Raw genomic sequence first — 42,075 nt, forward strand, 5'->3', positions numbered from 1 at the left:
CCTCGCCAGTTCGTCGATCAGGCCCTGCCGGACAGCTGATCTCCTCCCGGCTCGTTCCTCGCCAGTTCGTCGATCAGCCGAAGCGACCGGAGATGTAGTCCTCGGTCTGCTTGTTCGAGGGGTTGGTGAACATCTTCTCGGTGTCGTCCATCTCGATCAAATGGCCGGGCTTGCCGGTGCCGGCGATGTTGAAGAAGCCGGTACGGTCCGAGACGCGCGACGCCTGCTGCATGTTGTGCGTCACGATCACGATCGTGTACTCCTCCTTGAGCTCGTGGATCAGATCCTCGATCGCGAGCGTGGAGATGGGGTCGAGCGCCGAGCAGGGCTCGTCCATCAGGACGACCTCGGGCTTGACCGCGATGGTGCGGGCGATGCAGAGACGCTGCTGCTGACCGCCGGAGAGGCCCATGCCGGGCTTGTCCAGACGGTCCTTGACCTCGTTCCACAGGTTCGCGCCCTTGAGCGAGCTCTCGACCAGCTCGTCGGCCGCGGACTTGGAGATGCGGCGGTTGTTGAGCTTGACGCCGGCGAGCACGTTGTCGCGGATCGACATGGTCGGGAAGGGGTTGGCCTTCTGGAACACCATGCCGACGCGGCGGCGCACGTTCACCGGGTCCACGCCCTGGCCGTAGATGTCCTGGCCGTCGATCTGCACGGTGCCCTTCGCGTATGCGCCGGGGATGACCTCGTGCATACGGTTCAGGGTCCGCAGGAAGGTCGACTTGCCGCAGCCCGAGGGACCGATGAGCGCGGTGACCGAGCGGGGCAGGATCTGGACGTTGACGTCCTCCACGGCGAGGAAGTCGCCGTAGTAGATGTTGAGGTCCTCGACGGTGATGGGCTGGGGGGCTGCCATCGGAAGTCCTTTCGCGGGGGTCGTCAGCTCAGCGGCTGAGCTTCGGGGAGAAGTAGTGGCTGATGAGGCGGGCGACCAGGTTCAGGACCATGACGATCACGATCAGCGTGAGGGCCGCGGCCCAGGCGCGATCGATGTTGGTCGAGACCGAGCAGGCGTACTCCGCCCCGGAGACCGGGTTGGACACCGTCTCGCTCATGCAGTTGGCCCTGCCGGCACGGTACTGCTGGTTGATGAAGGTCGGCAGCGTGGCCATGCGGCCGTCGAACATGTTCCAGTTGACGGAGGTGACCATGCCGACCGTGAGCAGCAGCGGGGCCGTCTCGCCGATGACACGCGCGATCGCGAGGGTCACGCCGGTGGCGAGGCCCGCGATCGAGGTGCGCAGCACGACCCGCACGATGGTCAGCCACTTCGGCACGCCCAGGGCGTAGGCCGCCTCGCGCAGGTCCAGCGGGACCAGGCGCAGCATCTCCTCGCTCGAGCGGACCACGGTGGGGATCATCAGCAGCGACAGGGCGACCGAGCCCATGATGCCCATGCGCACGCTCTGGTCCGGCATGAACGCGATGAACAGCGCGAGACCGAAGAGACCGGCCACGATCGAGGGGATGCCGGTCATCACGTCGACCAGGAAGGTGACGCCCTTGGCGAGGGTCCTCTTCCACCCGGTGCTCGCGTACTCGACGAGGAAGATCGCGGTGAACAGGCCCACCGGGATCGAGATCAGGGAGGCCCAGAGGGTGATCAGCAGGGTGCCGACGGTCGCATGGACCACGCCGCCCGCATCCGCGCCGCCGATGACCCCGGACATGTCGCTGGTCCAGAAGGCGAGGGGGGTCGGCGCCGCCTTGAGCAGGCGCGAGCCGCCCTCGATGATCACCTGCCACAGCAGCGAGACCAGCGGGAACAGGGCGATCGCGAAGGCGCCGATCACCAGGAGGGTCATCACGCGGTCCGCGGCCCACCGACGCCCCTCGCGCACGCGCGAGTAGATGTAGGTGATCACCAGGTGCAGGACGTAGCCGAGCAGGATGACATTGACGAGGCCGAGCGCCTCGAAGACGGACAGCAGCACGACGGACACGACGATCGCGATCGCGCCGGTGAGCAGCAGGTGCCAGGCGGGGAGGTGGCGCTCGGAGGCGCGCGCCCCCGAGATCGGGGTCTTCGCAGTGGTGGTTGCAGTGCTCATGGCGTCATGCCTTCACAGTCGTGCGGGAGACGATCCAGCGGGCGAGGGCGTTGATCAGGAAGGTCAGCACGAACAGCACCAGACCCGTGTAGATCAGGTAGGCCATGTCCGGACCGGAGGCCTCGGCCTGCTTGCCCGCGATGTTGGAGGCGATCGTGTTGTGCTGGCCGACGACCAGGATGTGCCAGGAGTACGTCGCGCCGGGCGCGAGGATCATCAGCACGGCCATGGTCTCGCCGAGCGCGCGGCCGAGGCCGAGCATCGACGCGGCGACGACGCCCGAGCGCCCGAAGGGCAGCACGACCGTCTTGACGACCTCGAAACGGGTCGCGCCGAGGGCGAGCGCCGCCTCCTCCTGGAGCCGCGGCACCTGCAGGAAGACCTCACGGGACATCGCGGTGATGATCGGCAGGATCATCACCGCGAGGACCACGGAGGCCGAGGCCAGGTTGCGCATGGGGGCGGTGGGGTCCCCGGCGAACAGGGGGATGATCGCCTCGCCCGCGGGCACGAGGGGCACCCACGAGGGCCACACGAGGGTGGAGTTGAGGAAGACGTACAGCGGCTCGAGGCGGGGTACGAGCCAGAGACCGCCCCACAGGCCGTAGACCACGGAGGGGACCGCGGCCAGCAGGTCGATCGCGTAGCCGAGGCCCGCCGCCATGCGCCGCGGCGCGTAGTGCGAAATGAACAGGGCGATGCCGAGCGAGATCGGGATCGCGACCACGAGCGCGATGAGAGCCGCGAGGATCGTGCCGTAGACGAAGGGGCCGACCCCCGCGAGCAGTTCGAAGGACCGATCCTCCGAGCCGAAGAGGAAGCCGAGCTCCTTGCTGCGGCGGATCGCCGGCATCGACTCGCTCGTGAGGAAGATGGCGACCAGGGCGAGGGTGACGAAGATGAGGACACCCGAGCCGATGCTCAGGATGGAGAAGACGGAGTCACCGAGGCGACGACCGCTGCGCTTCATGGAGGAGGAAGCGGCGGGCGCCTGCGGAGTCTCCGGGGCGGCGTCAGTGCTGCTCACGTGGGGCCTTCCTCAGAACGTGCGGGGACGGGGAGGGGGACATGCCGATGCCGCCGGGCCAAGAAAGCTGACCCGGCGGCACGACGATGTGCGCTCGACGCAGGTGATCAGCCGACGGCGATCGCGTCGATGGCGGCCTGCGCCTCGGTGCGGAGCTCCTCGGAGAGGGGAGCCGAGCCCGCGTTCTCGAGACCGGTCTGCTGACCCTCCTCGGAGACGATGTAGGAAGCGTAGGCCTTCACGGCCTCGCCCTGGGCGGAGTCGGCGTAGGAACCGCACAGCGCCAGGTAGGAGACGAGGACGATCGGGTACACGCCGGCCTCGGTGGTGGTGCGGTCGAGCTCCACGACGATGTCGTTCTCCGCACGGCCCTCGGCGCGCGGGGAGACGTCGACGGCCTTCGCGGCGGCCTCGGGCGAGTACTCCACGAACTCCTCGCCGACCTGGATGGCGGCGGTGCCGAGGTTGCCGGCCTGCGAGGCGTCGGCGTAGCCGATGGTGCCGTTGCCGCCCTCGACGGTGGAGATCATGCCGGAGGTGCCGTCACCGGACTGGCCACCGTCGATCGGCCAGGTCTCGATCGGGCCGTGGGTCCACGCCTCGGGGGCGTTCGCCGAGAGGTACTCGGTGAAGTTCTCGGTGGTGCCCGAGTCGTCGGAGCGGTGGACCGGGACGACGGCGAGGTCGGGGAGGGCGACACCCTCGTTGAGCTCGGCGATCTTCGGGTCGTTCCAGGTGGTGATGGTGCCGGCGAAGATCTCACCGATGACCGCGGGGCTCAGGTTGAGGGAGTCGACGCCCTCGATGTTGAAGACGACCGCGATCGGGGAGATGTAGACGGGCAGGTCGAAGGCCTGCTCACCGTTGCACACCTCGACGGAGGCAGCGAGCTCCTCCTCGTCGAGGGCGGCGTCGGTGCCCGCGAACTGGACCTGGCCCGCGAGGAACTGCTCACGCCCGGTGCCGGACCCGGTGGGGTCGTAGGTGATGGTGAGGTCGGAGCCCTCGGCGCCGGCGAGGCCCATGAAGGTCTCGGTCCACGCGGTCTGGGCGTTCTGCTGCGAGGAGGCGCCCGAGCCGGCGAGGTTGCCGGTCAGCTCGGCGTAGCCGCCGGCACCCGCCGCGCCGCCGCCATTGTCGGAGGAACCGGAGCCGCCATCGGTGGTCTCCGAGCCGCCGCCGCACGCGGTGAGGGCGAGTCCGCCGACGAGGCCGAGGGCGGCGAGGGAGACGAGCTTGTTCTTGCGAACGGTCACTGCGAGTCCTTTCGGGGCCGGGGCGGCCCGGGAATGGCGTCTGAAGTCTGACGTCAGGGACGCTAAGGAGCGCAGGTGTCCGCACGACCCTTCCCGTGTGAACAGCAGGTGAACAGCCCCTCCGGACACATGAACCTACAGGTCAGCGAGAGATAGGTATGGGTCACACTTCTGGTCACGAAGCAGTAACGGGTCCTCGGACCGGAGTCGGCGCGGCGGCCCTCAGGACGACTCGGAGACGGCGACGAGCCCGACGATGAACACGAAGTAGAGCACGAGGCCGATCAGGGTCAGCAGGCCGAGGATGTTGATCACCAGGCCCGCGATCGCGAGGCCCCGGCCGCCCTTGGGGGGCATGGCCTGCGGCGAGGTGTCCCTCATCCCCATGATGGAGAGGACCAGGCCCACCGGCGACAGGACACCGGCGCACGCCAGGTACCCGACGAGGCCGACCACGAAGCCGGCGATCGCCGTCCCGGAGCTCGGCGGCGACGGCGCATACGGTCCCGGGTGCGCGACGTATGCGGGGCCCTGCCCGAACTCGGGCGCGAAGCCGACGGGTGCCGCGAGCGGGTCGGCGTTCGTCGCGTACGGATCCGTGGACGGTCCGTACGGATCGCTGCCGACAGCATAGGGGTCCCGGCCCCCGGCGTACGGGCCCCCGCCCGATGCCGAGGACTCCCCCGCGGCGTACGCGTCCTGCCCGCTGGCGTACGGGTCCTGCCCGCCGTAACCTCCCTGGCCTCCGCCCGACCAGTTGTCCGATGCGTTCATCTCGTTCCCCCTTCACCCGTCATGGGTCATCCGCCGATGTTCGGCAGGTGTCGTTCGATCGCGACCACTCTGCCAGAGCCCGTGGTGTGCAGCAGCAGTGCCTCACCCGCGGCGAGGAAGGGGTCCTCGCGCGGCAGTTCGAGCGCGGCCCCCGGATCCGCGACCTCGCGGATCACCTCGATCACCGTCGGCAGCACCGGGCGGTGCGTGCACACGACGGTGCCGCGCGCCTCCTGCAGCACGCGATGGATCACCGCGGCCGTGCGGGCGGGCTGGCGCCGGTTCCCGTCCTCGCTGAGCTGCTCCTTGGTGCGCACGCGCAGCCCCTCGAGCGAGGCGAGCGGGGTCACGGTCGCCAGGCAACGCTCCCACGGGCTGCTGAGCACGCTCGCCGGGTCGAAGGCATCGATCAGGGTCGGCAGCGCCTTCGCCTGCTTCTTCCCCTTGCTGTTGAGGGGCCTGCTGGCCTCACCCTTGCGCCACTTCGCCCGGGAGACCGCCGCGCCGTGCCGCTGGATGATGATCGGCACCGTGTCCAGCTCGTCGGCGTCGAGGAAGCGCCACAGAGCCGCGAGGGCGACCTGGTCCCCCTGCCGCGTGACCAGTCGCTCCGCCTCGTCGAGGGAGGTCCAGCGCACCTCGTCGATCTCGCCGCGGTTCTTCGGCCCCGGGGCGATCTGCGCGCGGACGGTCCCGATCCAGAACTGGACGATCTTGGTGCGGCCGTCCGGCAGCAGGTAGACCGAGGCGGGCAGCGGGCGGTGCAGCCGCACCCGGAAGCCCGTCTCCTCGGCCACCTCGCGCACGGCGGCGGCGGGGAAGGTCTCCCCCGGGTCCAGCTTGCCCTTGGGCACGGACCAGTCGTCGTAGCGGGGGCGGTGCACGAGCATCACCTCGAGACCGTCGGCGCCCTCGCGCCAGGTGAGGGCGCCGGCGGCGAGGACGGGCTGCGGCATGCCGGGGGCGACGCGCATGATCAGGCCCCGCCCGTCCCCGCGGATCCCGGCGCCTCGGCCTGGGCGCGCAATTGCACGTCCCGGCCCGCGACCGTGAAGCCCCAGCGCTCGTAGAGGGAGAGGGCAGCGGTGTTGTCCGCCTCCACGTAGAGCTCGACCCCGCCGGCCCCCGTCGTCGCGAGGCGCGCGAGCGAGGCGCCCAGCAGGTGCCCGGCGACCCCGTGGCCCTGGACCGACGGGTCGGTGCCGACGACGTAAATCTCGGCGTCGGCCCCCGGGGAGCGGTCCTCGCGCTTGACCCAGACGAAGCCGACCAGCCGGCCGTCCTGGCGGGCGACCAGCAGGTCCTCGGCGTCGAACCACGGCTCGGCGAGGCGGAGCCGGAGGTCCTCGAGGGTCATCGCGCCCTGCTCGGGGTGCGCGGCGAAGGCGGCGGCGTTCACCCGCACCCAGTCCTCGGCGTCGCGCTGTGCGTCGAAGGGCCCGAGCTGCAGACCGGGCAGGTCCGAGGGGCGCAGTGCGGGGAGCGGCGCGGCCTCGCTGAGGGGGCGGTGCAGGGTCAGCAGGCGTCGGGTCTCGACCAGGCCTTCCGCGGCGAGGAGGGCGAGGGCTCCGTCGAGGGCGCCGTGCGCCCACACCCCGGCGTCGGGCCGTGCGGCGAGCGCGGCGCGCAGCAGCGCCGTGCCGTGCCCCGCACGGCGGTGCGCGGGGTCGACCATCCCCTGGACGGTACCGTCGGGCAGCAGGTTCGCGTATCCGATCATGGCGGGGGCGCGGCCCGTGCCGTCCACCGGATCCGTCGCGTCGGCGGTCAGCAGCAGGTGCTGGGCAGAGTCCCCGGCGAGGGAGAGGCGTGCGGCCTCGTCGAGCGGGGCGACGCCGTCGTGCGCGGTGGTCCGCGAGAGCAGATCCTCGACCGTCGTTCGCACCGCGGGGGCGAGGACGGTCGACGTGATCATGGGGACCTTCCGGACGAGGATGCGGGGAGGGTGCGCACCGCTCACGGCGGTCGCTCGTAGACTGCCACTGTAGCGCCCGCCCGGACCCGTCCGCGGCACGGGACTGACCATCGGAATCGACCGCGAGGGAGGCCTCATGTCCGCTCCCGAGCGAGCCCCTCTCGGTGCCGCGCTCGCCCTGCTGGTGGCGCTGGTCTCGCTGACCGGTCCGATCTCGCCGATGCTCATGGCGGGGACCGCGGCGCTGCTCGGGGTGCTGATCGGACTCTCCTGGTCGGAGCTGCTCGAGCTCCCCTCCCGCGCCGGGACCCGCACGGTGATCATCCTCGTGGGCCTCGCCGCCTCCCTCGTCACGGCCTTCGGGGGCGAGAGGGTCGATCCCGTCGGCGGGGTGCTCATGGTCTCCGCCCTGGGAGTGCTCGCCGCCTTCCTCCACCAGATGCTGCGGCGCGACCGCCGCGACCTGACCGCCTCGCTGACCGGAACGGTGGCCGGCGCGTTCGTCTCCGGGCTCGCGGCGACATGGGTCCTCGCCCAGCAGCAGGCCGAGACCGGCGGGCCCACCGGCGTGGTGACGGCGGTGGCCACGGGCCTCGCGGCGACCCTGCTGCTGAACGCCACGATGCTCCCCTCGACGCTGCGGTTCCTGCTCTCGGGGGCGGCCGGCGCCGCGCTGACCGCCGCGATCGCGGTCTCCCTGGCGGCGGTGTCGCTGCCCGCGGCCATTGCACTCGGCGTGGTCAGCGCCGTCGGCTCCTCGAGCGCCCACCTGCTCGTCGGCTCCTCGCTCGTGGCCCGGGAGCCGGTGCCCTCGATCGCCGTGGCGGCGGTGCCCGTGGCGACCGTGGGCGTGCTCGCGCACCTCGCGGTGGTCCTCGTCTCCTGAGGCCGCGGGGCCGCAGTTCCCCGGTAGACTCGCGGGCATGTCCGCGCTCAGCCTGTTCTTCATCGCGCTCGTGGTCCTCGTGGGCCTCGGCACCCTCGCCTTCACGATCCTGGTGCTGCTCCGTCTCTTCTCCCGCTGAGCGGCACCATGCCAATCGAGCTGGATCCCAGTCTCCCCCCGTCGCTCTACCCCCTGGCCTGGCTGGTCGGGTCGTGGTCGGGCTCGGGCGCGGTCCATCGTGCGGGGGACGCCGACGTCCCCGACCGACGGATCGAGCAGACCCTCACCACCACCGCCCGTCCGGACGGCACCCTCGCCTGGCGCTCGGTGATCCACGAGCTGGACGACTCCGCCCCGCTGCCCCCCACGAGCGCCTTCGCCGCCGCGCAGCCCGTCGCCGCCGAGGCCTCGCGCCGACTGCTGCTGCGCGAGGACGGCGTGTGGACCGTCGGCGATCCGCTGCCGGGACAGGACCTCGCCGCGGCGCGCGCCGCCCGCCCCGGCGACCCCGCCGGTTTCCTCTCTCACGCCCTGACCGCGCACATCACGCGCCGGGACGGGGAGACCGGGCAGGAGGACTCCGAGACCTGGCGCGGCGAGGTCCGCGGACCGCGCGTACAGCTCGCCCTCGGCCAGAGCGCGGCCGACGGTCGTCCGCTGGTCACGGACACCCGCATGTTCGGCTACATCGCCGGACGGATGATGTGGCTGTGGGAGCGGCGCCTCCCTGCCACCGCCACGGATCCCCACCCGGATCTCGCCCCCTTCGTCTCCCTGGAGCTGCATCGTGCCTGAGCCCGTCGCGGCCCATCGACCGCTGTTCGTCACCGGGGCGGTGCTCGGCGAGGGCCCCGACGCCGCGGTGCCCGTGCACTACGGCGCCCCGCTGCGCGAGCAGCGCCGACTCCTGGACCGGCGCGCGGTCGTCGACCTCTGCCAGCTCGAGCTGCTCGAGGTGCGCGGCGCGGACGCCCGCACCTGGATGACCACCATCACCAGCCAGGTCCTCGCCGGCACCCCCGTCGGCTCCTCGGCGAGCCTTGCCGTGCTCTCCCCGCAGGGTCGCGTCGAGCATCTCGCCTCCTCGGTCGTCCTCGAGGAGACGGCGCTGCTGCTGATCCTCGACGCGGGAGCGCGAGCCGACCTGCGGCGCTACCTCGAGATGATGCGCTTCGCCGCCCGCGTCGAGCTGATCGACCGCGACGACCTGCGGGTTCTCGGCGCTCTCGCGCCCGCGGCCGAGGTGCTCCCCGGTCTCGACCTGCCCGATCCGGTGGCCGTCTGGGCCGAGCCCTGGCCGCAGGTCGCCCCCGGCGGTGTCGCCTACGGGCCGGATCCGGAGGATCCCGTCGGCGCCGTCCTCACCGTGCTCGACGCGGCGGCCCTCCGCAGCCTCCCCTGGGCCGAGGAGCATCTGGCCGGCATGTCCTCCTGGGAGGCGCTGCGGATCGCCGACCATCGGGCCCGCGCCGCCCGCGAGATCGACGAGCGCACCATCCCGCACGAGCTCGACCTGCTGCGCACCACGGTGCACACGGCGAAGGGCTGCTACCGGGGCCAGGAGACGGTCGCGAAGGTGCTCAACCTCGGCCAGCCGCCGCGCCGGCTGGTCATGCTGCACCTCGACGGCTCGCAGGACCTCCCGGTCGGGGTGGGCGGCGAGGTGCGCCTCGGAGGGGCCGACGGGAAGGCCGTCGGCACCGTCACCTCCTCCGCGCTGCACGCCGATCTGGGACCGATCGCCCTCGCCGTGGTGCGCCGCGCGGTGCCGCTCGACGCCCCGCTGAGCGTGGGGGTCGCGGTCGCCGACTCATCCGGCGAGGATCGCGTGACCTGGGTGGACGCCGCGCAGGAGCCGATCGTCGTGGCCCGCGACCACGGCGAGCGCCCCGCGACCGCGAAGCTCTGAGCCCGAGCCGGCGCCCGCGCCCGCGACGCCGGACCGGCCTGCGCGGCACCTTCACGCACCTCCCACGCCGTCTCCCGGACGGTGCGCCCGCCCACCTGGAACAATGGACGCCATGAGCGCGCAGGACGATCAGGCCGAGTGGATCCGGCACCGCCGCGAGGTGGTCGAGGCCAAGGAGCAGGCCCTGCGCGCTGCCCGCCAGGACGAGCACGAGCGGGCCACCGCGCTCATCCGGGAGGCGGTCGCCGGGTACGCCGCCGCCGGGATCGACCCGATCCCGCTGCGGGCACGGCCGTTCACAGGGACCGGCACGCTGCGCACCTCGCTGCAGGGCTGGTATCTCAAGCAGGACCGGTCCCTCGCCGTGGATGCCGCGGGCAACTATTACGTGATGCGGGTCGAGGGCGGGCTGCTGGCCCGGCTGCGCGGCGCGGACCCGGAGCCCTCCCCCGCCCCGCTTGTCGTCGGACGCGGTGCGCGTGATGGCGACACCTTCGAGCTCACCGAGCTGCTGCGCCTGCGGCGAGAGGACCCCGTCCGCCCATGAGCCCCCTCTCCTCCCCCGCGCCCTGGCCCGAGCGGGCCCGCGGTGCGATCACCGGCTGGTTCACCACCGGCTTCTCCCGCGGGCGGTCCGACGCCCTGACCGTCGCCCGCGCCGCCCTCGCCGCGTCCCTCGCCTATCTCGTCTCGGGATTCCTGTGGAACCACGAGCATCCCTTCTTCTCCTCGATCGTCGCCTTCATCATCATCGGCTTCGGCATCGAGAAGAAGATGCGCAAGGTCGTCGAGCTGGCGTCGGGCGTCATGCTCGGCGTGCTCCTCGGCGAGCTGGCCCGCTCCCTGCTCGGCTCCGGCACCTGGCAGATCTTCGTGGTGGTGCTGGTCGCCGGGCTGCTGGCCCGCTTCATCGACAAGTCCTCCCTGTTCGGCTTCCAGACCGCTATCCAGTCGCTGCTGGTGATGATCATGCCGGTCACCCCGGGGATGACCCCGGGCGGACGGGTGCTCGACGCCCTCACCGGCGTGACCGTCGCGATCATCGTGCACCTGCTGCTGTCGGGGAACCCGCTGCGCCTGCAGGCCCGCGCCGCCTGCTCCTTCTTCGGCGAGCTCGACGAGACGATGGTGGCCCTCGCCCTCGCCGCCCGCAGCGGCGATCACGGCGTCGCGCGGGCGGCCCTCGTGAGCCTGCGCTCGAGCTCGCAGAAGTACACCGACGAGTGGACCCTGGCCAACGACGTCGCCAACGAGATGGCGACCTTCTCCCCCACCGGTGTGCGGCACGCCCACCAGGTCGAGCGGCTGCAGCACCTCCTGATCGGCTCGGACCGGGCGATGCGGAACATGCGCGTCATCGCCCGCCGCGAGGTCGAGTTCCTCGAGGCGGTCCACGGCGATGCCCACTCGCGGCTCGCCGACGCGCTGCTCGCCGCGCGGGACGCGGTCGGTGCCCTGCAGGAGGCCGTGCAGCGCGACGAGGTCGACTTCACCGAGGCGCGGCGTCGGCTTCGGCTGTTCTGCTCCTATCTCACCCCCGAGATGCTGCTGCAGAACGACGAGGGAACCCGGCCCGGGCGGGCCGGGCACTTCGAGGGCGTGACCCTCACCATCCAGCTGCGCTCCCTCGCGATCGACCTGCTGCAGTCGACCGGGCTGAGCGCCGTCGAGGCCAAGAGGTTCCTGCCCAGCCTGGTGGTCGCGGCCGACGGCGAGGCGATCGGGCCGCGCCCCCTCACCCGCGAGATGCGCGCGCTCGAGCCGCCCGCCACCACCGAGGCGCTCGAGCTGCTGATCACCGACCGCTCGGACCCGGATCGCACTCGCTGAGGCGTCCCTCCCCACCCGGACCCGAGGCGGTCCGCCCTCGAAGGACCTTCAGCACGCGACCGTATCCTGAGGCGATGATCGCCCTCATCCAGATGTGGATCCTCGCCGTGCTCGCCCTCGCCCTGCTCGTCGTCGAGGTGTGGGCCTTCGTGAACGCCCTGCGCTTCCGCCCCGACGCGTACACCGCGGCGGACAAGCGCTCGAAGGTGTTCTGGTGCGTGCTGACCGGGGTCGCGATGCTGCTCGGCTTCCTGTCGCTCCCCTACCCGATCGGCAACGGGGGCGCCTCGATGCTCTTCATGCTCATCGGCATCGTCATCTCCGGGGTCTTCCTCGCCGACGTGCTGCCCGCGCTGCGCCGCGTGATGGGTCGCGCCCAGGGGCCGCGCCGCCGCTGGTGAGCACGGCCGACGGACAGCACGAGGCCCCCGGAGCAGTGCTCCGGGGGCCTCGGTGATCTGAGCTCAGCTCAGGGGGCGTCGATCAGGCGTGTCCGACTGCCTGATCTCCTGCCGTTCGCCCTGCGCCGCCGACTCGTACCTCGCCGACAACTGCGGGCTCACAGCTCGTCGATCAGGCGTGTCCGACAGCCTGATCTCCTGCCGTTCGCCCTGCGCCGCCGACTCGTACCTCGCCGACGACTGCGGGCTCACAGCTCGTCGATCAGGCGTGGGTGCCCGCCGAGCGGAGGTTCTCGCAGGCCTCGACGATGCGGGCGGCCATGCCGGCCTCGGCCTTCTTGCCCCAGGCGCGGGGGTCGTAGGCCTTCTTGTTGCCGACCTCGCCGTCGACCTTCAGCACACCGTCGTAGTTCTCGAACATGTGCGAGACGACGGGGCGGGTGAAGGAGTACTGGGTGTCGGTGTCGATGTTCATCTTGATGACGCCGTTGTCGACCGCGGTCCGGATCTCCTCGAGGGTCGAGCCGGAGCCGCCGTGCATCACCAGGTCGAAGGGCATCTCCTTGCCGTACTTCTCGCCCACGGCCTTCTGGATGTCCAGCAGGATCGAGGGGGTGAGCTTCACGTTGCCGGGCTTGTACACGCCGTGCACGTTGCCGAAGGTGAGCGCGGTCAGGTAGCGGCCGTTCTCGCCGAGGCCCAGGGCGGCGGCGGTCTTCAGGCCGTCCTCCGGGGTGGAGAAGAGCTTGGACTCGTCGACGTCCGCGGAGACGCCGTCCTCCTCGCCGCCCACGACACCGACCTCGATCTCGAGGATCTTCTTGGCGGCGGTGGTCTTGGCGAGCAGCTTCTCGGCGATCTCGAGGTTCTCGTCGACCGGCACGGCCGAGCCGTCCCACATGTGCGACTGGAACAGCGGGTCCAGGCCCTTGCTCACGCGGTTCTCGAGGTCCCACTCGATGAGGGGCTCGACCCAGGTGGGCAGGACCTCCTTGGCGCAGTGGTCGGTGTGCAGCGCGACGTTGATCGGGTAGTTCTTGGCGACCGCGTGCACGTACTCGGCGAGCGCGATGGAGCCGGCGACGCGGTCCTTGATGGTCGAGCCGGAGAGGTACTCGGCGCCGCCGAAGGACACCTGGATGATGCCGTCGGAGTTCGCCTCGGCGAAGCCCTGCAGCGCGGCGGTGGCGGTCTGGGAGCTCGAGACGTTCACGGCCGGGTAGGCGAACTTGCCCGCCTTGGCGCGGTCGATCATCTCTGCGTACTGATCCGGGGTGGCGACTGCCATGGGGTTCTCCTTCGTCGATGGGAGTCCGTGACGACCTCCGGGCGCCACGGGGCGCGGGTCGTCCGATCGGGCTCATTGTTCCACAGCGCGCCTGACCCTCCCCGGGCCGAGGTCCCGCATGGACACTCGCCCCTCGTGCTGCGCCGGCGTCCTCTCCGGCGGGCTCAGCGCAGCGGACCCTCGGGGATCTCGGCGTGCTGCAGGATCCAGGCGTGCATCGCGATCGCGGCCGCGGCGGCGACGTTGATCGAGCGGGTCGAGCCGAACTGGGTGATGCCCACGACGAGGTCGGCGGCGGCGAGGATCTCGGGGCTCACGCCCGGTCCCTCCTGGCCGACCACGAGCACGGCGTTCCGCGGCAGTCGAGTGCGCTCGAGCGGCAGCGCGCCGGGCACGAGGTCGATCGCGACCAGCGGCCGCCCCTCCGCGCGCGCCCAGGCGATCAGTCCGTCGGCGTCGGCGTGGTGGATCTCGTGCTGGTAGCGGTCGGTGACCATGGCGCCGCGCCGGTTCCAGCGGCGTCGGCCGACGATGTGGAAGGCGCCGACGGCGAAGGCGTTGGCGGTGCGCACCACGGAGCCGATGTTCGCGTCGTGTTCGAGGTTCTCGATCGCGACGTGGAGGTCGTGGCGGTGGGTGTCGAGCTCGGCGATGATCGCGTCGCGCCGCCAGTAGCGGAAGCGGTCCTCGACGTTGCGGCGATCGCCGTTCTCGAGCAGCTCGGGGTCCAGCCACGGGTCCTCGGGCCAGGGCTCGGGATGGGGTCCGACGCCGACCTCGCGGGGCTCCTCCGTCGCGGGGGACGCCTGCGTCATCGCCCCTCGGCCTTCTCCTTCTCGAGCTCGGCGAGCTCCTCCGCGTCCGGATCGGGCAGACCCAGCGCGCGGCGCTTCCGCTCGCGCAGCAGGAGCCTGATCCCGAACCAGGCCGCGACCAGCAGGATGATCACGTAGACGACGTTCGAGAAGACATCGGTGTAGGGCTCGATCACGGTCCAGTTCGAGCCCATGAAATACCCGATGGTCATGAAGATCGTGTTCCAGATCCCGCTGCCCAGCGCGGTCAGCAGCGTGAACATGCCCAGCGGCATCGCGTACAGGCCCGCGGGGATTGAGATCAGGGAGCGGATGCCGGGCACGAAGCGGCCGAAGAAGATGGCCTTGTAGCCGTGGCGGTCCATGAAGGCGACGGTCTTGTCGTAGTCCTCGACGTGCACGAGCGGGAGGCGGATGAAGATCACCCGCAGCCGCTCGGGGCCCAGCAGGCGCCCGATCCCGTAGAGCAGCCAGGCTCCGGTGACGGAGCCGGCGATCGAGGCCAGCAGCATCAGCCAGTACGACTGGCTCGGCCCGGCGGAGGCCACGCCCGCGAGCGGCAGGATCACCTCGGAGGGGATCGGCGGGAAGACGTTCTCGAGGAAGATCAGCAGGAACACGCCGATCGGTCCGAGGGCGTCCATGGTCGAGATCGCCCAGTCGACGATGTTCACGGTGTTCTCCCGGGGGTCGGTCGGCGGGGTCGGGGCGCCGGGGACCGGCCCCTCCATCCTAGGGATCCGCGCCCCGGCGATTCCTCACCGCGGGGGAAGCTCCCCAGCATGTTCACGGATCGTCCCCGCGACCGCCTCACAGCACCCCCGGATCACCTGGATCTTTCCGCCCTGGCGCAGGAGTTCCTGGGCTTACCCTGTGCGCATGAGCTTCAATCCCAACGCCGAGATCCGATCGGACAACGTGGCGCGCTCCGGCGGGGGCGGCACCGGCGGCGGCTTCCGGCCCGGCGGCGGCGGGCTGAAGATCGGCGGCGCCGGCGGCTGCGTGATCCTCGTGGTGCTGCTCGTGCTGATGATGACCGGGATCCTCTCCCCCGGCCAGGTGATGGACCTCGTCGCGGGCGGCGGCACCTCCCAGGGGCAGAGCGGCCAGGGCGGGGTGCTCGAGCAGTGCACCAGCGGGGCCGATGCGAATGCCGACGACGAGTGCCTCGTCCAGGCCACGATCGAGTCCGGCGACTCGCTGTGGGCGCAGCTCGCGCCCGAGGCGGGCTGGGAGTTCGTCGAGCCGCAGGGCATCGTCTTCTCGCAGTCGGTGCAGACCGGATGCGGCGCGGCGACGGCCGACGTCGGCCCGTTCTACTGCCCCGCCGACTCCACGATCTATGTGGACGTCGACTTCTTCGACTCCCTCACGTCCCGCTTCGGAGCCGACGGCGGACAGCTCGCGAAGATGTACGTGGTCGCGCACGAGTACGGGCACCACGTCCAGTTCCTCTCCGGGGCGATGCAGGCCGCGGACCGCAGCGGCACCGGCCCGCAGTCCGACGCCGTGCGGCTCGAGCTGCAGGCCGACTGCTACGCGGGGGTGTGGGCCCACCACGCCTCGGCCACGACCGACGACCAGGGACAGCCGATGCTCGCCCCGCTCACCGACGAGGACATCGCCTCGGCGCTGTCCGCCGCGAGCGCCGTGGGTGACGACCACATCCAGGGCGACGTCGCCGGCGGCCAGGTCAACCCCGAGTCCTGGACCCACGGCTCCTCCGAGCAGCGCCAGCGCTGGTTCACCGTCGGCTACTCCGAGGGCACCGTCCAGGCCTGCGACACCTTCGCGGTCGACGAGGTCTGATCGCGACGACGCGACCTGCTCGCCGCTCTGCCCCGCCCGCGCGGGAGGCTCAGATCTCGAGCTCGGAGATGTCGTACGCGGCGAGGTAGCGGTATCCGGCCTCCTCGACGGCCTCGCGGGAGGCATCGGCGCGGTGCACGATCACGGCGACCGCCGCGATCTCCGCCCCCGCCTCCGTGAGCGCCTCGCACGCGGTCAGCACGCTGCCGCCGGTGGTGGAGGTGTCCTCGACGGCGACCACGCGTCGGCCCGAGACCTCGGGGCCCTCGATGCGGCGCTGCAGGCCGTGGGACTTCTGCGCCTTGCGCACCACGAAGGCGTCGAGCGCGGGCGAGTCCGTGTCGGCGGCGGAGGCGTGCAGGATCGAGGTCGCGACCGGGTCCGCGCCGAGGGTCAGCCCGCCGACGGCCTCGACCCCGGGCACCAGGCCCTCGCGCCGCAGCAGGTCCAGTATGACCCGGCCGACGAGCGGCGAGGCCTCGTGGTGGAGGGTGATGCGCCGCAGGTCGACGTAGTGGTCCGCCTCGACGCCCGAGGAGAGCGTGACCTTCCCGCGCACGACGGCGAGGTCGCGGATCAGCTCGCGCAGGCGCTCGCGGTCAGCGACGAGAGCGGGATCGATGGTCGGACGGGCGGAGGCGCTGGTCTCGGACATGCGGTCAGCGTAATGGACCGGCCCCTCCCGACCCGGACGCATCCGGGGCACCCGGGCAGGATCAGTCCTCGTCGCGCTGCCAGTGCGCATGGAGGTTCCGGCGGGAGGCCCGCTTGCGGGAGCGGTCCACGGCCCGCGCCGTGATCCGGGCGTACCAGGACGGGGAGGACAGCGCTCGCATCACCGAACGGGGAGCGACCCGGGAGACCTCGCCGGCGGTGCGATAGCCGACCGACGGGATGGACAGCACCACGCCCTTCGCGGCGTCCTTGAGGGCGTGCTCGACGACGAACGGGGCCCGCAGCCAGGTGACGCGGGGTAGTCCGTCCCGGCGGCGGGAGGCGCCCTCGTGCAGCTCGGTCTGCACGAAACCGGGCAGGAGCGCGGTCGCGGTCACGCCCGTGCCCTTGAGCTCCATGGCGAGGGACTCGGTGAACACCGTGACCCAGCCCTTCGAGGCCGCGTAGGGTCCGGCGGCGGTGTAGCCGGCGAGCGAGCTGACGTTGATGATCGCGCCCTTGCGCCGCTGGACCATGCTTCGGGCGGCGGCATGGGAGAGCACCAGCACCGCGCGCATGAGGGTGTCCATCTGCCGCTCGTGGTCCTCGACGCCGATCTCGAGGAAGCCGCCCCTCAGTCCGTACCCGGCGTTGTTGACGAGCAGGTCGATGCGCTCCACGGGATCGGTGAGCCGGATCGCGACGCGGTCGAGCTCCTCGCGGTCGGCGAGGTCCGCCGCGATCACCTCGACCTGCACGGGATGCACGTCCCGGATCTGCTCGGCGATCGTGCGCAGCCTGCTGTCGTCCCGGGCGACCAGCACGAGGTGGTGCCCGGTGCCCGCGAGCTGCCAGGCGAACTCGAGGCCGAGGCCCGAGGTGGATCCGGTGACGAGAGCGCGCGCCATGAGGGAGAGTCTACGAGCGCTCGACTCCTCCCGCTGGCGACTGCGCTCCCCCGTAGGATCGACATCATGCGCATCGCGACCTGGAACATCAACTCCCTGCGGGCCCGGATGGACCGCGTCCTCGCCTTCCTGGACCGCCACCAGGTGGACGTCCTGGCCCTCCAGGAGATCAAGGCAAAGCCCGCCCAGCTCGACCTCGCCGCGCTCGAGGCGGCCGGCTACGAGGTCGCCGCCCACGGCCTGAACCAATGGAACGGCGTCGCGCTGATCTCGCGCGTCGGCCTGCGGGACGTGCAGACCGAGCTGCCGGCCGTGCCCACCTGGCCCGAGGACGGAACCGGTGTCGTGGAGGCGCGGGCGCTCGGCGGCACCGTCGGCGCACAGGGCGCCGACCTGCGGATCTGGTCGTTGTACGTCCCCAACGGTCGCGAGCTGGACCACCCCCATTACGGCTACAAGCTGCGCTGGCTGGAGGCGCTGCGCGCGGAGGGCGCCCGCGAGCTCGCGGCGGACTCCGCGGCGCGGGCCGTGCTGGTCGGTGACTTCAACGTCGCCCCGCAGGACGACGACGTGTGGGACATGGGCTTCTTCGAGGGCAAGACCCATGTCACCGAACCGGAGCGGGCCGCCTTCCGCGCCGTCGTGGACGAGGGCTTCGCCGATGTGGTCCGGCCCGAGCACCCCGGCCCCGGCGTCTACACCTACTGGGACTACCAGGCGCTGCGCTTCCCGAAGAAGGAGGGCATGCGCATCGACTTCGTGCTCGGCTCCCCCGCCGTGCAGCAGGCCGTGACGGGCACCTTCATCGACCGCGAGGAGCGCAAGGGCAAGGGCGCCTCGGACCACGCGCCGGTCGTGGTGGACCTGGAGATCTGAGAAGAGCCGGGGGAGGCGGGGGGCGCATCCGCTCCCTGCACGGGCCCGGACATCACGGGCCCGGACATGGCGGAGCGGCGTCACCATCATCGTGGCGCCGCTCCTGACGAGCCGTCTGCATCGGGATCAGGCGTTCACGGGGTGTGGCTGCGGTGGCGCTGTCGACGCCTCACAGCCGGTCCATTGCGGGGACCAGTCGAACGTGGGTTCCGATGCCGGTATTCGTCGTTGTGCAGATCACAGTACACCCGGGTTCCGGGGTGTGCAACGGGGGTGAGCATCTGACCGTTCCTCCCCAGGTGCGGGTTATCCACCGCGGGGCCGATGGGGGCGCGCAGGTCGCCTCCGTGTCGCCACGATGGCGGCATGACCAGAACTTCTCTCGCCGACGTTACGGATCTGCGCCCTGTGCCGACCGAGCTCGATCCCCTCGGGGACGGCGGCTCGCGACGTCGGCGCTCCCGATTCCCGGAGCTCCCGCTGCCGCGGGTCGCCGGCCCGCCGCCGCGAGGCTCCGCGGTGCTCTGGAGGGGCCGCTCGGAGAGCCTCCGCGAACAGCTGGCGGACCATGCCGCCGCCGTGGGTCTGGCGCTCGTCGACGCCGACGCCGCGAGCGGGGGCGCCGCCGGTGTGGGCGCCGCCTGCGCGGTGGTCACGGAGGCCGGCGTCGCCCTCGGATCCCCGCTCGCGCGGGATGCCCCACCCCTGCTCGTCCTCACCGAGGACGAGGAGATCGCGCCGGAGGTCTGGAGGGTCGCCCTCGCGGAACAGGCGCGGGCCGTGCTGCGGCTCCCGCGGGACTCGGAGTCGCTGCTCGCCCATCTCGCCGAGCTCTCCCGGCCCCGCGGCTCCGCCCTCCTCCTCGGGGTCGCCGGGGGCTGCGGCGGCGCGGGGGCCTCGAGCCTCGCCGCGCGACTGGCCGCCGCGGCACGTGCCGACGGCCCGGTGGTGCTGATCGATGCGGACCCTCTCGGCGGCGGTCTGGACCTGCTCGTCGAGGCTCCCCAGATCCGCGGCATCACCTGGCAGGAGGCGGCGCGGCTGGGACCGGATGACGGCGAGGCCCTGCGCACGGGTCTGCCGCTCGTGGACGACGTCCATCTGCTCGTGGCCGGGGAGGACGGGGGTCTCGGCGCGGAGGCCCTGCGCCGGGCGCTCTCCTCCCTCGCCCCGCTCGCGGGGACCGTCGTCGTGGACCTCGCGCCGTCGCTGGTCCGGCCCGCCCTGGATCTCCTGGACCACCTCGTGCTCGTCGTGCCGGGGCGGGAGGGCGCGGTCCGGGCTGCGGAACGGCGGCTGCGGGTCTGGGCCCCGGCCCCGGGACGGGCCGGCGCGGTCGTGCGTCGGGAGCGTGGTCCGAGCGCCCGCGAGGTCGCCGCGGACCTCGGCCTGCCACTCCTCGGCGCCTTCCGGGACGGGGCGCGGGGTGATGTGCCGCTCCTCGATGTGCGACGGGGCGGCGCCGACCGTACCGCCCGCGAGCTGGTGTCGCGGCTGCGCGAGGAGGCACGGCGATGAGCACCGCGGCGACCCCGCTCCCCGCCGCGGGCACCGGTGCGGATCCCGCCGGTCTCGCGGAGCTGCTGCATCGGGTCCGCGCGGATCTCGTGCGCCGGCCGGGCCCCGTGGACGTCGCCCGGATCGCGGCCATGCTCCGGGAGCAGGGCCACGTGCTGGGCGCGGCCGCGACCCTCGAGCTGACCGCTCGGGTGCGGGACCACGTCGACGGGCTCGGGCCGCTCCAGGCGCTGATCGCCCCGGGCGTCACCGACCTGCTGGTCAATGACGACGGATCGGTCTGGGCCGACGACGGCACGGGCCTGCACCGCAGCGGGGTCCGTCTGTCGCCCGAGGACGCGCGCGACCTCGCCGTGCGCCTGGCGACCAGCGGCGGGCGACGTCTCGACGACGCCATGCCCTGGGCGGACGCCCACCTCCCGAGCGGCATCCGCTTCCATGCCGTGCTGCCTCCGCTCTCCCCGGGCGGGGCGATCCTGTCCCTGCGACTGCCGGCGAGGGAGCATCTGGACCTCGCGGCGCTGCAGGCCCGCGGCGCCTTCGGCCCCGAGACGGCGGAGGTGCTGCGCGCGATCGTGGCCGCCCGGGTCCCCTTCCTGGTCACCGGCGGGACGGGCACCGGGAAGTCGACCCTGCTGGCGGCGATGCTCGCCTCGGTCCCGGAGACCGAACGGATCGTCGTCGTCGAGGATGTCCTCGAGCTCGCGGTGGACCATCCGCACGTCGTGCACCTGCAGTCCCGGCACGCCAACTCCGAGGGTGCCGGTGCCGTGGACCTCACCGCGCTCGTGCGGCAGAGCCTGCGCATGCGCCCTGACCGGCTGGTGCTCGGCGAGTGCCGCGGCGCCGAGATCCGCGAGCTGCTGCAGGCGCTCAACACGGGGCATGAAGGCGGCTGCGGCACGGTCCACGCGAACACCGCCGCGGACGTCCCCGCCCGGCTCGAGGCCCTCGGCGCCCTCGGCGGGCTCGACCGCGGAGCCCTCGCGGCCCAGGTCGCGAGCGCCCTGGAGGTCGTCATCCAGCTCGGACGGCACCACGGCCGCCGCGTGCTCGAGGAGATCGCGGTCCTGGACCGCGGCGAGGACGGCCTGCTCCGCGCGAGCACCGCGCTGCGCCCCGTCGACGGACGCCTCCTCGAAGGCCCGGCCGCCGGGCACCTCGCCGAACGGCTGCGCCCCGCCGCCGAGGCCCCGCGGCGCGAATGCCCCGCGGAGCCTCCGGCCGCGCGCTCCGAGCGGTCCCTGACGCTCTCGACCCCGGGGCGGCGAGCGGCATGAACCTCGACACCCTCCTCCCGCTGGGGCTGCCCCGAGTCGATGCGCCGAGCACAGCGCTGCTGCTCCTGCCCCTCGTCCTCGGACTCGTCGTCCTCTGGGCGCCGGCCCCTGCACGGGACAGGACCGGAGAGCCCGGACCGCGGACCCGGATCCGCCGTTCCGCCTCCGGCCCCCTCGAGACGGCGCGGATGATCGAACAGCTGGCGACCGTGATCGCCTCCGGGGCAGGGCTCCGCCAGGCCTGGGCCGCACTCGCCCGCACCCTCCCGGCGGGCGACCTCGCCGAGGTCGCGCGGGCCGGGGCGGCGGGGGCGGATCCCCGGCGGGCCGCCACCGGGGCGCTGGCCCGGAGCGCGCGGATCGGCAGCCTCGGCGCCGCGCTCGCGGTGTGCGAGCTGACCGGTGCCCCGACCGCCGGGATGCTGCAGGGCCTCGCCGAGGCGCAGCGCGACCTCCACGACGCGGCCCTCGCCCGCCGCTCCGCGTTCGCCGGGCCCCGCTCGACCGCCCGGATCCTGCTGGTGCTGCCTCTGGCCGGACTCGGCCTGGGCATGCTGCTCGGCGGGGACCCGCTGAGGCTGCTGCTCGACTCCGCCGCCGGGAACCTCCTCGGCGCGACCGGACTCGCCCTCACGGGCCTCGGCTGGTGGTGGATGCGCCGCCTGCTGGACCGCGCCGATCCGCCGACGGACGACGAGGTCGATCCCTCGGTGGCGCTCGAGCTGATCGCCGGGGTGCTCGAGGCGGGCTCTCCCCTCGCCCACGCCGTCACCGCCGTGGCGGGCTCGCTGCCCGACGGCCCGGACGCCCGCGGTCTCGCCCGCCTCGGCACGGCCCTGCGCGGCGGCGTCCCGGCCGCCCTCGCCGTCGCCGACCTCCCCGAACGGTTCGCGACGCTGGGCCGCTCCGCGGTGCTCGCCGAGACCTCCGGGGCGGACCTCGCCCGAGTGCTGCGCTCGGCCGCACTCGACGCCCGCCGCGGGAAGGCACGGGACGCCGAGGTGCGTGCCGCCCAGCTCGCGGTGCGCCTGGTGCTGCCCACCGGCATAGCGCTCCTCCCCGCCTTCGTCGCGCTCGGCATCATCCCCACCGTCATCTCCCTGCTGGGCGGCACCCTCCAGCTCGGGGCGGCCGGGGCGACGCCATGAGCGCGCCCTCCCTCCGCGTCCTCCCCACCGGTCCTCCGGACCCTCCTGGACTCGCCGGGGACTCCCGGCGGGGGCGGCTCGCACCGCCCCATCCGGTCGACTCCCGTCGACCGGTCCCGGACGGCCTCGCCCGTCCACGACCCGAAGGAGCACGACATGTCCCTCACCCTCACAAGGATGCGCCGGGGCCTCTCCCGCGCGCTGCGCGACGAGACCGGCGCCTCGACCGCCGAGTACGCCATCACAGTGCTCGCGGCCTGCGGTTTCGCCGCGGTGCTGGTCGCCCTGCTGGCCTCCGGAGAGGTCCGCGAGATCCTCTTCGGCATCATCACCTCGGCCCTGTCCAAGGGGTCGTGATGCCTCGGCGTCCCCGGTCGTCCCCGCTGCGGGACGACCGGGGCTCCGCCACCGCCGAGACCGCGATCGTGCTCCCGGTGGTGGTGATGATGGTGCTCGTGCTGCTGCTCGTCGGCCTCGGCCTCGGCGCCCAGGTGCGACTCGAGAGCGCGGCCCGGGGTGCCGCCCGCGAGCTCGCCCGCGGCGAGGACCCCGCCGCCGCGATCGCGACCGCCGAGCGCATCGGCGGGCCCGGCGCGGTCGTGTCGATCAGCGGCGAGGGCGCCTGGGTGCGGGTCGAGGTGCGCCGCACCCTGCGCGCCGGCTCCGGTCCACTCGCGGGCGCCGCCTGGGAGATCAGCGCCGACGCCGAGGCCCGCCGCGAGCCGCACCTGATCGAGGGGGCCGGACCATGAGCACCGGGGCCGCCGGGGTGCTGGCCTGGACCGGGGCGAGCACACTGCTGATCGCGGGGCTGTCGCTGCTGGGCGGCGGGACCCTCGCCCAGGCCCGTGCTGCGACCGCTGCGGACCTCGCCGCCCTCGCCGGGGCCGACGCCCTCGCCGTCGCCCACGGCGACCCCTGCGGCGTCGCCGCCGAGGTCGCCTCCCGCAACGACGCCCGCCTCACCGCCTGCGAGCTGCGCGAGTGGGATGTGCTGGTGACTGTCGAGGTCACCGCCGCACCGCTGCCCGAGCGGACCGCGCGGGCCCGGGCCGGTCCCGACCCCCGCGATCAGCAGACGGTGACCCGTCCGTGACGGCGGGCCGCCCGGCGCCCCGGACGGTCCGCGACGCCTCAGGGATGCAGCAGCCCGAGCAGCACCTCAGCCTGCGCCTTCGAGAGCGGCTCGTTGCCATTGCCGCACTTGGGCGAGACCACGCAGGCCGGGCAGCCCGACTCGCAGCCGCACTCGCCGATCATGTCCGCGGTCGCCCGCACCCAGGCAGCGGCGTCGTCGGCCCCGCGTTCGGCGAAGCCCGCGCCGCCGGGCGCGCCGTCGTACACGAAGATCGTCGGCTCGCCGGTGTCCTCGTGCTGCGCCGTGGAGACCCCGCCGATGTCCCAACGGTCGCACGTGGCCAGCAGCGGCAGCATCGAGATCGCCGCATGCTCGGCGGCGTGCAGCGCCCCGGGCAGCTCCTCGCCGGGGATGTCGGCGGCGTCCGTCGTGGTCCGCGGCACCACCCACCACACCGCCTTCGTGGTGAGCGTGCGCGGCGGCAGGTCCAGCGGGTGCTGGCCGAGCACGACCTGCGTGTACACGTCCCGCACCTGGTACCCCGTGACCTGGTCGGTCACGTCCACGGTACCGAAGCAGAGCTGCACCCCGCCCGCCCACGGCACCTCCCGGTCGATCTGCCGGATACGTATGGACGAGGTCGACTGCGGATGCGTCGAGTGCAGCGGATCCTCCCGGTGCACGAAGGCGACGGCCCGCTCGACGTCGAGGTGATTCACCACGAAGCTGGTGCCCTGATGGAGGTAGACCGCGTCGTCATGGACCTGGCTGTGGGCGCTCGCCGCGTCGACCGTGCCCAGCAGCGCACCGCTCGCCTCCTCCACGATCCGCACCGGCTCCCCGCCGCTTCCCCGCAGGTCGGTCAGGTCGTGCGCCGACTCCGTCATCGTCCAGTACCAGCCGTGCGGACGGCGCCGCAGCACCCCGCGGCCGGCGAGGGTGTCCAGCAGCTCCCGCGCCGTCGGCCCGAAGATGTCCTCCTCGCCGTCGCGGATCGCCAGCTCGCTGGCCGCCGCGCACAGGTGCGGGGTCATGACATAGGGGTTCGCGGGGTCGAAGACCGCTGCCTCCACGGGGGCCTGGAACACCGTCTCGGGATGGTGGACGACATAGGTGTCCAGCGGGTCCTCCCGCGCGACGAACAGGGCGAGGGCGCCCCCGTCCCCGTCCTGCCGTCGACCCGCGCGACCGAACTGCTGCCACAGGGAGGCCCGGGTCCCCGGCCATCCCGCGACCACCACCGCATCGAGGCCCGCGATGTCGATCCCCAGCTCGAGGGCATTGGTCGAGGCGAGAGCCCGCAGCTCGCCCGAGCGCAGGGAGTCCTCGAGGGCGCGGCGCTCGCGCGCCAGGTACCCGCCGCGATAGGCCGCGATGCGGCGGGCACGGTCGGCGAGCGCCGGCGCGAGCGTGTGCTCCGCTTTCTGGTCCAGCAGCCGACGCGAGCCCGAGGCGACGAGCTCCGCCCCGCGCCGCGAGCGGGCGAAGACGAGCGTCTGCACATCCCGCTCGACCAGATCCGCGAGCAGGGCGGCCGCCTCGCTCGTCGCCGAGCGGCGCAGGGGCGCCTCGAGTCCGCCGTCGCGGCCGTCGGCGTGCTCCCCCGACTGCTCGAGCTCGGCGTCGAGCAGCTCCGCGCCGTCCGCCGCGGCCCGAGTCCCCACTGCACCGTCCGTCGCAGTACCGTCCGCCGTCGCGCCGGGGCCGCGTCCGTCCACCCGGGCGCGGGTCCCGGGCTCCCACAGCCCGATCGTGAGTCCCGCGCGCGGGGACCCGTCCTCGGTGACCGCCTGCACCTCCCGGCCGATCAGGCGCGAGGCAGACAGCTCGGGGTTCGCGGTCGTCGCGGAGGCGAGCACGAACGTGGGCTCGGCGCGGTAGTGCTCCGCGATCCGCCGCAGCCGCCGCATCACCATCGCCACGTGGCTGCCGAACACGCCCCGATAGGTGTGGCACTCGTCGATCACCACGTAGCGCAGGGCCCGGAAGAAGCTCGCCCACTGCTCGTGCCCCGGGAGGATCCCGAAGTGCAGCATGTCGGGATTGGTGAGCACGACGGTGGCGTGGCGCCGCACCCAGCGCCGCTGCTCCGTCGGCGTGTCCCCGTCGTACACCGCGACGCGCGCATCGCGCAGCCCTGCCCCGTCGGCGAGCGCGGTGATGTTCGTCAGCTGGTCGGCGGCGAGGGCCTTGGTGGGCGAGAGGTACAGGGCGGTCGCGCGCCGCGCCGTCACGTCCAGCTCGCGCGCCCCCACCGCCGTGAGCACCGGCAGCAGGTAGGCGAGGGACTTGCCCGAGGCGGTCGCCGTCGCGAGCACCACGTCCTGTCCCCTGTGCGCCAGCTCCGCGGCCTCCTCCTGGTGGATCCAGGGCGCCGTGATCCCTCGCTCGGCGAGGTGCGCGAGCAGGCGCGGATCGGTCCAGCTCGGGAAGGCGCCGCGTCGGCCCTCCCGCTCGGGACGGACCTCCACGTGCGTGAGGCAGCTGCGGCGGGTCAGGGGTCCCGTGAGATCGGTGAGGAGGTCGGCCGCTCTGCCTGCCCTCATCGACTCCTCATTCCCTGCGCGCGGTCCCCACATCGTCACCGCGAGCTCCCCTCACGGCTGGGGCACAATCGTATCCATGCCCACCGACGTCCCCCAGGTCCAGCCCGCGCTGATCAGCGCCCTGCGCGCGGACCTCCGCGCCGCCGACTACACCGTGACCCGGACCGAGGAGCTGCTCGGCGAGGTCGCCGTGGCGGCGCTGCGCCGCGAGAACCCGCTGCCCGCGCGTCGGGCGCTGGCCGGCTCGTCGGACCCGGCGGCGCTGCTGTTCTCCCTGCTGACCCTGGGCGGTACGGCGTCCCGCGCGGAGGTCGACGCGGCCCTCCCCTCGCTCGGCGCTTCCGGCGCGGAGGAGCTCGGGATCCTGGGGGTCGCCGACCTCGACCCGGGCCGCCCCGGATCCGCGCTTCCGCCGCTGCGCGCCCTCATCGACCTCGCCCCCTACGCCGCCCAGGACGACCTCGGCGAGATCTCCTGGTGGATCGCCTCGGACCCGTCCGAGCTCGCGACCGGGCGCCCCCTTCGCCCCGAGCACGTCCTCGGGGTGGGCGGCGCCTCGCTCACCCTCGCCCGGATCACCCCGCGCGAGCGCGTCTCCCGGGTCCTGGACCTCGGTTGCGGCGGCGGCATCCAAGCGCTCCACGCCTCCCGGCACGCCGAGCACGTGGTCGCTACCGATCTGTCCGACCGCGCGCTCGCCATGGCGGCCTTCAACGCCGCCCTCAACCAGATCGAGCTCGACCTGCGCCACGGCTCGCTGCTCGAACCCGTCGCCGGCGAGCGCTTCGACCTCATCGTCTCCAATCCCCCCTTCGTGATCACGCCCCGGCAGGAGCCGGTGCCGGAGGACCGCACCGCCGGCAGCACGGGCGGGTGGACATACCGCGACGGCGGCCGCGCGGGCGACACCCTGCTCGCCGAGCTGCTCGCCGCGCTGCCCGCGCATCTCTCCCCCGGCGGCCGTGCCGTGCTGCTCGGCAACTGGGAGATCCCCGCCGGTGCCGACTGGGACACCCATCCCCGCTCCTGGCTCGAGCCCGCCCGGACCGACGGGGTGGACGCCTGGGTGATCCAGCGCGAGCAGGAGGATCCGGCGCAGTACGCGGAGACCTGGGCACGCGACGGCGGGATCACCGACCGGGACCCGGCCTGGTCCGCGCTCGTCGGCGACTGGCTCGGGGACTTCGCCTCCCGCGACACCGCTGCGATCGGCTTCGGTTACCTCCTGCTGCGCCGCCCCGGGGATCCGGGGACCGCCGCGGGCATCGGGTCCACCCACGCCGCGGGCACCGGGTCCGCCCCGGCCGCGGGCCCCACCTCCGACGAGCCCCGGCGCCCGGGCGTCCTGCGCACCGAGCACCAGGTGGGCAGCGGCAGCGGCACCCTCGGCGAGCACCTCGCCGCGGGCCTGCGGATGCTCAGCGAGCTCGAGGACCTCGACGACGACGCCCTCCTGGCGAGCCGTCCCGTCCGGGCCGCCGACGTGGTCGAGCGGCGCCACCTCACGCCCGGCGCGTGGGATCCGCTGCTGATCGAGCTGGTGCAGGGTGCGGGCCTCGGGCGCGTGGTCCCGGCCGACCAGATCCTCGCCGGGACCGTCGGGGCCCTCGACGGCACGCTCACTCTCGGTCAGGTCCTCGGGGCGGTGTGCGCCCTGACCGACTCCGACGCCGACGCCGAGAGCTCCCGGATCCTCCCTCTCGTCCGCGACCTCCTGATCTCCCGGATGGTGACCCTGTGACCACGAGCCCCACCTCCCCGACGAGCCCCGTCGACGCCGGCTCCGCCGAGCAGGCCCCGCCGCGCCTCGCCCCGCCCGTGCGGGCCGTGCTCTCGCTGCTCATGGCGCTCGCCTCCGCGGCGGCGGTCTGGGTGCTGGCCCGGGCCGCCGTCGGCACCGCGAGCGGGCAGCGGATGGATCAGCTGATCCTCTCCGGGGCGCAGGCCCACGAGGGTCGCCTCGCCGAGTATGCGCAGATCGCGATCCTCTCCGTGAGCGCCCCGGCCGTCATCGCCCTGCTCGCGATCGCGGCCGTGCTGGTGCTGCTGCGCCGACGCGGCGACCTGCTGCTGCCGATCGGCCTCGTCGTGCTCGGCGCGAACGTCACCACCCAGGTGCTGAAGCACCTGGTGATCACGCGCGAGGCCCTCGGCCCCGGCATCGAGATCACCCCGAACTCCTTCCCCTCGGGGCACACCACTCTCGCTGCGACCGCCCTCGTGGCCGTGGTCCTCGCGAGCGGCGGGGCCCGGGTGGTCCTCGCACCGCTCGGCGCCGCCTGGACCGCCGCCGCGGGGATCGGCACCCTCGTCGAGGGGTGGCACCGTCCCTCCGACGTCGTCGGGGCGATCGTGGTCGTGGCCGCCTGGACCTTCCTCGCGCTGGCCGTGGACGGGCTGCTCGCCCGTCGGCGCCTCGCCCGCCGGCCCGCCGCCCCCGGGCGCGGGCGACGCCGCGCCGCGACCTCCTCCGCTCTGCAGCGCACCCGGGCCATCGACATGCTGATCGGCGTGCTGCTCGGCGGCCTCGGCCTCGCCGGGCTCGCCCACGGCGCCCTGGACCTCGGCTCCCTCGGTCTGCCGCTCGACCTCCAGGACGCCGCCCAGCAGTCCACCGCCTTCACCGCGACGGCCCTGCTGATCGCCGGTGGCACGGCGATCTGGATGGCGCTCGTGCTGCTGCTGCGCACGCCGATCTCACACCGGGCCTGAGCGGGCGACCGTGTACCGTGAACTCTCGGTGAGCGCCCCCAGCGCCCCGAATACTCTCTGACCTGGGCACCCTGCCCGGGATCATGCGCCGCGACATCGCGGCGGGGAAGGACTGCGCACCGTGACTGGCGGACGGCATCTCGTGATCGTCGAGTCCCCGGCGAAGGCCCGGACGATCGGCCGCTACCTCGGGGAGGACTACACGGTCCTCGCCTCGGTGGGCCACATCCGCGACATCCCCGTGCCCCGCGATCTCCCCGCCGAGATGAAGAAGGGGCCGTACGGGAAGTTCGGCGTCGACGTCGCGGGCGACTTCGACCCGTACTACATAGTCAGCCCCGACAAGAAGAAGACCGTCGCCGACCTCAAGAAGGCCCTCAAGGACGCCGACACCCTCTACCTCGCCACCGATGAGGACCGCGAGGGGGAGGCGATCGCCTGGCACCTGCTCGAGACGCTCAAGCCCAAGAAGGGCCTGCCGGTCAAGCGGATGGTGTTCCACGAGATCACCAAGGACGCCATCCTCGGCGCGCTCGAGAACACCCGCGAGATCGACTCCCACCTGGTCGATGCGCAGGAGACCCGCCGCATCATCGACCGCCTGGTCGGCTTCGAGCTGTCCCCGGTGCTGTGGCGCAAGATCAAGCCCTCGCTCTCCGCGGGACGCGTGCAGTCCGTCGCGACCCGCCTCGTGGTCGAGCGGGAGCGAGAGCGGATGGCCTTCGTGGCCTCCGACTACTGGGACGTGACGGGCGTGTTCGGCCCGCAGGCCGAGGGCGACGAGCAGTTCTCCGCGAAGATCGCCACCGTCGACGGTTCCCGCGTCGCGACCGGCAGCGACTTCGCGGACACGGGCGAGCTGAAGCCCCGCTCGAAGTCCGCGACGGTGCTCACCGAGGAGTCGGCCGGCGCCCTGGTCACGGCGCTGTCCGGCGCCCCCGCGGAGGTCACGGCCCTCGAGTCCAAGCCCTACACCCGTCGGCCCGCCGCTCCCTTCACCACCTCCTCGCTGCAGCAGGAGGCCAGCCGCAAGCTGCGCCTCGGCGCGCGCCAGGCGATGCGGGTCGCGCAGGCGCTGTACGAGAACGGCTACATCACCTACATGCGTACCGACTCGGTGACCCTCTCGCGCGAGGCGATCTCCGCCTCCCGCGCGCAGGCCGCCGAGCTGTACGGCGCCCAGTACGTGCCCGACAAGCCCCGGCTCTACCAGAACAAGTCGCAGTCGGCGCAGGAGGCGCACGAGGCGATCCGCCCCGCGGGCGACCGCTTCCGCACCCCGGCCGAGGTCGCCGGGCAGCTCTCCGGCGACGAGTTCCGCCTCTACGAGCTGATCTGGAAGCGCACCGTCGCCTCGCAGATGGCCGACGCGAAGGGCACCACCTCGACCGTCGAGCTGACCCTCGCACAGGAGGGCCGCACCGCGACCTTCCGCGCCGCAGGCACCGTGATCACCTTCCGCGGCTTCCTCGCCGCCTACGAGGAGGGCCGCGACGCCTCCCGCTACGGCCAGGAGGAGGAGGGCGGCGACAAGCGTCTGCCGCAGATGCAGGAGGGCCAGCAGCTGGTCACCCGCGAGCTGACCCCCGACGGGCACACCACCACCCCGCCGCCCCGCTACACCGAGGCCTCGCTGGTGCGGGCCCTCGAGGAGCGCGGCATCGGCCGGCCCTCGACCTACGCCTCGACCGTCGCGACCGTTCAGGACCGCGGGTACGTGCTGCGCCGCGGCACCGCCCTGGTCCCCTCCTGGACGGCCTTCGCGGTGGTGCGCCTGCTCGAGGAGCACTTCGAGACCTACGTCGACTACGACTTCACCGCGCAGATGGAGCAGCAGCTCGACCGCATGGCGCGCGGCGATCTCGACCGCTCCCGCTACCTCAAGGACTTCTACCTCTCCGACGGGGAGGAGACCCCGATCGGTCTGAAGCCGATGGTCGACGACCTGGGCGAGATCGACGCCCGGGCGATCAACAGCATCGAGATCGGCGAGGGCATCACCCTGCGCGTGGGCCGCTACGGCGCCTACGTGGAGCGGGCCGCCCGCGACGAGCAGGGCGAGGTGATCGAGGGCGCCGACCCGCAGCGCGCCAACGTCTCCGACGAGATCGCGCCCGACGAGCTGACCGTGCAGGCCGCGCAGGAGCTGCTCGAGCGTGCGAAGGACGACGGCCGCGTGCTCGGCACCGACCCCGCGACCGGCCACGAGATCATCGCCAAGGACGGCCGCTACGGCCCCTATGTCACCGAGGTGCTGCCCGAGCCGGAGGAGACCGGCGGCAAGAAGGTCCCGAAGTCGAAGCAGCCGAAGCCCCGCACCGGCTCGCTGCTGTCCTCCCAGGACCTCTCCTCGATCACGCTCGAGCAGGCTCTCGCGCTGCTGAGCCTGCCCCGCGTGGTGGGCACCGCCGCCGACGGCACCGAGATCACCGCCCAGAACGGTCGCTACGGCCCGTACTTGAAGAAGGGCACCGACTCCCGCTCGCTCGAGTCCGAGGAGCAGATCTTCACGGTCACCCTCGAGGAGGCGGAGAAGATCTACGCGCAGCCGAAGACCCGCGGCCGCGCCGCCGCGAAGCCGCCGCTCAAGGAGCTCGGCACGGACCCCACCTCCGAGAAGCCGATCGTCATCAAGGACGGCCGCTTCGGCCCGTACATCACCGACGGCACCACGAACGTGTCGCTGCGGGCCAGCGAGAGGGTCGAGGAGATCACCGAGCAGGTCGCGATCGAGAAGCTCGCCGAGAAGCGCGCCAAGGGCCCCGCGAAGAAGCCCGCCGCGCGCCGCACCACGACGACGCGGAAGAAGTCGACGACCGCGAAGAGCTGAGCGGGCCGGCGTTCCCGCGCATCACCCTCAGCACCACCGGACGGGGTCCGGACCGTCGGGTCCGGGCCCCGTTCTGCACGTCGCTGCGCACGGAGGGTGCACGACGGGCAGGAACGCGCACGACCGTCACGACCCGGCCGCGGTGCCCGCCGGGTGCGCGGCCGCGGGACTAGGGTGTGACCCATCGGTCGACCTGCGGCGACGGTCGGAGGCGACGGAGCATTTCCCCTGCGTCACGAAGGAGTGATCATGGCTCGATCCCTGACCCGGCGCGCCGCCCTGGCCGGAGCCGCGGCGACCGCCGCGACCGTCGGCCTGGCCGGTTGCCTGCAGAATCCCGACAGCGGCGGCGGAGCCCTCGGCACCGTCGACCGCTACACCGACGGGGACGTCCCCGGCGACGGCACCGTCACCGTCCTCGGCGCCTTCGGCGGCCAGGAGCAGGAGGCCTTCGAGGCCTCTCTCGAGGAGTTCACCTCCTCGAGCGGAATCACCGTGCAGTACACCCCGGACAGCGACTTCTCGAACACCATCCGGCAGCGGGTCGGGGCGGGAGACGCCCCGGACATCGCCCTGTTCCCCCAGCCCGGCGGGCTGTTCGACCAGGCGGCCGCTGGCGCCGTGGTGCCGATCGACGTCTACCTCGACTACGACGCCCTCGAGGGCACGCTCGTGCCGGGCTTCCTGGACTCCGCCCGCCTGCAGGGTCGGGTCTACGGGGCGCCGATGCGCATGGCCTGCAAGTCGCTGATCTGGTACCCGAAGCCGGCCTACCAGGCGGGCGGCTGGTCGGAGGAGCCCGCGACGATGCAGGAGCTGTACGACATCGCCGACGACATCAAGGCCACCGGCATCGCCCCCTGGTCCGACGCCTGGGGCGCCGAGCAGGCGACCGGCTGGGTGGGCACGGACTGGATCGAGGAGTTCATGCTCCGCGTCCACGGCCCGGACATCTACGACGACTGGATCTACCACCGCATCCCCTTCAACTCCCCCGAGGTGGTCGAGGTCTTCGACCTGGTCGGCGAGCTGCTGCTCGGCGAGGGCAACGTCCTCGGCGGGCGCGAGACCATCCTCAACACCCCCTTCTCGGAGGCACCGCTGCCGCTGTTCGAGGACCCGGCGCGGGCGATGCTCGTGCGGCAGGGCAACTTCGTCACCGGCTTCTTCCCCGAGGCGGTGCTCACGGACATGGACAACCAGGTGGGCGTGTTCGCGATGCCGCCCTGGGAGGGTGGCTTCGAGGGCCAGCCGATCCTCGGCGGCGGCGACCTCGCGGCCCTGTTCTCCCTGGACGACGACTCGGTCGCGCTGATGCGCTTCCTCACCTCCCCCGAGTTCGGCGGCCCGTGGGCCCAGGCCGGGGGCTGGCTCAGCCCGCACACCACTTTCGACGCCTCGCAGTACGCCGACGAGACCACGCGCCGGGTCGCGGAGATCGCCGGGACCGCCAAGGTGTTCCGCTACGACGGCTCCGACGTGATGCCCGCGGCCGTCGGCGGCGGTTCCTTCTGGACCGGGATGGTCGAGTGGCTGCGCGGGTCGAAGACCGCCCAGCAGGTGTGCGACGAGATCGAGGCGGGGTGGCCGGCGTGAGCACCGCGGCCGTCACCGCACCGGCTCCGACGGAGCCCGTCGGCCGGGAGCGCGGCGGGTCCCCCGCCCGGCCCCTGCGCCTCGTCGTCGGCGCCGTCGGCATGGTGCTCACCGCCTGGCTGGTGTGCAACATCTTCCTCGCCTTCGCCTACTACCCGCAGTGGTTCGCGAGCTCCTCGATCCTCATCGGGCTGCTCGGCCTCGTCGTGGGCATCGGCGGCTCGATGCTCTTCTTCCGCTTCCTCAACATGTGCGTGGAAGGGCTCCCGTCCCGCTTCGCCGAGGGAGTGATCCCCTACGCCTTCCTGCTGCCGGGCTTCGCGCTGATCACGCTGATGCTCCTGTACCCGACGGTGCAGACCGTCGTGTACTCCTTCGCGAACGACGACTCCACGCAGTGGGTCCGGCTCGCGAACTACCAGGCGATCTTCTCCAGCGGCGCCTTCTGGTCGGCGCTGCTGAACAACCTGCTGTGGATCCTCGTGGTGCCGATCGTGACGGTCGCCTTCGGGCTCGGCGTCGCGGTCCTGGCCGATAAGCTCTCCCCCGTCGGCGAGCAGACCACCAAGTCGCTGATCTTCCTGCCGATGGCGATCAGCTTCGTCGGCGCCGCGACCATCTGGGGCCTGGTCTACGCCTACAGCGATCCGAGCACCGCGCAGACCGGTCTGCTCAACGCGATCGTCGTCGGCCTCGGCGGAGACCCCCAGCCCTGGTACCAGATCGAGACGGGGCGCCTGAACTCGCTGATGCTGATGGTGATCCTGATCTGGCTGCAGACGGGGTTCGCGATGGTGCTGCTGAGCTCGGCCATCAAGGCCGTCCCGGAGGACACGATCGAGGCGGGCCGGATGGACGGCGCGAGCGAGATCCGGATCTTCTGGCAGATCATCTTCCCGCAGGTGCGGGTGACGCTCGTGGCCGTGTTCATCACCGTGCTGATCCTGGTGCTGAAGGTCTTCGACGTCATCTACGTGACCACCAACGGCCTGTACGACACCGACGTGATCGCCAACCTGTTCTTCCGCAAGCTGTTCACGGACCAGCAGGCCGGGCAGGCCTCGGCGGTCGTGGTGGTGCTGCTGATCCTGGTGCTGCCGATCCTGGTGTACCAGGTGCGTGCCTTCCGAGCACAGGAGGCGGGACGATGAGCGGCACGATGAAGGACGGGCGCAAGCGGTCGCCGCTCGCGATGATCGTCATGCCCCTGCTGGTGATCCTGTGGACCGTCCCGACCCTCGGTCTGCTGGTGACGAGCCTGCGCACCCGCGAGGCGGCGGCGTCGACGGGCTGGTGGACCTCGCTCACCACCGGCGGCTGGACGTTCGACAACTACGCGCAGCTGCTCGGCAACGGCTCGATGGGCACCTCGCTCGTCAACTCCGTGGTGGTCGCGGTGCCGGCCACGGTGCTGCCGATCATGTTCGCGGCCTTCGCGGCCTACGCCTTCACCTTCATGGAGTTCCGCGGCAAGGACGTGCTGTTCATCGTCATCGTGGCCCTGATGGTGGTCCCGATCCAGGTGGCCTTCCAGCCGATGCTGGACCTGCTGGGGCCGCGCGGGCTGGGCATCAACGGCCAGTTCGTGGCGGTGTGGCTGCTGCACACCGGCTTCGGCATGCCCCTGGCCGTCTATACCCTGCGCAACTACATGGCGACCCTTCCGGGCTCCGTCGTGGAGAGCGCGAAGATCGACGGGGCGAGCCACTTCCAGACCTTCTGGAAGCTGGTCGCGCCGATGTCCTCCCCGGCGATAGCGGCCTTCGCGACGCTGCAGTTCCTGTGGGTGTGGAACGACCTGCTCATCGCGCGGCTGTTCATCGGCGGCGGCGAGAACCGCACCGTGATCGTCGACCTGCAGCAGATGCTGGGCACCCAGGGCCAGGGAGCGGAGCTGCTCACCGCGGGCGCCTTCCTCTCCATGGTGATCCCGATGATTGTGTTCTTCTCCCTGCAGCGCTTCCTGGTGCGCGGCATGACCTCCGGCGCCGTGAAGGGCTGATCCCCCTCCTCCGGCATCCGTCGTCCACCGAGCGCCCTCGACACCCCCGGGTGTCGGGGACGCTCGGTAGATTGGACCCCATGAGCGCCGATGACACCCGCGAGGGCGGGACCCTTCCCGACCTGGTCCTGCCCGCTTCCACCGTCCCCGATCCGGCGGCGGCGCCGGGCCTGCGCTGGGGCGTGATCTCCCCGGGCCACATCGGCACCCAGTTCACCGAGACCGCGCATCGGGCGACCGCATCCCGCGTCGTCTCCGTCGTCTCCCGTTCCGCTGAGCGGGCCGCGGCCTTCGCCGCCGAGCACGGCGTGGAGAGCTCCTACGACAGCGTCGGGGACATGCTCTCGGCGGGCGGGATCGACGCCGTCTACATCGCCTCCCCGCACGCGCAGCACCACGAGCTGACCCGCCCGGTGCTCGAGGCCGGGGTGCCGGTGCTGGTGGAGAAGGCCTTCACCCTCAACGCCCCGCAGGCGCGGGACCTGCTGGACCTCGCCCGGGACCGCGGGGTCTTCGCGATGGAGGCGATGTGGGCGCGTTTCCTGCCGCAGTACGACGTGCTCCGCCAGGTGCTGGACAGCGGGATCCTCGGCGAGATCGTCGAGGTCGCGGCCGACCACGGCCAGGCGATGCCCACCGATCCCGCCCACCGCATGAACGCGCCCGAGCTCGGCGGCGGCGCGCTGCTCGACCTCGGCGTCTACCCGATCTCCTTCGCGCAGATGGTGCTCGGCGATCTCGGGGAGCTCGCGGTGCGCGGCGAACTGACGCCGACGGGGGTCGACGGAACCGTGGCCCTGCTCGCCCGGGGCGCCCGCGGCGGCATGGCGCGCCTCGGCACGACCCTGCGCGCCCGCACGCCCACGGCCGCCGTGGTCTCCGGGACCGCCGGCTCCGCGCAGCTGGGCGGTGCGTTCTTCGCCCCCGGCACCTTCACCGTGACGCTGCTCGACGGCCGCACGGCGCGCGTCGAGCATCCCGGGCCCCACGGGGACGGCATGGCCTACGAGATCGCCGAGGCGGCCCGCCGGATCACCGCCGGGGAGCTCGAGTCGCCGCTGATGAGCTGGGCCGATACCCTCTCGGTGATGGAGACGATGGATGCCGTGCGTGCCGAGCTGGGCGTGGTCTACCCCGGGGAGGCCGGGGCATGACCCTCCAGATCGACGTCACCCGCGGCCTGCGCATCCCCGCGCCGCGTCCCCCGCGCCGCGGCGCCTTCCTGTCCTTCGAGGGCGGCGAGGCGGCCGGCAAGTCCACGCAGATCGCGCTGCTGCGCGAGCACCTGGTTTCCGAGCGCCGCGTCGCCGAGGACCTCGTGCTCACCACGCGCGAGCCCGGGGGGACCGCGCTCGGGGCGCAGATCCGGAACCTGGTGCTGCACGGCGAGCACATGGAGGCGCGGGCGGAGGCGCTGCTGTACGCGGCCGATCGCGCCCACCACATTGCGACCGTGGTGCGCCCCCATCTCGCGCGCGGCGGTCTCGTGCTCGCCGACCGCTATCTCGACTCCTCGATCGCCTACCAGGGCGCGGGGCGGGCACTGGATCCCGAGGAGATCGGCTCGCTCTCCCTGTGGGCGGCCGACGGCCTGCTCCCTCACCGCACCATCCTGCTGGACGTGCCCCCGGAGGCCCTCGATGACCGCCGGGACCCCGCGGGGAAGGACCGCCTCGAGCAAGCCGGGCGCGAGTTCCATGCCGCGGTCCGTCAGGAGTTCCTCGATCTCGCCGCCGCGGACCCGGAGCGCTTCGCGGTGATCGACGGGACCCTGCCCCGCGAGGAGGTGCACGCCCAGGTGCTCGCCTCGGTCGGTGAGGTGCTCGCCCTGTTCGACCCCACCTTCGAGCCGGCCCCACCGGCCCGCCACCGGGACGAGGCGTGAGCCCCCTGACCGGCGCCGCGACCGTCGCGCCCCCCGGGGTCGCGGACGGGCCGCTGCCGCGCGTCTGGGCCGACGTGGTCGGGCAGGACGCCGCGGTCGCGCAGTTCCGCCGCGCCGCCTCCCCCGAGGGCTCCCTCGCCCAGGCCTGGCTGATCACGGGACCGCCCGGCTCGGGCCGCTCCACGGCCGCGCGGGCCTTCGCCGCGACGCTCCAGTGCGAGCAGGGAACCGGCTGCGGCGAGTGCCGGGCCTGCCGCACGGTGCTCGCGGGCAGCCACCCCGACGTCACCGTGGTCGCGACCGACAAGCTCTCCATCGCGAAGGAGGAGGTGCGCGCACTGGTGATGACGGCGCAGCGCGCCCCGGCGACGGGACGGCACCGGGTGCTGGTCATCGAGGACGCGGACCGCATGAGCGCGGGCACCTTCAACGTGCTGCTGAAGTCGATCGAGGAGCCGCCGCCGTCGACCGTGTGGATGCTCTGTGCGCCCTCGGCGGAGGACCTCGCCGCCACCATCCGCTCCCGCTGCCGCCTGGTGACGCTCTCGGTGCCGGACTCGGCCGTGGTCGCGGAGCTGCTCGAGCGTCGCGACGGGGTCGATCCCGCGCTCGCCCTGCGCGCGGCCCGCGCCGCCCAGGGCCACATCGGCCTCGCCCTGCGCTACGCCACCCAGGAGGGCTCCCTCGCGGCCCGGGAGGAGGCGGCCCGGAGCCTGCTGGCCCTGCGCGGGGCCGGAGAGGCGGTGCTCGCCGCACAGGGGCTCGTGGACCGGGCGACGGCGGAGGCGAAGGAGCACGCCGACACGGTCGCCGCCGAGGAGCGCGAGCGCTTCCTGCGCTCGGCGGGGATCGACGACGGCAAGGTCCCACCGGCGCTGCGCTCCCAGGTCAAGCAGCTCGAGGACGATGCCAAGCGCCGCCAGACCCGCCTGGTGCGGGATGTGCTGGATCGCTATCTGCTCGATGTGCACTCGGTGCTGCGGGACGTGCTCGGCCGGCAGCTCGGCACCGGCGGGGAGCTCGTGAACATCGAGGTCGCCCCCGAGATCGAACGGGTCGCCGCTCGCGGGGACGGCCGGATCACCCTCACCCTGCTCGAGGCGGTGCAGGAAGCCCGGGCACGCATCGCCGGGAACGTCCCGCCCTTGCTCGCGATCGAGGCGCTGCTCGCCCGGATCGCGGTCTCCCTCGTCTGACCTTCCCCGGACCCTGACCCTGGTGACCGACACGTCATGTGCGGCGGTGTTCCCTCCAGGGCACTGAGCCGAACATGACCCGTCGGTACCGCGAGGGCGCGGAGCACCACGAGGGCGAGGAGGGACGAGGAGCTCAGTCCTCCGGCGAGTCCGCCTCGGGGATCTCGGCGGCCTGCTCGTCGGTGCCCGGAGTCTCGGCGGCCTGCTCGTCGGCGCCGCGCGGCTCGAGATCGACCTCGAGCTCGTCGATCACCCCGCCGTGGAGCTGGATCTCGCGGTCGGGCTCCTCCTGGCCGGTCTCCGAGTGGGCGCCGCAGCCGTAGTCGAGATGGACCACGCGACCGTCGGCCGGGGACCACTCGTTGGTGCACACCCCGAACTCGGTGCGCAGCGAGCCGGAGAGCTTCATGAGGAAGCCGCAGCTCGTGCAGGAGGCCGCGACGGTGCCGCGGCGGCCCCGGCTCGAGGTCTGCCGGGGACCGAACTCGCCCTCGGCCCAGCGCTCGGCGGCCTCGGAGCGGCCCTCCGGGGAGAGCACGCGCGCCCTCCCGAGCCCCAGCTCCCACCGCGCCACGCGGTCCTCGTCCTCGTCCCCGGTGGACTCGAAGCCCTGCTCGAGGCGGACGTCCTGCTCGCGGAACGGGAGCAGGTCGTCGGCGCCGACGTCCTCGGGCTTGAGCCGCTCGGACCACGGCTCCCAGTCGGGGGCGAGGATCGCGTCATCCCCCGGCAGCAGCGCGGTCTCGGCGACGGTCGCGACCTTCGCCCGGGACGCCCGCGTGACCACGACGATCCACGACCAGCCGCGGTAGCCGGGCATGGTGCACTCGAAGACATGGGTGGCCAGCCGCTCCCCGCTCGCCTCGACGCGGAGGTGCTCGCCGACCTGGCCTGGCTCGGTGACCTCGAGCAGCGCCTCGCGGGCGAGCTCGACGGCCTCGGCCGCGATCGCGTCCAGCTTGGGGTGCGCGGCGCGGGTCCGACGGGGGGCGGTGGTGGGCTGGGTCATCCGGTTCAGGCCTCGAAGTTGTCGGCGACGGCGCGCAGCACGGTGGCGATCTTCTGCGAGTGCCCGCGGTCGGGGTAGCGGCCCTGACGCAGCCCGTTGGAGGCGTCGTCGAGCAGACGGATCAGGTCCTCGACCATCCCGGCCATCTCGTCGGGCTTGGGGCGGCGCGCCCGGCTCACGGAGGGGGCGGGCTCGAGGAGCTGGAGGGAGAGGACCTGCGGGCCACGACGACCGTCGACCATGTCGAACTCCACGCGGGCACCCGGGCGCAGGGCCGTGACGTCCTCGGGGAGGTTCGTGGCGTGCACGTACACGCTCTGCCCGTCCTCGTCATCGAGGATGAAGCCGAAGCCCTTCTCGGCGTCGTAGAACTTCACCTTGCCGCGTGGCACGTGGATCCCATTCCTTGTCTTCTGCTGTGAATCGGGGGTGGTCACCCGAGCGCGCGACGGACCGAACCGGACTCGCCTGCACCCCAGGGCGCCGGAGACGGTCCGGCAAGGGTCGAGTCTACCGGAGCGACCCGGGCTGTGCAGTGCCGCGGGCGCCGCCGCCGGGGCCCGGGTGAGGGGGCACACGCCGAGGTCGGGGTCGCACCGTCGCTCAGCGCCGGAAGGCGGGCGGGATCTGCACCGTCGGCGCCCCCGACGGGGTCCCCTCGAGGCCGAGCTCGGTGAGCACCCGATCCAGGATCATCGCCGTGAAGCCCCACACGAAGGCGCCGTCGGGCAGGTCGAAGACGGGGCCGACGGCGCGATCGCCGAGGGCGCCCCGGAAGCGGCGGTCGGGATCGGTGAGCGAGCCCGGGCCGCGCAGCGGCGCCCAGACCACCCGCTCGACCTCGACGGGGTCCTGCACGCCGAGGCGCGGCCGCCGCGGTGCCCAGCCCAGCACCGGGGTGACCCGCTGGTCGCGCCACGGCATGGGGATAGGGGCGAAGGCGCCCAGGACCTCCACCTCGGCCGGGTGCAGGCCCGTCTCCTCGTGCGCCTCCCGCAGCGCGGCGTGGACAGGGCTGGGATCGTCGGCGTCGATGCCGCCGCCGGGGAGCGAGAACTGGCCGGGCTGGGAGCGCAGGGCGTGGCCGCGCTCCTCGAGGACGAGCGCGGCGTCCTCGAGGCCCGTGCCCGCGATCAGGAGCAGCACCGCGCTGCGCCGCGGGCCGCCCGCGCCGGGACGCGGCGCCCGCGGATCCTCCTCCCGCGGCACGAGGACCTCGCCGCGACGGGCCCCGTCCGCGAGCGGAGCCAGGAAGCGGGCCGCCTCCGGCAGCTCGGTCCCGGCGCTCATGCGGCCGCGCCGGGAGCGCTCGGGCAGATGTCGGCGAGGACGCACCGGGTGCAACGGGGCGCGCGGGCGAGGCAGACCCGTCGGCCGTGGAGGATCAGCCGCAGCGAGAGCGTCGTGAGGTCCATCGGCTTCGCGCCGCCCGGCTCGGGTTCCCCGCCGACTGCGGTGACGATGTCCTCCTCGACCGCTCGCGGGTCGGTGTTCGCGGTCCAGCCGAGCCGCCGCGCGAGCCGACCCACATGGGTGTCGACGGCGAGCAGCGAGTGCCCGAACCAGGTGCCCCGCACCACGTGCGCGGTCTTGCGGCCCACCCCGGGCAGGGCCTCGAGGGCGGCCTGGTCATCGGGCACCTCGCCGTCGTGCCGGTCGAGCAGACCGCGGGCGAGGCCGACGGCGCGACGCGCCCGGGTGGGGCCCATCCCGAGCGGGGCGAGGATCGCGGTCACCTCCGCCTCGTCGGCACCGGCGAGGGCGGCGGCGTCGGGCCAGCGGGAGAACAGCTCGGGGGTGACGGCGTTGACCCGCACGTCGGTCGTCTGTGCCGAGAGCATCGTCGCGACCAGCAGTTCGAAGGCATCGCGATGGTCGAGCTCGGTGCGCGCGTCCGGGTGCGCGGCGATCAGCAGGGCGTCCACGACGGCCGGGTCCGCGGGCGGCCCGACAGGCGCTCTCCCGGCCCGGTCCGCTGGCTGCGCGCTCATCCGATGGGCTCCTCGATCGACGGGTGACGAGCCTCCGCGCCGCAGTCGCGATAGTGTTCCCACAACGTGTGACAGCGCCCACCGCTGGTGGTCGCATGGTTCACAATGGGTAGCACAGCACGGTCCCGGCGCACCGGGACCCCACCATCAGGAGGTTCCGTGGACGAGAACATCGTACGGTCGTCGCCGCTGTTCGCTGCGCTCGACGAGGACGGCAAGCAGGCCGTGCTGGCGTCGATGAAGCAGGAGGACTACCACCGCAGCGCCATCATCTTCCGCGAGGGCGATCCCGGGGACCGGCTCTTCATCATCGGCTCGGGCAAGGTCAAGGTCGGGCACGCCTCGGGCGACGGCCGCGAGAACCTGCTGGCCGTGCTCGGCCCGGGCGAGACCCTCGGCGAGCTGTCGCTCTTCGATCCGGCGCCGCGCAACGCGACCGCCACCGTCGTCGCCGAGTCCACCCTGTACTCGCTCTCGCAGCAGGACCTCTACCGGGTCCTCGCGCAGCGTCCCGAGGTGGGTCGCCACCTGCTGGCCTCGCTCGCCCGTCGCCTGCGCAAGACCAACGAGTCCCTCGCGGACCTGGTCTTCGCGGACGTCCCCGGCCGCGTCGCCAAGAACGTCCTCGACCTCGCCCAGCGCTTCGGTCGCCAGACCGACGACGGCGTGATGGTCGCCCACGGTCTTACCCAGGAGGAGCTGGCCCAGCTGGTCGGCGCCTCCCGCGAGACCGTCAACAAGGCCCTCGCGGACTTCGCCTCGCGCGGCTGGATCCGGCTCGAGGCCCGCGCAGTGCTCATCGTGGACGTCGAGCGTCTGCGCCGCCGCGCCCGCTGACCCGCTCTCTCCAGCACTCCTGGCCGCCGAGCGCGCCGCCTCCCC

41 protein-coding genes are annotated in these 42,075 nt (G+C 72.9%); 24 read left to right on the forward strand and 17 right to left on the reverse strand.

Features of this window, described 5'->3' with window-relative positions:
- Positions 1 to 73: 73 nt before the first annotated feature.
- The 7 genes from pstB to mshD form a co-directional block, all read right to left on the reverse strand.
- The gene (gene pstB / locus ACZCAH_RS10965; RefSeq protein ID WP_464341112.1) at positions 74 to 859 is read right to left on the reverse strand and encodes a phosphate ABC transporter ATP-binding protein PstB; all 786 of its coding nucleotides are present in this window, start codon (positions 857 to 859) and stop codon (positions 74 to 76) included.
- Positions 860 to 887: 28 nt separating this feature from the next.
- Complete coding sequence (gene pstA, locus ACZCAH_RS10970; RefSeq protein ID WP_329748861.1) at positions 888 to 2,054, reverse strand: phosphate ABC transporter permease PstA; 1,167 nt, start codon at positions 2,052 to 2,054, stop codon at positions 888 to 890.
- 4 nt (positions 2,055 to 2,058) lie between these two features.
- The gene (gene pstC / locus ACZCAH_RS10975; protein ID WP_329746457.1) at positions 2,059 to 3,081 is read right to left on the reverse strand and encodes a phosphate ABC transporter permease subunit PstC; all 1,023 of its coding nucleotides are present in this window, start codon (positions 3,079 to 3,081) and stop codon (positions 2,059 to 2,061) included.
- A gap of 107 nt (positions 3,082 to 3,188) precedes the next feature.
- Positions 3,189 to 4,337, reverse strand: a complete 1,149-nt coding sequence (gene pstS, locus ACZCAH_RS10980) for a phosphate ABC transporter substrate-binding protein PstS (protein WP_464341113.1) — start codon at positions 4,335 to 4,337, stop codon at positions 3,189 to 3,191.
- Positions 4,338 to 4,559: 222 nt separating this feature from the next.
- Positions 4,560 to 5,111, reverse strand: coding sequence for a DUF4190 domain-containing protein (locus ACZCAH_RS10985; RefSeq protein ID WP_464341114.1), 552 nt, complete (start codon positions 5,109 to 5,111; stop codon positions 4,560 to 4,562).
- Between the two features lie 26 nt (positions 5,112 to 5,137).
- Positions 5,138 to 6,085, reverse strand: a complete 948-nt coding sequence (locus tag ACZCAH_RS10990; RefSeq protein WP_464341115.1) for an NUDIX hydrolase — start codon at positions 6,083 to 6,085, stop codon at positions 5,138 to 5,140.
- 2 nt (positions 6,086 to 6,087) lie between these two features.
- Entirely contained in the window at positions 6,088 to 7,026 is a 939-nt protein-coding gene (gene mshD / locus ACZCAH_RS10995; RefSeq protein ID WP_464341116.1) for a mycothiol synthase, read from the reverse strand.
- A 136-nt stretch (positions 7,027 to 7,162) separates the two neighbouring features.
- On the opposite strand from mshD, the gene ACZCAH_RS11000 reads away from it, so the two are divergent.
- The 6 genes from ACZCAH_RS11000 (at position 7,163) to ACZCAH_RS11025 (ending at position 12,052) form a co-directional block, all read left to right on the forward strand.
- On the forward strand, positions 7,163 to 7,912 hold the full coding sequence (locus ACZCAH_RS11000; RefSeq protein WP_464341117.1) for a hypothetical protein: 750 nt from the start codon (positions 7,163 to 7,165) through the stop codon (positions 7,910 to 7,912).
- A 147-nt stretch (positions 7,913 to 8,059) separates the two neighbouring features.
- Positions 8,060 to 8,707 (forward strand): heme-binding beta-barrel domain-containing protein, encoded by a 648-nt coding sequence (locus ACZCAH_RS11005; protein ID WP_464341118.1) that lies wholly within the window; start codon positions 8,060 to 8,062, stop codon positions 8,705 to 8,707.
- Complete coding sequence (gene ygfZ / locus ACZCAH_RS11010) at positions 8,700 to 9,821, forward strand: CAF17-like 4Fe-4S cluster assembly/insertion protein YgfZ (protein WP_464341119.1); 1,122 nt, start codon at positions 8,700 to 8,702, stop codon at positions 9,819 to 9,821. Before ACZCAH_RS11005 ends, ygfZ begins: the two co-directional genes overlap by 8 nt.
- A gap of 112 nt (positions 9,822 to 9,933) precedes the next feature.
- Positions 9,934 to 10,368: a hypothetical protein gene (locus ACZCAH_RS11015; RefSeq protein WP_464341120.1), complete on the forward strand. Its 435-nt coding sequence runs from the start codon at positions 9,934 to 9,936 to the stop codon at positions 10,366 to 10,368.
- A complete protein-coding gene (locus tag ACZCAH_RS11020) occupies positions 10,365 to 11,651 on the forward strand; it encodes an FUSC family protein (protein WP_464341121.1) in 1,287 nt (428 codons plus the stop codon). Before ACZCAH_RS11015 ends, ACZCAH_RS11020 begins: the two co-directional genes overlap by 4 nt.
- 74 nt (positions 11,652 to 11,725) lie before the next feature.
- Positions 11,726 to 12,052 carry a DUF2516 family protein gene (locus ACZCAH_RS11025; protein WP_464341122.1) on the forward strand — a complete coding sequence of 109 codons (327 nt, stop codon included), beginning with the start codon at positions 11,726 to 11,728 and terminating at the stop codon, positions 12,050 to 12,052.
- A gap of 262 nt (positions 12,053 to 12,314) precedes the next feature.
- Here ACZCAH_RS11025 and fbaA read toward each other — a convergent pair whose 3' ends face one another.
- From fbaA to ACZCAH_RS11040, 3 genes are all read right to left on the reverse strand, one after another.
- Positions 12,315 to 13,340 carry a class II fructose-bisphosphate aldolase gene (gene fbaA, locus ACZCAH_RS11030; protein WP_464341123.1) on the reverse strand — a complete coding sequence of 342 codons (1,026 nt, stop codon included), beginning with the start codon at positions 13,338 to 13,340 and terminating at the stop codon, positions 12,315 to 12,317.
- Between the two features lie 164 nt (positions 13,341 to 13,504).
- Positions 13,505 to 14,155 carry a TrmH family RNA methyltransferase gene (locus ACZCAH_RS11035; protein ID WP_464341124.1) on the reverse strand — a complete coding sequence of 217 codons (651 nt, stop codon included), beginning with the start codon at positions 14,153 to 14,155 and terminating at the stop codon, positions 13,505 to 13,507.
- Complete coding sequence (locus ACZCAH_RS11040) at positions 14,152 to 14,829, reverse strand: DedA family protein (RefSeq protein ID WP_464341125.1); 678 nt, start codon at positions 14,827 to 14,829, stop codon at positions 14,152 to 14,154. The genes ACZCAH_RS11035 and ACZCAH_RS11040 overlap by 4 nt, the downstream gene beginning before the upstream one ends.
- A 205-nt stretch (positions 14,830 to 15,034) precedes the next feature.
- Between ACZCAH_RS11040 and ypfJ the strand changes: the two genes are divergently transcribed.
- Positions 15,035 to 15,964 (forward strand): KPN_02809 family neutral zinc metallopeptidase, encoded by a 930-nt coding sequence (gene ypfJ / locus ACZCAH_RS11045; protein WP_464341126.1) that lies wholly within the window; start codon positions 15,035 to 15,037, stop codon positions 15,962 to 15,964.
- Between the two features lie 49 nt (positions 15,965 to 16,013).
- On the opposite strand, the gene ACZCAH_RS11050 is transcribed toward ypfJ, so the two are convergent.
- Complete coding sequence (locus tag ACZCAH_RS11050; protein ID WP_464341127.1) at positions 16,014 to 16,619, reverse strand: orotate phosphoribosyltransferase; 606 nt, start codon at positions 16,617 to 16,619, stop codon at positions 16,014 to 16,016.
- A gap of 61 nt (positions 16,620 to 16,680) precedes the next feature.
- Positions 16,681 to 17,526, reverse strand: coding sequence for an SDR family NAD(P)-dependent oxidoreductase (locus tag ACZCAH_RS11055; RefSeq protein ID WP_464341128.1), 846 nt, complete (start codon positions 17,524 to 17,526; stop codon positions 16,681 to 16,683).
- A gap of 66 nt (positions 17,527 to 17,592) precedes the next feature.
- Here ACZCAH_RS11055 and ACZCAH_RS11060 point away from each other — a divergent pair, with 66 nt between their 5' ends.
- The 7 genes from ACZCAH_RS11060 to ACZCAH_RS11090 all read left to right on the forward strand — a co-directional run bounded on the left by ACZCAH_RS11060 (position 17,593) and on the right by ACZCAH_RS11090 (position 23,444).
- Positions 17,593 to 18,402, forward strand: coding sequence for an exodeoxyribonuclease III (locus ACZCAH_RS11060; protein ID WP_464341129.1), 810 nt, complete (start codon positions 17,593 to 17,595; stop codon positions 18,400 to 18,402).
- Positions 18,403 to 18,768: 366 nt separating this feature from the next.
- Complete coding sequence (locus ACZCAH_RS11065; RefSeq protein ID WP_464341130.1) at positions 18,769 to 19,920, forward strand: CpaE-like family protein; 1,152 nt, start codon at positions 18,769 to 18,771, stop codon at positions 19,918 to 19,920.
- Positions 19,917 to 21,200, forward strand: a complete 1,284-nt coding sequence (locus tag ACZCAH_RS11070; protein WP_464341131.1) for a TadA family conjugal transfer-associated ATPase — start codon at positions 19,917 to 19,919, stop codon at positions 21,198 to 21,200. The genes ACZCAH_RS11065 and ACZCAH_RS11070 overlap by 4 nt, the downstream gene beginning before the upstream one ends.
- A complete protein-coding gene (locus tag ACZCAH_RS11075) occupies positions 21,197 to 22,348 on the forward strand; it encodes a type II secretion system F family protein (RefSeq protein ID WP_464341132.1) in 1,152 nt (383 codons plus the stop codon). The genes ACZCAH_RS11070 and ACZCAH_RS11075 overlap by 4 nt, the downstream gene beginning before the upstream one ends.
- Positions 22,349 to 22,504: 156 nt before the next feature.
- Positions 22,505 to 22,705 carry a DUF4244 domain-containing protein gene (locus ACZCAH_RS11080; protein ID WP_329746436.1) on the forward strand — a complete coding sequence of 67 codons (201 nt, stop codon included), beginning with the start codon at positions 22,505 to 22,507 and terminating at the stop codon, positions 22,703 to 22,705.
- Positions 22,705 to 23,100 carry a TadE family type IV pilus minor pilin gene (locus ACZCAH_RS11085; protein ID WP_464341133.1) on the forward strand — a complete coding sequence of 132 codons (396 nt, stop codon included), beginning with the start codon at positions 22,705 to 22,707 and terminating at the stop codon, positions 23,098 to 23,100. Before ACZCAH_RS11080 ends, ACZCAH_RS11085 begins: the two co-directional genes overlap by 1 nt.
- Positions 23,097 to 23,444 (forward strand): Rv3654c family TadE-like protein, encoded by a 348-nt coding sequence (locus ACZCAH_RS11090; protein ID WP_329748840.1) that lies wholly within the window; start codon positions 23,097 to 23,099, stop codon positions 23,442 to 23,444. Before ACZCAH_RS11085 ends, ACZCAH_RS11090 begins: the two co-directional genes overlap by 4 nt.
- A gap of 38 nt (positions 23,445 to 23,482) precedes the next feature.
- On the opposite strand, the gene ACZCAH_RS11095 is transcribed toward ACZCAH_RS11090, so the two are convergent.
- On the reverse strand, positions 23,483 to 25,972 hold the full coding sequence (locus tag ACZCAH_RS11095) for a DEAD/DEAH box helicase (protein WP_464341134.1): 2,490 nt from the start codon (positions 25,970 to 25,972) through the stop codon (positions 23,483 to 23,485).
- Between the two features lie 76 nt (positions 25,973 to 26,048).
- Here ACZCAH_RS11095 and ACZCAH_RS11100 point away from each other — a divergent pair, with 76 nt between their 5' ends.
- From ACZCAH_RS11100 to ACZCAH_RS11140, 9 genes are all read left to right on the forward strand, one after another.
- Positions 26,049 to 27,713, forward strand: coding sequence for a DUF7059 domain-containing protein (locus tag ACZCAH_RS11100; RefSeq protein WP_464341135.1), 1,665 nt, complete (start codon positions 26,049 to 26,051; stop codon positions 27,711 to 27,713).
- Positions 27,710 to 28,684, forward strand: a complete 975-nt coding sequence (locus ACZCAH_RS11105; RefSeq protein ID WP_464341136.1) for a phosphatase PAP2 family protein — start codon at positions 27,710 to 27,712, stop codon at positions 28,682 to 28,684. The genes ACZCAH_RS11100 and ACZCAH_RS11105 overlap by 4 nt, the downstream gene beginning before the upstream one ends.
- Before the next feature lie 121 nt (positions 28,685 to 28,805).
- Positions 28,806 to 31,514: a type I DNA topoisomerase gene (topA, locus tag ACZCAH_RS11110; RefSeq protein ID WP_464341137.1), complete on the forward strand. Its 2,709-nt coding sequence runs from the start codon at positions 28,806 to 28,808 to the stop codon at positions 31,512 to 31,514.
- 249 nt (positions 31,515 to 31,763) lie between these two features.
- Positions 31,764 to 33,110, forward strand: a complete 1,347-nt coding sequence (locus ACZCAH_RS11115) for an ABC transporter substrate-binding protein (protein ID WP_464341138.1) — start codon at positions 31,764 to 31,766, stop codon at positions 33,108 to 33,110.
- A complete protein-coding gene (locus ACZCAH_RS11120; RefSeq protein WP_464341139.1) occupies positions 33,107 to 34,261 on the forward strand; it encodes a carbohydrate ABC transporter permease in 1,155 nt (384 codons plus the stop codon). The genes ACZCAH_RS11115 and ACZCAH_RS11120 overlap by 4 nt, the downstream gene beginning before the upstream one ends.
- The gene (locus ACZCAH_RS11125; RefSeq protein ID WP_464341140.1) at positions 34,258 to 35,112 is read left to right on the forward strand and encodes a carbohydrate ABC transporter permease; all 855 of its coding nucleotides are present in this window, start codon (positions 34,258 to 34,260) and stop codon (positions 35,110 to 35,112) included. The genes ACZCAH_RS11120 and ACZCAH_RS11125 overlap by 4 nt, the downstream gene beginning before the upstream one ends.
- A gap of 80 nt (positions 35,113 to 35,192) precedes the next feature.
- Positions 35,193 to 36,266 (forward strand): Gfo/Idh/MocA family protein, encoded by a 1,074-nt coding sequence (locus ACZCAH_RS11130; RefSeq protein ID WP_464341141.1) that lies wholly within the window; start codon positions 35,193 to 35,195, stop codon positions 36,264 to 36,266.
- Positions 36,263 to 36,997, forward strand: a complete 735-nt coding sequence (gene tmk, locus ACZCAH_RS11135) for a dTMP kinase (RefSeq protein ID WP_464341142.1) — start codon at positions 36,263 to 36,265, stop codon at positions 36,995 to 36,997. The genes ACZCAH_RS11130 and tmk overlap by 4 nt, the downstream gene beginning before the upstream one ends.
- Positions 36,998 to 37,002: 5 nt before the next feature.
- Positions 37,003 to 38,193 carry a DNA polymerase III subunit delta' gene (locus ACZCAH_RS11140; protein ID WP_464341200.1) on the forward strand — a complete coding sequence of 397 codons (1,191 nt, stop codon included), beginning with the start codon at positions 37,003 to 37,005 and terminating at the stop codon, positions 38,191 to 38,193.
- 133 nt (positions 38,194 to 38,326) lie between these two features.
- On the opposite strand, the gene ACZCAH_RS11145 is transcribed toward ACZCAH_RS11140, so the two are convergent.
- The 4 genes from ACZCAH_RS11145 to ACZCAH_RS11160 all read right to left on the reverse strand — a co-directional run bounded on the left by ACZCAH_RS11145 (position 38,327) and on the right by ACZCAH_RS11160 (position 41,193).
- Complete coding sequence (locus ACZCAH_RS11145) at positions 38,327 to 39,202, reverse strand: DUF3027 domain-containing protein (RefSeq protein WP_464341143.1); 876 nt, start codon at positions 39,200 to 39,202, stop codon at positions 38,327 to 38,329.
- A 5-nt stretch (positions 39,203 to 39,207) separates the two neighbouring features.
- On the reverse strand, positions 39,208 to 39,594 hold the full coding sequence (locus ACZCAH_RS11150; RefSeq protein WP_329746423.1) for a cold-shock protein: 387 nt from the start codon (positions 39,592 to 39,594) through the stop codon (positions 39,208 to 39,210).
- Between the two features lie 211 nt (positions 39,595 to 39,805).
- Positions 39,806 to 40,492, reverse strand: coding sequence for an NUDIX hydrolase (locus ACZCAH_RS11155; RefSeq protein ID WP_464341144.1), 687 nt, complete (start codon positions 40,490 to 40,492; stop codon positions 39,806 to 39,808).
- Entirely contained in the window at positions 40,489 to 41,193 is a 705-nt protein-coding gene (locus tag ACZCAH_RS11160) for an endonuclease III domain-containing protein (RefSeq protein ID WP_464341145.1), read from the reverse strand. Before ACZCAH_RS11160 ends, ACZCAH_RS11155 begins: the two co-directional genes overlap by 4 nt.
- Before the next feature lie 159 nt (positions 41,194 to 41,352).
- Here ACZCAH_RS11160 and ACZCAH_RS11165 point away from each other — a divergent pair, with 159 nt between their 5' ends.
- Positions 41,353 to 42,030, forward strand: a complete 678-nt coding sequence (locus ACZCAH_RS11165) for a Crp/Fnr family transcriptional regulator (protein WP_015776602.1) — start codon at positions 41,353 to 41,355, stop codon at positions 42,028 to 42,030.
- Positions 42,031 to 42,075 lie beyond the last annotated feature (45 nt).

Source organism: Brachybacterium sp. B718/18 (assembly GCF_055454375.1).

Excerpts from the sequence above, each read along its gene's own strand:
- ACZCAH_RS11060 (WP_464341129.1), top strand. The coding sequence starts at position 17,593 with ATGCGCATCGCGACCTGGAACATCAACTCCCTGCGGGCCCGGATGGAC.
- ACZCAH_RS11065 (WP_464341130.1), top strand. The coding sequence starts at position 18,769 with ATGACCAGAACTTCTCTCGCCGACGTTACGGATCTGCGCCCTGTGCCG.
- pstB (WP_464341112.1), bottom strand. The coding sequence starts at position 859 with ATGGCAGCCCCCCAGCCCATCACCGTCGAGGACCTCAACATCTACTAC.
- ACZCAH_RS11100 (WP_464341135.1), top strand. The coding sequence starts at position 26,049 with ATGCCCACCGACGTCCCCCAGGTCCAGCCCGCGCTGATCAGCGCCCTG.
- ACZCAH_RS11035 (WP_464341124.1), bottom strand. The coding sequence starts at position 14,155 with ATGACGCAGGCGTCCCCCGCGACGGAGGAGCCCCGCGAGGTCGGCGTC.
- ACZCAH_RS11095 (WP_464341134.1), bottom strand. The coding sequence starts at position 25,972 with ATGAGGGCAGGCAGAGCGGCCGACCTCCTCACCGATCTCACGGGACCC.
- ACZCAH_RS11025 (WP_464341122.1), top strand. The coding sequence starts at position 11,726 with ATGATCGCCCTCATCCAGATGTGGATCCTCGCCGTGCTCGCCCTCGCC.
- mshD (WP_464341116.1), bottom strand. The coding sequence starts at position 7,026 with ATGATCACGTCGACCGTCCTCGCCCCCGCGGTGCGAACGACGGTCGAG.
- ACZCAH_RS10990 (WP_464341115.1), bottom strand. The coding sequence starts at position 6,085 with ATGCGCGTCGCCCCCGGCATGCCGCAGCCCGTCCTCGCCGCCGGCGCC.
- tmk (WP_464341142.1), top strand. The coding sequence starts at position 36,263 with ATGACCCTCCAGATCGACGTCACCCGCGGCCTGCGCATCCCCGCGCCG.
- ACZCAH_RS11075 (WP_464341132.1), top strand. The coding sequence starts at position 21,197 with ATGAACCTCGACACCCTCCTCCCGCTGGGGCTGCCCCGAGTCGATGCG.
- fbaA (WP_464341123.1), bottom strand. The coding sequence starts at position 13,340 with ATGGCAGTCGCCACCCCGGATCAGTACGCAGAGATGATCGACCGCGCC.
- ACZCAH_RS11020 (WP_464341121.1), top strand. The coding sequence starts at position 10,365 with ATGAGCCCCCTCTCCTCCCCCGCGCCCTGGCCCGAGCGGGCCCGCGGT.
- ypfJ (WP_464341126.1), top strand. The coding sequence starts at position 15,035 with ATGAGCTTCAATCCCAACGCCGAGATCCGATCGGACAACGTGGCGCGC.
- ACZCAH_RS11080 (WP_329746436.1), top strand. The coding sequence starts at position 22,505 with ATGTCCCTCACCCTCACAAGGATGCGCCGGGGCCTCTCCCGCGCGCTG.
- ACZCAH_RS11145 (WP_464341143.1), bottom strand. The coding sequence starts at position 39,202 with ATGACCCAGCCCACCACCGCCCCCCGTCGGACCCGCGCCGCGCACCCC.
- ACZCAH_RS11055 (WP_464341128.1), bottom strand. The coding sequence starts at position 17,526 with ATGGCGCGCGCTCTCGTCACCGGATCCACCTCGGGCCTCGGCCTCGAG.
- ACZCAH_RS11085 (WP_464341133.1), top strand. The coding sequence starts at position 22,705 with ATGCCTCGGCGTCCCCGGTCGTCCCCGCTGCGGGACGACCGGGGCTCC.
- ACZCAH_RS11000 (WP_464341117.1), top strand. The coding sequence starts at position 7,163 with ATGTCCGCTCCCGAGCGAGCCCCTCTCGGTGCCGCGCTCGCCCTGCTG.
- ACZCAH_RS11070 (WP_464341131.1), top strand. The coding sequence starts at position 19,917 with ATGAGCACCGCGGCGACCCCGCTCCCCGCCGCGGGCACCGGTGCGGAT.
- ACZCAH_RS11050 (WP_464341127.1), bottom strand. The coding sequence starts at position 16,619 with ATGTCCGAGACCAGCGCCTCCGCCCGTCCGACCATCGATCCCGCTCTC.
- ACZCAH_RS11160 (WP_464341145.1), bottom strand. The coding sequence starts at position 41,193 with ATGAGCGCGCAGCCAGCGGACCGGGCCGGGAGAGCGCCTGTCGGGCCG.
- ACZCAH_RS10985 (WP_464341114.1), bottom strand. The coding sequence starts at position 5,111 with ATGAACGCATCGGACAACTGGTCGGGCGGAGGCCAGGGAGGTTACGGC.
- ACZCAH_RS11005 (WP_464341118.1), top strand. The coding sequence starts at position 8,060 with ATGCCAATCGAGCTGGATCCCAGTCTCCCCCCGTCGCTCTACCCCCTG.
- ACZCAH_RS11125 (WP_464341140.1), top strand. The coding sequence starts at position 34,258 with ATGAGCGGCACGATGAAGGACGGGCGCAAGCGGTCGCCGCTCGCGATG.
- ACZCAH_RS11155 (WP_464341144.1), bottom strand. The coding sequence starts at position 40,492 with ATGAGCGCCGGGACCGAGCTGCCGGAGGCGGCCCGCTTCCTGGCTCCG.
- ACZCAH_RS11130 (WP_464341141.1), top strand. The coding sequence starts at position 35,193 with ATGAGCGCCGATGACACCCGCGAGGGCGGGACCCTTCCCGACCTGGTC.
- pstA (WP_329748861.1), bottom strand. The coding sequence starts at position 2,054 with ATGAGCACTGCAACCACCACTGCGAAGACCCCGATCTCGGGGGCGCGC.
- ACZCAH_RS11015 (WP_464341120.1), top strand. The coding sequence starts at position 9,934 with ATGAGCGCGCAGGACGATCAGGCCGAGTGGATCCGGCACCGCCGCGAG.
- ACZCAH_RS11115 (WP_464341138.1), top strand. The coding sequence starts at position 31,764 with ATGGCTCGATCCCTGACCCGGCGCGCCGCCCTGGCCGGAGCCGCGGCG.
- ACZCAH_RS11090 (WP_329748840.1), top strand. The coding sequence starts at position 23,097 with ATGAGCACCGGGGCCGCCGGGGTGCTGGCCTGGACCGGGGCGAGCACA.